This window comes from Actinomadura kijaniata (assembly GCF_014138665.1).
Classification (GTDB): domain Bacteria; phylum Actinomycetota; class Actinomycetes; order Streptosporangiales; family Streptosporangiaceae; genus Spirillospora; species Spirillospora kijaniata.
The window spans coordinates 1-55,228 of sequence record NZ_JACJIA010000002.1; the positions used below are offsets into that span (position 1 = coordinate 1).

Here is a 55,228-nt window from a genome sequence, read left to right on the forward strand (position 1 = left end):
AACGTCCCCACCAACGGATCAGCGGTGGGAAAGAACAACTTGTTGAACACCAGCGCCGCGGCGCTGCCGTACAGGAAGAAGTCGTACCACTCGATCGTGGTACCGATCAGGGACGCGCCGACGACGCGGCCGATGCCGCCCTGCCGGGCGGTGGTGGGCTGGGACATGGGTCACCGTCTTTCGCTCACAGGGGTGGGGAGCGGGGGTCAGTTGGCGGTCCAGCCGCCGTCGAGGGACAGCGACGTTCCGGTGACGAAGCCGGTGTCGGGGCCGCACAGCCACACGACGGCGGCGGCGACCTCCTCCGGCTCGATCAGGCGTTTCACGGGGGTGCGCGCGAGCAGGACCTCGGACAGGACCTGTTCGGGCGCGATGCCGTGGGCGGCGGCCTGGTCGCGGAGCTGGCCCTCGACCAGGGGCGTGCGGACATAGCCGGGGTTGACGCAGTTGCTGGTGACGCCGTGCGGCGCGCCCTCCAGGGCGGCGACCTTGCTGAGGCCCTCCAGGGCGTGCTTGGCGGCGACGTAGGCGGACTTGTAGGCGCTGGCGCGCAGGCCGTGGACGCTGGAGACGTTCACGACCCGGCCCCAGCCGCCCGCGTACATGTGCGGCAGGACGCGGCGCATCAGCAGGAACGGCGCGGTGACCATCACCTGCTGGATGCGGACGAACGTCTCCGGCGGGAACTCGGTGATGGGCGCGACGTGCTGGATCCCGGCGTTGTTGACCAGGATGTCGACCGCGGCGGGCAGGCCGTCGACCGCCTCCGGGTCGGCGAGGTCGACGGCGTGGGCCTGGCCGCCGACCTCCCCGGCGACGGTCTTGGCGGCCTCGGCGTCGAGGTCGACGACATGGACGAACGCGCCCGCGTCCGCGAGCGCGCGGGCGCACGCCCGGCCGATGCCGCTGCCGCCGCCGGTCACCAGGGCGGTCCGCCCGTCCGCTCCCCCGCCCGGTGACCGCGCAGGTCGGGAGGGGGACGCGGGAGGAAATCCGTTCGTCATGCCCGGAACTGTAAGCTGGGTCACATTCCGCGACCTATGGTGACGGCCCCCATAGTCCTGGTCCGGCTCATGGTGATCGTCGCTACCCGAGGGGGCAGGCGTTCACCGGGTCGGGCGTCGCGGTGCGCGGGACGGTGCGGCTGGGCGGGGGCCGGTGGCCGGTGCCGGTCCAGCGCTCCACGGCGGCGAACGCCTCGCGGTGGCACGGGACCAGCGGGCGCAGCCGGTCGGGGTGGGCGTCGAAGAGGGAGTCCACGTGCGTTCCGCCGTCGATCCGGTAGTAGCGGAACAGGTGCGCGCGGCCCCGCTGGCGGACCATGCGGGCGTAGACGTCGGAGTCCTCACCGATGGGCAGCAGGACGTCGAGGGTGCCGTGCAGCGTGACCAGGGGCTTGCCGATGCGGCCGGTCAGCGCGATCTTCTCGACGGCGCGGCGGACGGAGCGGGGGCGGGCGGCGTAGTCGTAGTCGGCGTCGCAGGCGGGGGTGCCGGGGGCGCAGTAGGGCGTTCCGGCCTGCCGGTCGCCGTCGAAGCCGGGGTCGAGCTCCTCGCGGTAGATGCGCTGGGTGAGGTCCCAGTAGTAGCGGTGGTGGAACTCCCACAGGAACTCCGACCCGGCCGGGAAGCCGGCGCGGACCATGGCCGCGCGGGCGCGGCCGGCGTCCGGTCCGCCCGCCGCGACGGCCGGGTGGTGGCGCAGCGCCGGGGGCAGGAACGTCAGCAGATGCGGGCCGTCGGCGCGCCAGAGGGTGCCCTCCCAGTCCACGCCGCCGTCGTAGAGCCCGGGGTGGTTCTCCAGCTGCCAGCGGACGAGGTAGCCGCCGTTGGACATGCCGGTGACCAGGGTCTTCCGGGGTGCCGTGCGGTAGCGCTGGGCGACGACGCGCTTGGCGGCGCGGGTGAGCTGGGTGACGCGGGTGTTCCACTCGGCGATGGCGTCGCCGGGCTCGCCGCCGTCCCTGAAGAACTCGGCGCCGGTGTTGCCCTTGTCGGTGGCGGCGAACGCGTAGCCGCGCGCCAGGACCCAGTCGCCGATGGCGCGGTCGTTGGCGTACTGCTCGCGGGTGCCGGGGGTGCCCGCGACGACGAGGCCGCCGTTCCAGCGGTCGGGCAGGCGGATGACGAACTGGGAGTCGTGCCGCCAGCCGTGGTTGGTGTTGGTGGTGGAGGCGTCGGGGAAGTGGCCGTCGATCTGGACGCCGGGCACGCCCGACGGGACGGGCAGGTCCCTGGGGGTGAGCCCGGCCCAGTCGGCGGGGTCGGTGTGCCCGGAGGCGACGGTGCCCGCCGTGGTGAGCTCGTCCAGGCAGGCGACCCGCTGGCGGTCGGCTCCGGGAACGCGGATCCGGTCGGCGCGGGCGCAGTGGTCGGCGGCCCGCGCCGGTGCGGCCGGCACGACGACCAGGCTCGCGGCGACGGCGAGCGCCGAGAGCGGTCCCGAGCGGGTGAGGGCCTTCACGCGTGAGGGCAAGGAAGCCTCCTCGGGTAGGGGGATGCAGCGGAGGCTAGGTCGGGCGGTCCCGGCGCGATATGGCCGCGAACCCCATGTTCGCGCCGCGCCGCATGGGGGCGGACGCCATGGAACGCGGCGCGGGACGCCGCCGGTCATGGCGTTCGCCCACACGGCGCCAACGGGTTCCATGAGGGCGGACACGAACGGGCGCGGCGCCCCCTGGGGAACGCCGCGCCCCGTCCCCTTCGGGAACTCGCATGTACCCGCAGGTCAACGCGTCAATTGCACAAAGAAATATTGTGGCGGTGAATTATCGGCCTGGCGCGACCCTTCACCGATCCATTGTTCGCGTAATGAGAAGTGTCATTCGGGTCAGGGCAGGAAGGTCCCGGCGAGGGTCTCCAGGGTCTTCTGGTCCTCGGGGCTCCTCGGCTCGTATTCGGTGATGGCCATCCCCGCGAGGGCGAAGCCACCGGCCAGGGCCTGCACGGCGGCGCTCAGGGCCTCCGGGGTCAGGCCGCCGGGCTCGGGGGTGCCGACCGAGGCGAACGTCCCCGGGTCCAGCACGTCCAGGTCCAGGTGGAGGTAGACCGCCTCCGCGCCGGTGTCGGCCACCGCCGCGGCCAGGGCCTCGGGGGTCAGGGCCGCGGGCGGCAGGTGGCGGAGGGGGCCGGCGTCGAGGAACGCGCGTTCCCCCGCGTCCAGCGCGCGGGCCCCGGCCAGCACCACCCGCGACGGGGACAGGGGCCGCGCGGGGAGGAGGTCCGCCGGTCCCTCGCCCAGCAGGGCGCGCAGGATCATGCCGTGGAACGCCTTCGACGGCGACGACGCCGGGGTGTTCAGGTCGCCGTGGGCGTCCAGCCAGACGAGGGCGAGGCGGTCGCCGTACCGGGCGTGGGCGCGCTCGACGGGGGCCAGGTCCACGGCGCAGTCGCCGCCGACCGTGACCAGGAGGGTGTCGTCGGGGATCGCCGCCAGGGACTCGCGGACCGCCGCGAGGTTGCGGCGCAGGACGTCGGCGGACCGGACCGCCGCCGCCGTGCCGGGCTCGTCGGCGATCGGGACGCGGACGTGGTCCGCGTCCGGGAACAGGCCCGCCAGCAGGCCGGCCCCCTCGGTCAGGCGGCGGGCGGTGGGCGAGGCGGAGGCCTGCCACTGCGGGATCTCCAGCACGGTCGTGGTCGTCATGCCGCGATGACATCACGGCCGGATGCTTTGATGGGAATCGTGGAGATCTTGGAGACGGAACGGCTCGTGCTGCGCCCGTTCACCGGGGACGACTTCGCCGACTACGCCGCCATGCTCGCCGACCCCGAGGTCGGGCGGTTCCTGGGCGGCACGCTGTCGGCCGAGGACGCCTGGCGCAACCTCGCCATGGTCATCGGGCACCGCGTGATCCGCGGGTACTCGATGTGGGCGCTGGTCGAGAAGGACGGCGGACGCTTCGTCGGGCGGGCCGGACCGTGGCGGCCGCACGGGTGGCCCGGCCTGGAGGTCGGGTGGGCGCTGGCCCGCTCCGCCTGGGGCCGGGGGTACGCGACCGAGGCGGCGCGGGCCGCGGTGGACTACTGCTTCGACGTGCTCGGGGCCGAGGAGGTCGTGTCGCTGATCCGGCCCGACAACGTCGCGTCGCTGCGGGTGGCCGAGCGCATCGGCCACCGCCATCTGCGCGACGCCGAGCTCATGGGGACGCCCTGCCTCGTCTACGGGCAGGTCAGGGCGTGACGACCGGGGCCTTGAACGGCAGCACGAAGAACGGCCCCGTCACCGTCGAGCCCGCGCTGCCCGGGCCGTACTGCAGGTCGCGGGTCTCCCGGCAGGTGCCCCGGTCCTCGATCCAGTAGCGGGCGTTCTCGCCGTTCGGGCCCGAGAAGAAGCGGCCGAACAGCGAGATGCGGTCGCGGACCTTGCCCCGCGAGTCCACGATCAGGCCGTGGATGGGCGAGTCCGACCGGAAGCCGCGCGGCGTCAGCTCCTCGTGGGCCAGGTCGGAGATCAGCACCCGGAACGTCTCGCCCTTCTCGTTGGTGGCGGTCGCGTCCACCACCCCGACGAACGGCGTCATGATGCCCGCGAACGCCTTGCCGAACTCCGGCGTGTACGGCGCGGGCCTGGGGTCGCGCTTGGAGAAGCTGTAGGTGCGCGAGAAGGTGCCCTTCTTGACCGTGTAGGTGCCGTTGCGGCACACGAACGGCGGGTAGTTCCGCGTCGCCATGTCGATCACCGAACGCAGGATCGGCTCCCCGGCCGGGTCCCCGAACTCGGCCTCGTCGATCTCCGTGCGGACGCCGTTGCGGTCGATCCGCACGGTGAACCCGTCGCCGGTCGCCTTGATGTGGTGCCGGCTCTCCTTGACCTTGATGCCGTGCGCCCGGTCGGCGGCGGGCGCGGACGCGGACGCGGGGGCGGGGGCCAGGACGGCGGCCAGGGCGACGGCGGGAACGGCGGACGCGGCCAGGGCGAAGGTCCTCACGGGCGCTCCTTGAAGATCGACAAGAGTGGGGCTCACGGTACCGACGATCCCCGCCCGCCCTGTGGCCACATCCGGCCATCCGTACGGGTTTCCGGCGGATCTTACGGAGTGCGAACGTCCCGCCGCCGTGCCTGGTGAAGCCCGGTTCGCGATCTTACGTTCGAGCCCATGAACGCGATTCCCTCCTCCCGGCGGGCGGCGCTCCGGTGGAGCCTGGCCGCCTGCGCCGTCACGGCCGCCCCGCTCGCGGCCGCCGTCCCCGCCCCGGCCGCGCACGCCACCGCGCACGCCACCGCGGCCGTCGCCGTCACCGCCACCTCCGTCTCCCCGGACACGATCACCTCCGGGCAGGAGGCGATCCAGACCGTCACGCTGGCCGAGCCCGCGCCCGCGGGCGGCGTCAAGGTGACCGTGCACCCCACGGGCCAGTTCTCCGACCTCACCTACCTGCAGGCCACCCGGAACGAGGTGACCGTCCCCGCCGGCGAGCGCAGCGTCAGCTTCCCCATCCGGGTGGAGAACTCCACGACCGCGTCGGTCCGGACGCTGAAGGCGTACGTCGGGTCCTCGTCGGCGGTCACCTCCCTGACGGTGAACCCGGTGGACCCGCGCGAGCAGGCGGTCACCTCCTTCACCGTGGACCGCCCGGACAACGCGCGCGCCGCCGTCGAGGGCAGCACCGTCACCGGCACCGTGAAGATCAAGTCACCGGCGCCGGTCGGCGGCCTGGCGGTGGACGTCCGCGAGGTCCCCTACGAGTCGAGCGCCGTCCACGGCCCGGCGTACGTGGTCGTCCCGGCGGGCGGCACCTCCGCGACGTTCAGGATGACCGCGACCGCGTACGACTTCCCGCGCTCGGTGACGCTGCGCGCCCTGCTCGGCCCCTCCGACGCCACCACCAGCGTGCTCGGCGTGCCCAAGCACTTCTCCATCGCCGGGCTGGACTTCGGCCGGGTGCGGCGCGGCCCGCAGAACAACCCGCAGTACGGGGGCGTGGGAATCGGCGAGTGGTGGCACCCGTTCGGCGCGGTCGTCAAGTTCACCACCGACAACCCGAAGGTGACCGTCACGCCGGAGGTCGACATCCCGGCGAGCCACGTGGGCGCGCTGTTCCGCATCGAGGCCGACGCGTCGGTGCCGGTCGGCACCAAGGTGAGGATCACCGCCAACTGGGTGCTGGGGCCCGTCGGCCCGGCCACGACGGAGGTGACCGTCGTCGACTGACCGGCCGCCGTCCCCACCCCGGAGTGTCGTGGGGCGGGGATAGGGTCGCGCCCGTGGTGACGGCGAAGCGGTGGAGAGAACCTGTCGGCCCCCGGATCCCCCGGACGTTGACCGAGGCGGTCCTCCCCCGGGACGAGCCGGTGGACGACGGCGCGCTGCTGTCGCTCGCCTACGGGGCCGTCGAGCTGTCCCGGGCCGCCGCCGAGAACGCGGAGTTCGAGAGGTGCCGGTTCGACCGGACCGCGCTGGCGGGCAGCGCGCTGCCGCGCGTCCGGTTCTCGGACGTCGCCTTCGACGGCTGCGACCTGGCCAACGTCCGCTGGGACGACGCGCGGCTCGCCAACGTCACCGTCGCGCAGAGCCGGATGACGGGGGCGAGGCTCACCGAGGCCTGGCTGCGGGACGTCGTCGTCGAGGGCTGCCGGGCGAACCTGGCGGCGTTCCGGTTCGGGCGGCTCCAGAACGTGGTCTTCCGCGACTGCGACCTGTCGGAGGCGGACTTCCAGAACGCCGGGTTCAAGGGCGTCCGGTTCGAGGGGTGCCGGCTGGTGGCCGCGCGGTTCGCGCACGCGACGATGGACGGGGTCCGGTTCTCCGGCTGCGACCTGTTCGGGGTGCGCGGGGTGGAGGGCCTCCGGGGGGCCGTGGTGAGCTCCGCCGACGCCCCGGGGCTGGTGTACGCGCTGGCCGCGGCGGTGGGCATCGCCATCGAGGACTGAGGGCGTCCCAAGATCGGGTAAGGGAGTGCCAGGACCCGGCTGGATCGTTCCAGCAGGCGGGGCCGTTCCGGCAGCGTGGGCCCCCGGGGCGGCGAGCCCCGAAGGCCGAGGTGAAGAGGAGCGCGTCCGTGTCCCAGGTTTCCCGTCCCGTCGTGCTGGTCAGTGGGGTCTCCGGGGTGGTCGGCGGGACCGTCGCGCGGGCGCTGGTCCCCGACTTCGACGTCGTCGCGCTGACGGGCCGCCGCCGCGTCGTCGGGTACGAGCAGGTCAGGGTGGACCTGCCGGCGAGGCGGCTGGGGCTGACCGCGCGCGACTGGGCGGCGCTGGCCGACCGCGCCGACCTGGTGGTGCACGCGGCGGGCAAGGCCGACTTCACCGACGACCCGGCCGCGATGGCGGCGGTCAACGTCGAGGGGGCGGCGCGGGTCGCCGAGCTGGCCGCCGCCGCGCACGCCCCGCTGGTGCACATCTCGTCGGCGTACGTGGCGCGGCTGGAGTTCGTGCGCGAGCACGAGGACCGGATCCCGGCGGAGTGCCCGATCCGACCGTCGGTGTACCTGGCGTCCAAGGCCGCCGCCGAACGCGACCTGGCCGCGTTCGACGGCCCGCTGTGCGTGGTGCGGCCGTCGGTGGTGATGGGCGACTCGGCGGACGGGGCCACGAGCGCCAGGCAGTCGATCCACGACCAGATCCGCCTGGTGGCGCGGGGGGTGCCGGTGATGGCGGTCGGCGGGCACGTGCGGCTCGACATGCTGCCGCGCGACGTCACCGGGCAGTGCGTGGCGGCGCTCGCGGCGGTGGCGGTGACGGACCCGGCGGCGCTGCCGGGGCTGTTCTGGGCGACGGCCGGGTACGCCGCGCCGACGCTGCGGACGACCACCGAGCTGGTGGTGCGGGAGATGGCCCGGCGGGGACGGCCGGTGCCGTCGCCGGAGTTCTTCGAGACGCTGAAGGCCCCGCTCACCGAGTTCCCGGGGTGGGACGGGCTGTCGTCGCTGGAGCGGACGATCCTGATGTGCCAGGCGGCGAACGGGCTGATGCTGGGCGACGGCGAGCCGTTCCCGAGCTCGCTGGGCGGGTTCCCGCTGCTCGGCACGCCCGCGCCGGTGCGGCCGGAGGAGGCGCTGGAGCACTTCCGCAACGACGTGGAGTTCACGTTGCGGCGGCGTTGATCATCGTCCTAGGGTGGGGACGTTCTTCGCACCCGGCTCCAGGAGGATTGAGGCCATGGTGGCGCGCCCGTAGAGGGCCGCTGCGCACTCGCCGGCGCCTTCCGACGCGTCGGCACGGTCGTCGAAGCGGCCCGTTCTTCTCACGCTGCTCTCTTCCCGTACGACCATGTGAAGGACGAACTGCTGTGTTCGATTCCCGTATCCACGCCTACCTGCGCGCCAACGCGGGCTCGCGTGCCCACCGCGTCGGCCCGTTCCTGGCCTCCTTCGACGAGCACGACGCCGGCCCCTACCGCAACTACGCCATCCCCGACGACGGGGCCGTCCCGACCGCCGCGGACGTGGAGCTGCTGGTCGGGGCGTTCGTCGCCCGGTCCCGCAAGCCGCGTCTGGAGTACCTGCCGGGGGCCGCGCCGCGCGTGGAGGCGGCGCTGCTGGACGCCGGGTTCGCCGTGGAGGCCCGGCTGCCGATCATGACGTGCCCGGAGGCCGTCGTGCCCCCGGTCGACGTCGCGCTGCGGCTCGCGCGGTCCGACGCGGACCTGCGGGCGGTCGCGGAGGTCCAGAACGCCGCCTACGGCGCGCCCGCGGCCACCGAGCACGACGTGGCGCGGCTGCGCGCCACCGCCGAGGGCGGCGGGCTGGTCGCGGGGGCGTTCGACGGCGCGGCCTGCGTCGGCGGCGGGCTCGTCACGCCGCCGCACGACGGCGTCGGCGAGCTGGCCGCGATCGGGGTGAGCGGGTCCCACCGGGGACGCGGGATCGCGGGGGCGCTGACGGCGTTCCTCACCCTGGCCTGCGCCGACGCCGGGATCACCGCGCCGTTCCTGATGCCGACGAACGACGCCGCCGAGCGCGTCTACACGCGCGTCGGCTATCGCAGGGTCTCGGAGATCCTGCACATCTCGCGGTAGCCCTCAGCCGCGCAGCGCGGGCAGCACGCCGTGCGCGAGCCGTTCGGCCTGGTCCCTCGGGTCCGGGCCGGACGGCATGAGGTTGAACGAGGTGAAGCCCAGCTTCCGCAGGCCGAGGAGCCGCTCGGCGACCTGGTCGGCGGAGCCTTCGAGGACGCCGGGGTCGCCCGTGGCGGAGGTCCCGGCGGCCGGGTCGCCGATCCGGACGGGGACGTTGTAGACGCAGGCGATCCCGTCCGGGTCGCGGCCCGCCCTCTCGGCGGCGGCGCGGACGCGGTCGCGCATGGCGGCGGCCCGTTCGGGCGGCGCGAACCCGAGGGACGGGATCCAGCCGTCGGCGAGGCGGCCGGTCGCCTCCAGCGCGCGGGGGCCGTAGGTGCCGAGCCAGAGGGGGATGCGGCGCTCGGGCTTGGGTTCCAGGTCGGCCCGCTCGACGCGGTAGCGGGTGCCCTCGTAGCTGAAGCCGGGCTCCGACCACAGACCGCGCATGATCTCGATGGCCTCGACCATCCCGTCCACCTTCTGCCGGGGCGTCGGCACGCCGAGTCCGAACGCCCGGAACTCCTCGTCGGAGTAGCCGCCGCCGAGCCCGAGGACCAGCCGCCCGCCCGACAGCCGGTCCAGGGTCTCGGCCATCTTGGCGACCATCGCGGGCGGGCGGTAGGGGACGCCGAGCACGCGGGTGGCGATGCGGATGCGCGAGGTGTGGGCGGCGACCCAGGTCAGCAGGGTCCAGGTCTCGGAGGAGGGGTGCGTTCCGCAGGGGTGGTCGGAGGTGGAGACGAAGTCGAAGCCCAGCTCCTCGGCGTGCCGGGCGTCCCCGACGGGGTCGCCGGTGGCGGACTGGGACAGGTTGAGACCGAACATGGGACGTCCTCTCGGGCTTTGTTTACATGGAAACATAAGCCCGAATTGGTTACACGTCAACAACTTGTCTAGGCTGGCCCCATGACGAGCGAGCCGCGCTGGCTGGACGAGGCCGAGTACCGGGCCTGGCTCGGTTACCGGAGGATGCGCCTGCTGCTGGACGCGCAGGTCTCCCGGGACCTGGCGGCCGACTCGGGCCTGTCGATGCCCGACTACGACGTGCTGTCGGCGCTGTCGGAGGCGCCCGACCACCGCTGGCGGCTGACCCGGCTGGCCGACCGGATGCTGTGGTCCAAGAGCCGGCTGTCCCGGCATGTCGCGCGGATGGAGCAGCGCGGCCTGGTGCGGCGCGAGGAGTGCCCCGACGACGGGCGCGGCGCGGCGATCGCGCTGACCGGCGAGGGGCTGCGCGCGATCCGGGAGGCCGCGCCCGACCATGTGGGGTCGGTGCGCCGCCACTTCATCGACCTGCTGACGCCCGAGCAGGTGGCGGCGCTGGCGGGCATCGCCGGGGTGGTGCTGGACCACCTCGGCGAGCCCCTGGAGTGAGCCCTACTCCGGCAGCCGGGCGAACGCCCGCACGGAGATCATCCCCAGCCCCGCGATCCGCAGCGGGACGGCGGTGAGGCTCGCCCCGCTCGGCGGGAGCCGCTCCAGGCCGGTCATGTTCTCCACGATGGGGATGCCCGCGCCGAGCAGCAGCGTGTGGACGGGACGCTCGGGGTCGTCGGTGGTGTCCACGTTGACGGCGTCGATCCCGACCAGCGCGGCCCCGTGGTCGACCAGCCAGGCCGCGGCGGCGCGCGTCAGGTGGTGCGGCTTGTCGGCGTAGCCCGGGGTGCCGAACCGCTCGGCGTCGCCGGTGTGCACCAGCACCGCCCTGCCCCGCACGTCGAACGCGGCGAACGCGCCGACGTCGATCGCCCGTTCCTCCGTCCCGGCCACCCGCACCACGACGGCGGGCAGGTCGACGACCTTCTCCAGCGGGATGCCCGTGAGGTCCGCGCCGTCGGCGTACCGGTGGTAGGGCGTGTCCAGGTAGGTGCCGGTGCTGCCGACCATGTGGATCCGGTCGATGGCGAACTCGGTGCCCGGCGCGTAGACCTCCCGCGACGCCTCCCGCGTGAGGAACGGGGAGACCTCGGGCGCGGGCAGACCCGGCGCGGTGCGCATGCCGTGCCGGATGACGTGGCTGAGCTCGACGAGCCGTCCGCGCGGGACCGCGGCGGCCCGGTCCGCCGGGCCGCCCCGCGTGCCCTTGTGCGCCTCCTCGAAGACCTCGACGTTCGACAGCTCGACGTTCCCGCTCATGAGCAGCCCGAGCGAGGCGACGAAGAGCGCGCCGACCTCCTCCTCGGTGACGTCCGGTCCGGGGACGTCCACCCGGAACCCCCGGACGGCGAGGTCCCCGCCGTTGGCGAAGCTGACGGTCGCGTCGAACGACGCGCGGTACTGACCCATGAGGACTCCGTTCCACGAGCTGAGCCCCCATCTTCCCGCGGGCCGCGGATCGGGACCCGGGAGGACTAGGCCGTGTTTCAAAGCCCTGGCCCACGGCGCTCGCCTGGCGGCTCGCACCTCACCAGGGCTTGGCGAGCGCGACATCGCTTCGCGATCTGACCTGCGGGCCCTCGCCTTCGGCGTCGGGCCCGCAGGTCAGGTGACGCGCTCGCGTGCGCGGCTGAGGCCCACTTTGAAACAGGCCCTAGCCGCAGAACGCCGCCTCGGCCGCTCGGGCGCGGTCGGCGCGGAAGCCGGGGTCGCTCTCGAAGCGGGCGCTGTTGTCGTTGTAGGCGATCACGGCCTGGCGGCGGCCGTCGGCGCTGGTGTAGGTCCAGGTGCGGTAGCCGGGGAAGCCGCCGTCGTGGCCCCAGGCGTCGCCGCAGGACAGGCGGACCTTCTCGACGCCCAGGCCGTAGCCCTTCTCGGCGCCCCCGTCGGTGACGCGCAGGGTGGCGGTGAGGGCGCGCTGCTGGGCCTTCGGCAGGAGGCGTCCGGTGAACAGGGCGCGGTGGAAGCGGGCGACGTCGTCCACGGTGGAGACGATGCCGCCGGAGGTGCGGGCGCTGGACGGGCTGACCTCGGTGCTGACGTCGCCGTACCCCTCCCAGTACCCGTGGACGTAGGGGCCGGGGAACGCGCGCGACACCGTCGGGTAGCTGGTGTGCCGCAGCCCCAGCGGGGTGAGGATCCGGCGCTGGAGCTCGGTCCCGAACGGCCGCCCCGTCACCCTCTCGATGATCATCCCGGCGAGGATGTAGTTGGTGTTGGCGTAGGTCCAGCCCGCGCCGGGGGCGTGCGGGCGCGGCTTCTCCAGGGCGATGGCGACCAGCTCGCGGGGCGTCCAGGCGCGGCGCGGCTCGGCCATGATCCGCTGGTCGGTGGTGTACTCGGGCAGGCCGCTGGTGTGCTGGAGCAGGTGGCGGATCGTGATCGCCTCGCCGCCGGGCACCAGGCCGGGGAGGCGGCGTTCCACGGTGTCGTCCAGGGACAGGCGGCGCTCGGCGACCAGCTGCAACAGGACCGTGGCGGTGAACGTCTTGGTCACGCTCGCGATGCGGACGCGCAGGCGGTGGTCCATGGGGCGGCCGGTGGCGCGGTCGGCGACCCCGGCGGTGACGTGGGAGACCTTCGCGCCGCGCCGGGCCATGACGATGACGCCGGGCTGGCCGGCGGCGACCAGGCGGTCGGCGGCGGCCCGGAGCCCGGCGGGCGGGGCGGCGCCGGCCGAGGCGGCGGCCGGCGCGGCGAGCGCCCCGGTGAGGGCGGCGGTCAGGGCGGCGGCGGTCAGGGGGCGGCGCATGACGGCTCCTTGCGTTGATCGTCTCGATGACGTGATCAACTCTGGCCGCCGCCGCCCGTCCGGATAAGGGGCCTGCACACCGGCCGGGGGGTGTACCCAGGTCCACCCCCCGGCGCGGGGTCAGCCCTCGACCAGCCCGTCCTCGACCAGCCCCCGCAGGACCGCCTCGCCCAGCGCCACGACGGCCGACTGCGGGCGGACCATCACCGTGAACTCGGTGATCCGGTCGTCGCCGTCCACCTGGATCAGGTCGATCCCGTGGATCTGCCTGCCGTCCACGTCCGCGCGGAAGATGAGGATGTGCGACGGGGCCTCGCCGCCCGCCGCCAGCTCGGCCGTCCCCTCCAGCTCGCCGACGTAGCGGAAGTCCCGGAACGTCCGCAGCAGCACCCCGAACAGGCCCATCACCATCTCGCGGCCCTCGAACGGCGTGAACTTCACCGGGCTGTAGAACTTCACGTCCTCGGCGAACAGCTCGGGCAGGGCGTCCAGGTCGCCCTTGTCCACGGCGGCGCGGAAGCGGTCCACGGTGCGCATGTCACCCTCCTCAGTCACTGATGTGACTATTCACCTTATTGAGTATCGTCGGCCGTGCCTAGCCCGCCGCCGGGTCCTCTCCCGCCGCCGCCCTGGTCGCGAACGTCCGCAGCGTCTCCAGCGCGTGCAGGTACGGCTGCGGGCCGAACGAGATCCGCGCCACCCCCAGCTCCGCGAGCCGGCGCGGGGTCGTGCCCGGGAAGCACGCGATGTTGACCGGGCCGGGGATCCCCGCCACCAGCTCCCCGACCCTCTCGAACGGGGCCAGGATCGGGTAGACGCAGTCCGCGCCCGCCTCCAGGTAACGGCGTCCCCGGGCGACCGCCTCGCCCACCGGGTCGTCCAGGCCCGCCAGGAAAGCGTCCACCCGCGCGTTGATCACCAGGTCGGGGTCGGCGGCGCGCAGCGCGGCGATGTACCCGGCCTGCGCGTCGGCGTCCTTCAGGCCGGTGGCGGGGTCGGTGTCCTCGATGTTGCAGCCCGCCGCGCCGATCCCGCGCAGGCGCGCGGCCAGCCCGTCCGGCTTGAGACCGTAGCCCGCCTCGGCGTCCACCGTCACCGGGACGGTCGCGGCGCGGATCACGCGGGCGGCGGCCGCGAACATCTCGTCGGCGGGCGCGCCCTCGTGGTCGGGGTACCCGAGCATCGCGGCGATCGAGGCGCTGGCGGTGGCCAGCGCCGGGTACCCGGCCTCCTCGACGATCTTCACGCTGCCCGCGTCCCACACGTTCGGCAGGACGAGCGGGTCGCCGGGGCGGTGCAGGGCGCGCAGGGTCGCGTACTCGTTCACGGATGGCTCCTCTCGTTCGCCGGTAGGACGGAACGGCGGCCCGGTTCGTGACATGTGTCGGTGTCCACATCGTTCGGCACATGTGCGCGGCGGGTCGGAATTCGTACTTTTGCCTGGTCATCGGGGGCCGCGGGGGCAACCGATCGAACGAGGGAGAGTCATCATGGCCGTCTCCAGCCGGGCCGAGTACGCGGGGGCCGCGCTGCTGCTGGCACGCCGGTACGCCGCGAACGTGCCGGCCGCGCAGCGCAACGACGTCGACCGCGTCGTGTGGGCGGCGCTGGACAAGGTGCCCGGGGCGCGCGACGTCCTGGAGCGCGCGGTGCGGCGGGTCGACAACCTGCCGGAGGACCGCAAGCGGGCGATGTTCGGGGGCACCTACGCGTTCAAGCCGGTCGGCACGGTCGTGCCGCCGCGCGAACTGGAGCAGATCATCGACCGGCTCGGCGGGACCGCGACGCCGGGCGGGCCGACCCCGACGCGGCACCGGTACGAGCTGGAGTTCTCGCACCTGGTCTGCGACGACGAGAGCAACCCCGAGTGGCTCGGCAAGGACGAGCCTTACACCGTGTTCACCCTGATCACGCAGCGGGAGGCCGAGGAGGGCGAGCCCGCGCGGTCGGTGCGCACGCCCGTCTACAAGGTCGGGGAGGGCGAGCGGGCCCCGGCGTCGGGGTCGGAGGACCTGCGGCTGTTCGGCCGCACCGGACCGGCCGTGCTGGACTCGGACGTGCTGGTCACCGCCGCGCACTTCGAGCACGACCTCGGCGACATCACCAAGATCGTCACCGAGCTGGGGGTGCTGCTCACGGCGGTCGCCGCGGTCGCCAAGGCCGCCAAGAAGGACCTGGCGGCGATCGTGCTCGGGGCGCTCGGCACGATCGCCGGGTTCGTGGCGACGATCGGCGCGGACGACCCGGTCGGCGAGCCGCAGGCGATGCTGCTCACCGAGGCCGACGCGGACGCGAGGACGCAGAGCCAGGCGCAGGTGACGCTGCCCGCGCTGAAGTTCAACGGCGGTGACCCGAGCGGCACCTACCGCGCCTTCCTGACCCTGCGCCGCGCGTAGCGGCGTTCCGCTGGCCCGGCTCCGGGCGGGGTGTCACACTCGCGGCGAGAGGGCCGCCCATGACACCACGCCTGGAGCCGGACCGGCACAACCTTCCGGCGGAGACCACCCGGTTCGTCGGCCGGGAACGCGACACCGCCGAGCTCGCCGCGCTGCTGCCCGCCGAACGCCTGGTCACGCTGACCGGCGTCGGCGGGATCGGCAAGACGCGGCTGGCGCGGCAGGTCGCCGCCGGGACGCTCGGCGCGTTCGAGGACGGGGTGTGGCTGGTGCCGCTGGCCGACGTGCACGATCCGGCGCTGGTGCCGCAGGCGGTCGCGGCGGTCCTCGGGGTCGCCGAGGAGCCGGGGCGTTCGCAGGCCGGCACGGTGGTGGCGGCGCTCGCCCCGCGCCGCCCGCTGCTCGTGCTGGACAACTGCGAGCACCTGGTGGACGCGTGCGCGGCGTTCGCGGAACGGCTGCTCACCGGCTGCCCGCGCCTGCACCTGCTGGCGACGAGCCGGGAGCCGCTGCGGGTGCCGGGCGAGGTGGTGTGGCGGGTGCCGCCGCTGGAGGGCGGCGCGGCGGTGCGGCTGTTCGCGGACCGGGCCGCGGCCGTGCGGCCGGACTTCGGGCTGACCGAGCGGAACGCCGCCGTCGTCGCCCGGCTCGCGCGGGCGCTGGACGGTATGCCCCTCGCCCTGGAGCTGGCGGCGGCGCGGGTGGCGTTCCTGACCGTCGAGCAGATCACCGAACGCCTCGACGAACGCTTCCGCCTGCTGGTGCGGGGCAGCCGGACGGCGGCGCGGCGGCAGCGGACGCTGCGCGCGACCGTGGACTGGAGCCACGACCTGCTCGACGCCGACGAGCGCGCGGTGCTGCGGCGGCTGTCGGTGTTCGCCGGGGGCTGGACGCTGGAGGCCGCCGAACGGGTCTGCGGCGCGGGCGGCGTGGACGTGCTGCACGTGCTGGGCGAGCTGACCGCGAAGTCGCTGGTGGTGGCCGAGCACGGCCGGTACCGGCTGCTGGAGACGATCCGGCACTACGCCGCCGAACGCCTCGCCGACGCCGGGGAGGCCGACGCCGTCGCCGAGCGGCACCGCGTCCACTTCGTGGAGCTGGCCGAGCGCCTGGAGTGGACCGGCTGGCGCGACCCGGCGGCGACCTGGGAGGAACGCCTCGCCGCGTTCCGCGAGGTCCGCGCCGAGCTCGACAACCTGCGCGCCGCGCTCGACGCCTGCCTGCGGCACGACGCGACCGAGGCGGGGCTGCGATTGTGCACGGCGACCCGCTGGTACTGGATGATCCGCGGCGGGTTCCGGGAGAGCCGCCAGGGGTTCGAGCGCTGCTTCGCGCTGCCGCGCGGCGGCGTCCCGCCCGCCGTGCGGGCGGCGGCGCGCACCGCCTACGGGCAGGCCGTCTACGAGCACGACGAGCTGGACCTGGCCGCCTCCTGCGCCCGCGAGGGCCTGCGGCTCCACCGGGAGCTGGGCGACCGGCAGGGCGTGCACGCCGCCGCCGGGCTGCTCGCCCGCGTCGACCTGCGGCGGGGCAGGATCGACGACGCCGAGCGCGCGCTGGCGGAGATCCGCGAGAGCGCCCGCGCGGACGACCCGTTCAACGAGGCGCTGGCGCTGACCTCGCTGGCGGCCCTCGCGGTGCGGCGCGGCCGTCTCCGCTCGGCGGCCCGCCTGTACGAGGAGAGCCTGGCGCTCTACCGGCGGATGGAGCACTACGGGATGGCGGCGAACGCCCTGGCCGGGCTCGGCGTGACCGCGCACGCCGAGGGCGACCCGGCCCGCGCGCTGCGCCACTACCGCGCCGCCCACGAGATCACCACGCGCCTGGACGACTTCCGCAGCCAGCGCGCCCGCTGCCTGGCCGGGATCGGCGCGGCCGCCCTCGACCTGGACGACCCGCCCGCCGCCCGCCGCCACCTGTCCGAGAGCCTGGAGCTGACCGCCCGCACCGGCCAGCGCCTGGGCGTGGCCCGCATCCTGGAGCTGTTCGCGGCGCTGGCGGCCCACGAGGGCGACCCGGCCCGCGCGGTGCGGATCGCGGGCGCGGCGGACGCGTTCCGGGAGGCGGCGGGCGTCCCCGCGTCCCCGGGCTCGGGGGCGCGCCGCGAGGCGCTGCTGGAGAGGATCCGCGCCGACCTGGGCGGCCCCGCGGTGGAGCAGCTGTGGTCGGAGGGCCGGGCGCTCCCGCCCGACCGGGCGATCGCCCACGCCCTGGAGCCCCCCGGCGGGACGGCCGGCGACGCCCCGCCCGCCGCGCCCCGCCGCCCGCCCAGCACGCTGACGCCCCGGGAACGCGAGGTGGCCCAGCTCATCAGCCGCGGCCTGACGAACCGGGCCATCGCCGAGGAGCTGTACATCAGCCCCGGCACGGCGGGCCGCCACGTGGCGAACATCCTGACGAAGCTGGGCCTGCGCTCCCGCGCGCAGATAGCGGCCTGGTGGACTCAGAACAGCGGCTCATACCGGGAGTAGTAGGCGGCGCTGGGAGCGGTCTTGCGCATGTGGATCTCTGTTTTCCGCGACGTTGCGCGGTTCGTGATCGTGACGCCGGTGGACGAGAGAGGCCGTCTTCGGCCCGGCGGGTCCGAAGACGGCCTCTCGTCCCCTCTCCCAGAGGTGGAACCCGGCGAGTCGGAGGTCACGGTCGACCCTCCGCTCGCCGGAGTCGTCGGCACCGGGGTCGCTCGACCGGAAGGTGCGCGATCCATGATCGCGATGTCGGCGGGCGCGCGGACAGGGCCCGGGGGACCAACCGGGGACGGCGGGCCATGGCCCCTGGGCACTGCCCGCCCGGGGCGTCAGGCGCGGGACGGGCCGAGCTTGAAGATCTCGAACAGGGCGAAGTAGTTCTCGTCCACGTGGACGCCCTGCTCGGCGCTGGTGCGGGCGATGTGCTCCAGCGCGTTCAGGTTCATCTCCATGGTCCCGAGGTCGCCGGGGTGGGCCCCCTCGTCCATGCCCGACGCCTGTGCGGCGAGGCCCGCGGGGTCGAGCGCCACGGGCATGAACCAGCCCAGGGCGAGTTCGGCGAACTCGCGCGCGGGCACGCCCGCCGAGCCGACCAGCGCGGCGCCGTGCAGGAAGCCGTTCAGGGTCGCGTAGATCATGCCGAGCAGCGCCGTGTTGAACAGCACCGCCAGGCCAGGGTCGGCGCCGAGGTGCCGAGGGTCGCCCAGGGGCGCCCGGTGCCGGTCGAAGACCCGCCGCGGGCCGCTGAACAGGAAGACCGAACCGGCCCGCCCGACCAGCGGCGGAGGAACCATGATCGCGCCGTCGAGGTAGTCGAGGCCGTGCCCGGCCGCCCAGCCCGCCGCCGCGCGGGCCTGCGCAGGGGTCCCCGAGGTGAGGTTCACCAGCGTGCGGGTCCCGTCCGTTCGGCGGCGGAGCCGAGGACCCGCCGCACGGTCGCGTAGTCGTTGAGGCACACGACCGTGAGCGGGCCCGCGGCGACGGCCTCGGCGACGGTCGCCGCGAGGCGCGCCCCCTTGGCGACGAGGCCGCCGACCCTGCCGGAGGTGCGGTTCCAGACCGTCAGCGACCGGCCCTCGGCGAGGAACGCCTCGGCCAGCGCCGTCCCCATCGGTCCCAGGCCGACGACGGTGACGTCGGTTGCGTTCCGTTCGGAAGAATGTTGATCTTGCAGGTCCGTCATGCCGGATAGGTTGGACCCTCACACCGGCGTGAGAGTCAACCGAAGTGGCGGGTCGTCACATGCGAATCGGGGAGCTGTCGCGACGGGACAGCGGCTACCGCGAGTACCGCGAGGAGGACGCCGCCACGGTGCGGGGGAGCCGCCTCATGCTCGCGGCCGGACTGAACACCGCGACGATTCGCGGGCTGCTGCCCTGCATGGCCGACGACGGCGGAGCGCCGGCCCCGGCCTGCGACGGGATGCTTCCCGACCTGCACCGTGAACGGGAGCGGCTGAGCGCCGCCGCGGCCGACGTCCTGGCCGCACGCGACCGGCTGGACGCCCTCATCCGGGCCACCTCGCGGCTCGATCCCGCGACCCGTCGGCGTGCGACGCGGTGGTCACGGTCCGCTAGCGTCCCGGCCCCGCCCCGGTCGGGGCCGGAACGCGGTGCTCACCCCGTGGCCGGGGTCAGGGAGAACCATTTCTGCGCGGAGTGGTGGGCGGCGCAGATGTTGACGTCGAGCACGTAGGCGCCCGCGGTGCCGCACTGGCGCGGGCCGGTCCCCGGGTCGACGGGGTGGCCGTGGCCCATGCCGTTGATGGTGTAGGTCTCCACCACCGCCGCCCCGGCGCCGTTGCGGTACACCGCGTGGGCGGCGCCGGAGACGGTGTCGGACAGGTCGGCGCGGGTGTCGGTGCCGTGCACGTTGGTCCACTGGTCGACCAGCTCGCGCATGTTGGCCGGGACGACGGTGTAGTCGGAGGTGCCGTGCCAGACCGTCACGGTCGGCCAGGGCCCCTGGTGGCGGGAGGCCGCGCGGACCCGGTCGCCCCACTGCTGGGGCGTCAGGTCACGGCCGGGGTTCATGCAGCCGTAGGCGTCGACCAGGCTGGTGGCGCACCGGTACGGCAGCCCGGCCATGACGGCCCCGCCGGAGAAGACGTCGGGGTAGGTCGCCAGCATGACCGCCGCCATGGCGCCGCCCGCCGACAGGCCGGTGGCGTAGACGTTGGTGGAGCCGTAATCGTTCTTCATCCGCTGCACCATCTGCGCGACGGAGGCCGCCTCGCCCTGGCCGCGGGCGGTGTCGCCGGACTGGAACCAGTTGAAGCACCGGTTGGCGTTGTTGCCGCTCTGCTGCTCGGGCAGGACGAGGGAGACGCGGTAGCGGTCGGCGATGGTCAGCCAGCCGGAGTCGGTGGCGTAGCCACGGGCGTCCTGGGTGCAGCCGTGCATCACCACCACCAGCGGCCTGCCGCTGGGCAGGCCGTCGGGCACGTAGCGGTACATCCGCAGGGCGCCGGGGTTGGTGCCGAAGTTCGTGACCTGGGTGATGGTGGCCGCCTGAGCAGGCGCGACGAACGCCATCAGCAGCGCGAACGCTGCGAGAACGGGCGCGAGAACGCGTCGTACGGGGTGAACGCGCATCGCGGGAACCTCCTCGGTCCGTTCCTGTCGTGTCGCGCCGACGTCAGGTTCCGTGACGGGGCCTGAGAATGGCGATGATCTCTACAAACGGAACCCCCGCCGTGGGGGCGGGCACCGCCGAGGAGGTCGCGGCGCCGCGCGGGACGGGCCGGTCCCCGGCGGTTCGCGCCGGGGACCGGACGTGCGTCAGCCGTGGACCGTGACGCGGTGGATGCGGACCGGCTTGGCGGGTTCGCCGTCGCCCGGGACCGGGCCGCCGGGCTTGATGCCCACCTTCACGATGCGGTCCAGCGTCCTCATCCCGAACGTCACCTTGCCCAGGACCGTGTACGCGGGCGGGATGTTCGCGTGGGAGTGGACGATGAAGAACTGGCTCCCGTTCGTGTCCGGGCCCCAGTTGCCCATCGCGACGGTGCCGCGCGGGTAGGTCTCCTTGCCCGTCAGCTCGTCGGCGAACTTGTAGCCCGGACCGCCCTCCTCGGCGCGGTAGATGTCGCCGCACTGGAGGACGCCCAGGCGGGCCGAGTTCGTCAGGCGCCAGCAGCGCGTGTCGTTGTAGAAGCGCTGCCGGGTGAGGCTGACGAAGTTGTGGACGGCACAGGGCGCGTTCCCCCGGTCCATGCGGATGCCGACCGCGCCGTAGTTCGTCCACAGGACGACGCCGACCGTGCCCTTGGCGCGGGTCTTGGGGCGCGGCGGGCGGACCGGCTTGGCGGCCGGGTTCTCGGGCGTCGGGATGAACTCGCAGCGCACCTTCGCGGCGGGGGCCGCGGGCGCGGCGGGCGCGGCCTGGGCGGGCGCGACCGGTGCGAGGGCGGTGACCGCGACGGCGAGGGCGGGGACTGTCCAGCGCGTTCTCATGGCGCACAACCTAGTGATCACGTTGGAGGCGCGACAGGGGCAGAAAGTGACGAAGCCACGCAGGGTGACCCGGGGATAACGTCGTAGTGATCGGTCAGAGCGAAGGAGCCCGCATGCTTCCCTGGTCCGCCGACCTCGCCGGACGCCTCGACGAGCACGTCCTCGACAGCGCCGTGCTGCGCGACAACCCGCTCGGCGACCCGTACGAGCGACCCCTGTGGGTCTACACCCCGCCCGGCTACGACGACGAGCCCGAGCGCCGCTACCCGACCGTGTACGTGATCCAGGGCTTCACCGGGCACGTCGCGATGTGGCGCAACCGGATGCCGTTCCGCCAGCCGTTCCCCGAGACCGCCGACGCGGTGTTCGCGCGCGGCGAGGCCCCGCCCGCGATCGTGGTGTACGTGGACGCCTGGACGTCCTACGGCGGCAGCCAGTTCCTCGACTCCCCCGGGACGGGCCGCTACCACTCGTACCTGTGCGAGGAGGTCGTGCCGTGGGTGGACGCGCGCTACCGGACGGTGAACGCCCCCGAGCACCGCGCGATCATGGGCAAGTCCAGCGGCGGCTACGGCGCGATGGTCACGCCGATGCTGCGGCCGGACCTGTTCGGGGCGCTGGCCACCCACGCGGGCGACGCGCTGTTCGAGTACGCCTACCTGGGCGGCTTCCCGCAGATCGTGCGGCATCTGAGGGAGTACGGCGGGGACGTCATGCGCTGGTGGGACGATTTCCGCTCCCGCGTGTCGTTCACCAGGTCCGGCGACGACAAGCTGCTGGAGATCCTGGGCTACACCGCCTGCTACTCGGCCGACCGGGACGGGACGCCGGTGCTGCCGTTCGACCCGGTCACCGGGGTGCTGCGGCCCGAGGTCTGGCAGCGCTGGCTGGACTGGGACCCGGTGCGGATGGTGCCCCGGCACGCCGACGCGGTCCGCTCCCTGCGGGCGGTGTGGATCGACGGCGGCACGCGCGACGAGTGGTTCCTCGACGTCGGCGCGGAGGCGTACCGGCGGGCGCTGCTGGACGCCGGGGTCGCCGCGGACGCCCTCCACTTCGAGCTGTTCGACGCGGCGCACGGCGGGATCGACTACCGCTACCCGCTGTCGCTCGCCTGGCTGAGCGACCGGATCGCGGCCAAGTGAACGCCTTCGGACGTTCAGCATCCCTTCGGATGAAAATTGAAAATCCAGTCGTGAATGGATTCATTGCCGCATAGCGGCCACAGGGGTCTACTTCTGCATAGCTCGTCCGGATGAGCGGTTTTGCCCCGCATCACCCCCGTCAACGTCGGGTTCCCGCCTGGCGCGCACACGGCTCCCACAAGGAGCGCCGCGCCCTCGCGGCGGGCGTCCGGCCGTGCAGAAGGAGCAACCCCCGTGAGATCCCCCACCGCGCTCGGGGCGGCGGCGGTCACCGCCGCCGGCCTCGTCGCGGCGCTGGCCGCGCCGGTCGCCGCCGCACCCGCGACGCCGTCCGCCGCCCCGGCCCGTCCCGACCCGAGGACGGTGGCCGCGGCCTCCGCCGACCGGCTGGTCGTCGCCAAGCCCGCCGCGTTCAAGAAGGCGCCCGAGGAGAAGGTCGTCCGCAAGGGCGTCGTCTCCGGCGCGGGCGGCCTGCAGTACGTCTCCTACGAGCGCACCTACGACGGCCTGCCCGTCTTCGGCGGCGACTTCGTCGTGGTGACCAACGCCAGCGGCGCGGTGCTCAGCACCAGCGTCGCCCAGGCGAGGAAGCTCGACGTCGACACCACGCCGTCGCTGCCCGCCGCGCAGGCCGTGAAGGTCGCCAAGGGCCAGGTCACCAAGGTCGACAGCGCGTCCGCGCCGAAGCTGACGGTGCTCGCCGAGGGCACGGGCCGCCTCGTCTACGAGGTCGTCGTCACCGGCGCCCTGAAGAAGAAGCCGACCCGGATGCACGTCTACGTGGACGCCGACAGCGGCAAGGTCGCCGAGAAGTGGGACGAGGTCACCCCCGTCGCCGACGACCGAAGCCACTACCACGGCACCGTCGACATCAGCACCCAGGCGACGTCGATCGCCGACCCGGCCCGGCCCAACCTGCGGTGCGGCAACCAGAGCGGCACCACCTTCACCGGGCCCGACAGCGCGTGGGGCAACGGCAGCGGCACCGACCTGGAGACCGCCTGCGTGGACGGCATGTACGCCGCGCAGAAGCAGTGGGACATGCTCCGCTCCTGGCTGGGGCACAACGGGTTCGACGGCAACGGCAACGCCTTCCCGATGCGCGTCGGCCTGAACCAGGCCAACGCCTACTGGAACGGCAGCTACACCAACTTCGGCCGCAACAGCGCGGGCACCAAGCAGGCCACCGGCATGGACGTGGTCGCCCACGAGTACGGCCACGGCATCTTCCAGTTCACGCCGGGCGGCTCCGGGGGCGGCAACGGCAACGAGAAGGGCGGCATGAACGAGAGCGCCGGGGACATCTTCGGCGCGCTCACCGAGCACTTCGTCAACGAGCCCGCCACCTACGACCCGCCGGACTACCTGGTCGGCGAAGAGATAGACCTGGTCGGCAGCGGCGAGATCCGCAACATGTACAACCCGTCGGCCGAGGGCGACCCCAACTGCTACTCCTCCTCGATCCCCAGCACCGAGGTGCACGCGGCGGCCGGTCCGCAGAACCACTGGTTCTACCTGCTGGCCGAGGGCTCCAACCCCGGCGGCGGCAAGCCGACCAGCCCGACCTGCAACAACTCCACGGTCACCGGCATCGGCATCCAGAAGGCCGGGAAGATCTTCATGGGCGGCCTGCTGCGCAAGGTCACCGCGTGGAGCCACGCCCGCGCCCGGGTCGAGACGGTCAACGCCGCGATCCAGCTGTTCCCCGGCTCGGCCACCGAGTGCAACGCGGTGAAGGCCGCGTGGTCGGCGGTCAGCGTCCCGGCGCAGTCCGGCGAGGCGTCCTGCGGCACCCAGCAGAACGACTTCTCGCTGTCGCTGAACCCGACGTCGGGCACCGTCCAGCCGGGCGGCTCGGCCACCGTGACCGTGAACACCCAGACCACCGGCGGCAGCGCCCAGCAGGTCGCCCTGTCGGCGACCAGCAACCCGTCCGGCCCGACGGCGTCGTTCTCCCCCGCCTCGGTGACCTCCGGGCAGTCCTCCACGATGACCGTCACCGTTCCGGCGGGCACCCCGAACGGCACCTACACGATCACCGTGCTCGGTGACGGCGCGAGCGTGGACCGCACCGCGACGTTCACGCTGACGGTCGGCTCCGGCGGACCCGGCGGCACCGTCTTCGCCGACGACTTCGAGACCGACAAGGGCTGGACGGTCAACCCGGGCGGCTCCGACACCGCCACCTCCGGGCGCTTCGAACGCGGCCAGGCGCAGGCCACCACCTACAGCGGCACCGCGCTCCAGCTCGCCCCGCAGGCCGGCTCCTACGACCTGGTGACCGGCGCGTCCGGCGGCGACCCGGGCACCAACGACGTGGACGGCGGCGTCACCAGCGTCCAGTCCCCGGCGATCAGCGTCCCGGCGAGCGGCACCAGCACGCTGACGTTCCACTGGTACCTGGGCCACCTGAACAACGCCTCCAGCGCCGACTACCTGCGCGTCCGCGTCGTCGGCCCGAACGGCACCACCACCGTCCTCAACCAGGCCGCCTCGGCGGCCAACCGCTCCGCGACCTGGCAGACCGCGACCCACAACCTGTCGTCCTTCGCCGGGCAGAGCGTCCGGATCGTCGTGGACGTCGCCGACGCGAGCACCGGCAGCCTCGTCGAGGGCGGCGTCGACAACGTGAAGGTCACCAACTCCTGATCCCCCGCCGTCCGGGCCCGGCGCGTGCCTCGCCGGGCCCGGGCCCTCCTGCTCGGAGAAGAACGTGAGAAGACGCATCCTGGCCGCCACGGGCGCCGCCGCCCTGCTGGCGGGGCTGCTCGGCGCCCCCGCCACCGCCGCGCCCGCCACCACCGGACCCTCCACCGTCGCGGCGCCTCCCGACATCCCGCTGGCCAACGTCAAGGCCCACCTGAACCAGTTCCAGACGATCGCCACCAACAACGGCGGCAACCGCGCCCACGGCCGCCCCGGCTACCGCGCCTCGCTCGACTACGTGAAGGGCAGGCTGGACGCGGCCGGGTACCAGACGACGATCCAGTCGTTCACCTACAACGGCGCGACCGGCTACAACCTGATCGCCGACTGGCCCGGCGGCGACGCCAACCAGGTCCTGATGACCGGCGCGCACCTGGACGGCGTCGCCTCCGGGCCCGGCATCAACGACAACGGCTCCGGCTCCGCCGCGATCCTGGAGACCGCCCTGGCGGTGTCCCGCGCGGCCCTCAAGCCGACCAAGCACCTGCGGTTCGCCTGGTGGGGCGCCGAGGAGCTCGGCCTGATCGGCTCCACCTACTACGTCAACAACCTGCCGAGCACCGAGCTGTCGAAGATCAAGGGCTATCTGAACTTCGACATGGTCGGCTCGCCCAACCCCGGCTACTTCGCCTACGACGGCGACGGCTCCAGCGGCAGCGGCGGCCCGGCGGGCTCCGCCCAGATCGAGAGCACGCTGCGCGCGTACTTCACCTCGATCAACGTGCCGGTGCGCGACACCGCGTTCGACGGGCGCTCCGACTACGGGCCGTTCATCCGGCGCGGCATCCCGGCGGGCGGCCTGTTCACCGGCGCGGAGGGCCGCAAGACCACGGCCGAGGCGCAGATGTGGGGCGGCACCGCCGGGCAGGCGTACGACCGCTGCTACCACTCCTCCTGCGACACCATCAGCAACATCAACGACACCGCGCTGGACCGCAACTCCGACGCCATCGCGTACGCGGTGTGGACGCTCGGCGGCGAGGGCGGCACCCCGCCCGGCGAGACCGTGTACAGCGACGACTTCGAGACCGACAAGGGCTGGACCGCGAACCCGGCGGGTTCCGACACCGCCACCTCCGGACGGTTCGAACGCGGCCAGGCGCAGGCCACCACCTACAGCGGCACCGCGCTCCAGCTCGCCCCGCAGGGCGGCACCGGCAGCCTCGTCACCGGGGCGGCCGGCGGCGACCCGGGGGCCAACGACATCGACGGCGGCGTCACCAGCATCCAGTCGGCCCCGATCACCCTGCCGACCGGGACGCTGAAGCTGTCGATCTCCTGGTACCTGGGGCACCTGAACAACGCCTCCAGCACCGACTACCTGCGCGTCCGCGTCGTCGGCCCGAACGGCACCACCACCGTCCTCAACCAGGCCGGCTCGGCGGCCAACCGCTCGGCGAGCTGGCAGACCGCGACCGCCGACCTGTCGTCGTTCGCGGGCCAGCAGGTCCGCGTCCTGGTCGACGCGGCCGACGCCGGAACCGGAAGCCTTGTTGAAGCGGGCCTCGACAACCTCACGATCACCAGGTCCTGACCGTCGTATCATCCCAGTTCGGACCGGCCTTTCAGAATTTTCAGGGCCACCTCGGCCGGAATTGAAAATCCAGTCGCGGATGGATTCATTGCCCGCTCCGCGACCCCCGTGGTCCACTCTGATCGGCCGGTCCGGACGAACCCGACCCCCCGCCACGTGTCCACCCCCGCACCGGGCACAGCGGACGCGGCCCACCCACGGCCTGTCCGCCGGGAAGGAGCAACAGATGAAACGACTGATCTTGCTTGGGATCGCGGCGGCGGCCGCCGCTCTCGGCCTCGCCCTGTCCGCCTCCTCCGCCGGCGCGGAGGAGGGCTCCTACGGCCTCGGCCCCACCGGTTCCTACGGCGTGCTCGCGGGCGGTTCCTACGGCCTGCTGGCCGACGGTTCCTACGGCCTGCTCCCCGGCGGCTCGTACGGTCTCTCCGCTCCCCCCGGAGGCTCGTACGGGTGACCCGAACCTGAACGGCCGTACGGGGTGACTCTCGGCCCGCCCCGTACGGCCGGATCAGCTCCCGAAGCTCCCTGAGAAGAAACCGCCCCTCGCCCGACCCCCGGCGCACGTCCTCGGCGCCGGGGGTCGCATTTTTGTCGGTGGCGCGCGTCACACTGGACGCATGTGCCGCAGCATCAAGACCCTCCGCCCGCCGATGGCCGAGGCCGTCACCGACGAGGACATCCGCGCCGCCGCGCTCCAGTACGTCCGCAAGATCTCGGGTTTCCGCGCGCCCGCCGCGCACAACGCGGAGGCGTTCGAGCAGGCGGTGGACGAGATAGCCGAGGCGACCGCGAGGCTCCTGGCCACCCTGGAGGTCCGCGGCCGCCGCACCGCCTGACCCGGGCCGGGTCACCGGACGGCGGGGGCTCAGCGCTCGCCGGGGGCGGCGGCGGGGCCGTGGTCGAAGCGCGTGCGGGGCACGGGGAAGGGGCCCCGGCGCGGCGTGTGCAGTTCGCGGCCGGGGGACGTCGTGAGCTCCATGATGCCCGCGACCATGACGCGGAGGGCCGGGAGCATCTCGTAGAGCCGGTCGCCGGGGCAGGCCGTGGCGACGTAGTCGCGGTGGCCCACGATGGCCTCGAACGGGTCCAGGTCGTAGGTCTCGCACAGCCAGGCGCAGGTGACCGCGAGCTTGAGCCACAGGCGCTTGGTGGGCGTCTCGGTCAGGTAGGTGCCCTCGTTCTCGATGCCGATCGTGTGGTCGTTGTGGCCGAGGGTCTGGGCGCCCATCACGTGCTGGCGGGCGGCGATGGCCTCCAGGCTGCGGTTGCGGCCCTCCATGAGGAAGCCGCCGCGGCTGATGGTGAGCTGCTGGCCGGTGTCGTCCCAGCCGTTGTCGTCCATGTGGAAGTTCTGGATGGCCCTGGACAGGCCGAACGCGTGCTCCAGCGAGTAGTCCGTGGAGTTCTCCGAGGCGGTGTGGTGCACGACGATGTGGTCGGGGGCCTTGGCGAGCACGGTCGCGGGGGCCTTCGGCGGGCGGGCCGCCCAGTCGGCGCGGGTGTGGATGCGGGGGGTGTGGCCGCCGGTCGCGGCGCGGGCCGCGCGGGGGGTGGGCGGCAGCGTGCCCAGGACGGAGCCGCCGGTCACCGCGGCGGCGCCGAGGAGGAGTCCGCGGCGGTGAAGGCGGGGGGTGTCGGACATGGCGGGGAACTCCTTCACGATCCAAGCGTTGATCTTGGTTTAGTTGATCATGACGCGGCGCGGCGCGGAAGGTCCCTCGAATCCGGATATTCGAGGCGACGAGAGCGCCAGGACCGACCGTCATCGCGGCACGGCGGCGGCCCGCGCGTTCAACGGCCCGGACGGCCCGCCGATCGACCGCGCACGGCACCACCGGCCAGGGGCCGGGACACGCCAGGACGCCGCCTGGTCCTCTGGAGGGGTCGGACGGGAGGCGACGAGCCGTCCTGGCGATCACCCGTGCGCTTCACGGACCCGGATGGCCCGCCGGTCGATGGCGCCCGGCTCTCCGGCCGGGCGGGAGGTTCTCCTCAAGGGGGCTCTTTCCTCGCCAGGGCGTCTCCTTGCGGATCACCCGATGGCCCTGCGGTCCTTCCCCGCCGCCCGGACGGCGCTCACCGGCGCTCCAGGTAGTGGCCGACCGGACCCAGCGTCAGCAGGCCGCTTCCCGCGCCCGCCCACTCCCGCGCGGCGGGGGCGAGGGCGGCGCGGGCGCGCCCGGCGATCTCCCGGTCCCCCAGGGCGGCGGCCGCGTGGGCGGTGAGGGCCCACATCGCCTCCAGGAGCAGGTCGTGGGGAGGTTCCGGGGTCTCGCGGAGGGCGAGCGCGGCCGCTTCGGCGCGTCCCCGCGCGAGCAGCACCAGGGGGCGCGCCCAGGGGTGGTAGGGGCCCCAGTCGAGGGCGTCGTCGGTGGGGGCGTCCAGGCCGTGGCGCAGCCGGAGGCACAGCAGCGCCAGGGGCGGCAGGCCGCGTTCCAGGCCGGGCATCCCGGTCCCGTCCAAACGCGCGGCGGCGTCGCGGTAGGCGGCCTCCGCCTCGTCGTAGGGCGCGCCGCTCATGTCGAGGCGCAGCGCCCGGTACCAGCGGGTGAACACGCCCGCCAGGGGGAGTTCGTGGCGTTCGGCCAGGCGGTCCACGGCGTCCGCGTGCCGGTCGGCCTCCGGGAGGTCGCCCAGCGCGCTGCGCGCCTGGAGGCGGATGAGGTGGCCCAGCACCGTGGACGTGGTCAGGCCGTGCCGCTCGGACAGGGCGATGATCTCCGCGCCGATCCCGTCCCGGCGCGGGGCCAGGCCCGCGCGCCCGCAGCTCTGCAGGAACGCGCCGTTGAGCGCGAACGCCAGCAGCCGCGGGTCGTCCAGCCGCCGGGCGATCTCCTCGGCCCGCCGGGCGGCGCGGGGGCCGCGTTCGCCCCGGTCGCCGCGGGACTCCATCGCGATGGTGGCCAGCAGCCGGGCCCGCGCCGCGTCGGCGCCGGCGGGCAGGCGGGGCAGGGTGCGTTCGGCGGCCGCCACGAGGCGGGCGGCCTGGGCGGGGTCGTCGGAGCGGGTCCAGATCGCCGGAACGTCGTAGGCCCCGACCACCCGCGCCGTCAGCTCCGGATCGTCCAGCTCCTCGGCGGCCTCGACCGCCGCCATGCGGTGCCGCCGGGCCGCCTCCAGCCCGCCGCCCCCGGTCACGGCGAGATCGCGCAGCAGGGTCACCGCCGACTCCAGCCGCGCCCGCGCGCCGGACGCCACCGTGCTGTCGTAGACGGCCGCCGTCTGCGTCCACACGCGGGCGGCCGCCCCGCCGGGGTCGAGGTCCGGCGCGTGCGCGAGGACGTCGGCCTCCAGGCGGCGCAGCCCCACGCCGGGGTCCACGCCCAGGCGTTCGGCCAGGAGCGTCCGGGCGCGGCGCAGCACCTCCAGCGCGTCGGCCTGGCGGCCCGTCCGGTACAGGGCGAGGGCGAGCAGCCGCCAGGCGTCCTCCCGCCGGGGGTGCTCGGTGGTGTGGGCGTCGAGGTCCGGCACGGCCTCGGCGGCGCGGCCCAGCGACAGCAGCGCCTCGGCGCGGCGTTCGACGGCGGTCAGCCGCAGCTCGGCCAGCCGGGACCGCTCGCTCCGGCACCACTCCTCCCCGGCGAACTCGGCGTACGCGGGGCCGCGCCACCACCGCGACGCCTCCTCCAGCAGGGTGAACGCGTCGTGCGGCGGCAGGTTCGCGGCGTCGGCCACGGCGCGTTCGAAACGCCGGGCGTCGACGGCGTCGGTGCGCAGCGCGTAGCCCGGTCCCTCGGTGACCAGGAGCCGGGCGGGGGCGCGGGGCGGGCGTTCGGGCTCCAGCGCGCGCCGCAGCGCCGCGACGAACGTGCGGACCGCGGCCACCGCGCCGTCCGGCGGGTCCTCCCACAGGTCGTCGACCAGGCGCGCGGCGGGCACGATCCGGCCCCGCGCGACGATCAGCCGGGCCAGCACCGCGCGGTGCCGGGGGCCCTTCAGCCCGATCGGCCGCCCGCCGGCGTCCCAGGCCGCCACCGGCCCCAGCACTCCGAACTCGACCGCCACGCGCCTCCCCTCCGTCCCCGCCACGGTAACGCGCTCATCGGTTGCTCATCGACGCCGCCGACCATGAAACCCGCTGGTCAACCACCACAAGGAGAAGAACATGATCCCCGGCTTCGACTACCTGCGCGTCCCCGTCGCCGACGGCGTGTCCCTCAACTCCGCCGTCGCGGGCTCGGGCAGCCCGGTCGTCCTGCTGCACGGCTTCCCCCAGACCCACCTGATGTGGCGGCACGTCGCCGCCGACCTGGCCGCCGACCACACGGTGATCTGCCCGGACCTGCGCGGCTACGGCGACAGCGACAAGCCCGAGGCCGTGGCCGAGGACGTCTACTCCAAGCGGACCATGGCCGCCGACATCGTGGCGCTGGCCCGGGAGCTGGGGCACGAGCGGTTCGCGCTGGCCGGGCACGACCGGGGCGCGCTGGTCGCGTTCCGCGCGGCCATGGACCACCCTTCGACGATCACGCATCTGGCCAGCCTGGACGTGCTGCCCACGGCGGACATGTGGGAGGTGATGAACGGCGTCACGGCGGCCGTCGGCTTCCACCTGTACCTGATGGCGCAGCCGCCGGGACTGCCCGAGCAGATGATCGCCGCGAGCGCGGACGCGTTCTTCGGGCACTTCCTGGACCTGTGGGCGAACTCGCCGGACGCGATCCCCGCCGACGTGCGCGCCGCCTACCTGAGGGCCTGCCGCGAGGCGGTCCCGTCGATCGTCGCCGACTACCGCGCCTCGGCCGGGATCGACAACGCCCACGACCTGGCCGACCGCGCCGCCGGGAACCGGCTGCGCATGCCGGTGGCGGTCCTCCAGCAGGACTGGGGCGCGGCCCTCGGCTTCGACGCGGCGGGCCTGTGGCGGGCCTGGGCCCCGGACCTGGAGCACACCACCGTCACCTGCGGCCACTTCATGGCCGAGGAGTCCCCGGCGGAGGTGACCAAGGCCCTGCGCGCCCTGCTCGCCCGCTGACCTCGGCCCCGGGGGGACTGGCGGTGGTTCAGCGGTCCCAGACCCGGTAGCCGCCCTTCTTGACCGGCCAGGCGGGGGCGGTGGAGGCGCACAGCGGGATCTGGTCGTCCCTGGTCCCGGCGCGCAGCGCCCCGACCCTGCCCGGCTGCTTCCCCGCCCCGCTGTAGACGGTCAGCCCCACCCGCACCCCTTCCAGGAACGCCTGGTCGGGCGAGTGCTGCTGGTTGACGATCCCGGTGATGGTGGCGACGGGCCCGCCGACGGCCACGCAGTCGACGTCCAGGTTGAACCACGCCGTCCCCTCCTGGTGGGTCTCGGTGTTCCAGAACCGGTGCTTGACGCGGACGGTGCCCGAGGCGGCGGACGGGACCACGGAGACGGCGTCCGGGTAGGTCGCGCGGGCGTTGTCCACGCCTATCCACAGGTCGCTCTTCCACGGCCCGGTGTGCTTGCCGTCCCAGTCCAGGTGAGCGGCCCCTCGGACCTGTGCCGTATGGCCTCCGTCCGACGTGGCCGCCCCGGCGGCGGCACCCGTGGCCGCCGCCACGGCCGTCGCGACGCCGAGGACGGCCAGCGTGCGGGTGATGACGTTCCTCATGAGAGTCTCCGTTCGCTCGGGAACCGGTCCGTCGACTCTCACACCCGCCGTCACGGCCCACCTCCCCCGCGCGACCGAACCGGAGCCGGCGCCCTACCCCGCCCGGGGGAGCCGCCGCGCGTCCACCTCGATCTCGAACCTCATGCGGGGGTCGGCGAGGCCGCACACGAGCATGGTGGCGGCCGGGCGCACCTCGCCGAAGCGGCGGCGCAGCACCGGCCAGCAGGGTTCGAAGTCCGCCCGGTCGGGCAGCAGGTAGCGCACCCGCACCACGTCGGCGAGGGTGCAGCCCGCCTCCGCCAGCGCGGCCTCGACGTTGCGCAGGCACTGCTCGGCCTGCTCCACCACGTCGTCGGAGATCGTCATGGTGGCGTAGTCGAACCCGGTCGTCCCGGACACGTGCACCCGGTCGCCGTCGACCACGGCGCGGGCATAGCCGATCCCCTCCTCGAACGTCGAGCCGCTGAGGATCGCGCGTCGCTCTGTCATGCGCCGAAGGCTAGGACGACCAGCGGGTATACGTCTAATACGCCCTGGGGGATCTCCTGATATCTCTAGGCGTATGGAGCGGCCCGAACTTCCCCTGCAACAGCTGCACGCCTTCGTCGTGCTCGCCGAGGAACTCCACTTCGGTCACGCGGCGGCCCGCCTGGGCATCGCGCAGCCGCCGTTGAGCCAGCAGATCCGCCGGCTGGAGGGCAAGGTCGGCCATCCGCTGTTCCACCGGGAGCCGGGACGCGTCTCCCTCACCCCGGCGGGCCGCGAGCTGCTGCCCGCCGCCCGGCGCGCGCTCACCGGCCTGGCGGACGGGCTGGCCGCCGCGCGGGCGGTGGGCGACGGCCGGGCCGGCCGCCTGCGGATCGGCTTCGCCGCCTCGCTCGCCCTGACCGTCCTGCCCGACCTGCTGCGCCGGTTCCGGGAGCGCTTCCCCGACGTGCGCCTCGACATCCACGAGATGACCACCGCGCCGCAGCTCGCCGCCCTGCACGACAAGGCCATCGACGTCGGGCTGCTGCGCGAGCCGGCCGAGGAGGCGGGGCTCGGGTTCGCGACCGTCCTGACCGAGCCGTTCGTGGTGGTCCTGCCGTCCGCGCACCCGCTCGCCGCCCAGCGCGCCGTCCCGGTCGCGGAGCTGGCCGGCGCCCCGTTCGTCCTGCCGCCCCGCGCGGTCGGCCCCGGCCTCCACGACCAGATCGTCGGCCTGTGCGCCGCGGCGGGCTTCACGCCCCGGGTGGCCCAGCGCGCCGTGGAGTGGCAGACCGTCTGCGGCCTGGTGGAGGCCGGTCTCGGCGTGTCGCTCGCCCCGGCGAGCATCCGGCGCATCCGCCTCCGAGGCGTCGCCTTCCGCGGGATCGCGCCCGGCGCCACCCGCACGCGGGTCGCCGCGGCCTGGCGCCGCGACGACCACAACCCCCTGATCGCCTCCCTGCTGGCGACCGTCGGCCGGCGTCCCGGCCCGCCCGGCTGACCCTCGCCGCGGCCCCTACCGGTGCACGGCGTAGGCCCGGATCACGGTCTGGTCGACGACCCCGGCGACGGCCGCCCGCAGGGAGACGAAGCCCGCCTTCGGGTTGGTCAGGGTCCCCACCCACGCGCCGCCCCCGCGGGTCACCGGGACGGCCTTCCAGGTCCTGCCCTCGTCGGACGAGGCCCACAGCTTCGGACGGGCGCCGCCCGCGCGGCCGGTCGTCACGGTCACCCGCTGGCGGGCCCCCGCCCTGCCCCTCGACCGGGCGTCGAGGGAGGTGCGGAAGGTGAGCGACGGCAGGGTGATGACCTTGCCGTCCCGTACGGGCGAAGCGCCACACCGCGCGCTGGCGGACGGCGAGGGAGGAGAACGGGGAGGCGCGCTTCTCCTCCACCGTGAGGCTGTAGTCGCCCGGCTCGGGCACCGGCCACTTCCAGGCCGTGCCGGGATGGTCGGAGGTGGAGACGGTCTTTCCGTTCGCGTCGCGCAGGACCGAGGTGCCGGTCGATCCGGGATACGGCGCGATGGCGCTCGTGCCCGCGTCCGTCGAGTGCGTGCCGACCGCCAGTGCCGGCTCGCCGCCCTCGTGCCCGCCCCAGATGACGACCCCGCGAGGGCTGAACGGGGCGGGCGTCAGGCGGCGCTGGTACGGGCCCGCCTTGGGGAAGCGGTCCTGGCGCGCCCACACCTCCGTCGTGTCCCACCCGAAGCCGCAGTCCGGCGTGGTGTTCATCCAGTCGATGTCCCACGTGATGCCGGGCGAGTAGTACTCGGTCCGGGTGGCGGGCGCCGCGCCCACGCCCGTGTAGAAGCCGATCCGGATGCCGCCGTCCGTCCAGAGCGGCGAGGCGTGACCGCCGGCGCAGACCGGGCGCCCCTCGGTGCCGTACCCGGTCCTCACCGCGGCCAGGTCCCTGGTGCGCACGCGCAGGCCCGGCTTCCGCGGTACCCCGCCCGCCCGCTGGCTCGCCACGTTGTAGACGTACGGGCTGCCGTTCTCGGCGCCCTCGCGGGTGAAGACGGCGTGCAGGCCGAGGGTCAGGTCCGGCGTGGACGCGGTCGGCGTGACGTAGGCGTTCCTGAGCTGCATCATCGCGGACGTGACGACCGGCCGGCCCGCGATCTTCTGGATGACGCGCACCTCGCCGTTCAGGAGCCGGGCGTCGGCGCGGTCGACCGTCGCCGCGACGGGCACGGCCTCGCGCGCGTCGAGCAGGATCCTGGTGGCCCCGGTGATCGCCACCTTCGGCCGGTAGACGAGGGCCGAGGAGGTCGTGCCGTCCGGCTCGGCCGTGGCGACGCGGGTCAGCACGGCATAGCGGCCCGCCGGGAGCTCGCCCTCGACGTGGCCGTCCCGCAGCTCGACGAAGAACGGGTCGTCGCCGTTCAGCGGGTGGAACTCGACGGCCGTCCGGTCCGCGGGCGGCTTGCCGCGCCGGTCGAGCACGTCGAGCGCGACCCGCACCCCCGCCTGGGCGCCCAGCCGCCGCGCCTTCGCCGGGCGGCGCGCGTCGCCGGTCACCGCCTCCTTCCGCAGGCCGTGCGGGAAGCGGTCGCGGATGTCCGGTGACGTGGGCGTGGCGGTCCGTGCCGTGGCCGCGACCCGGCTCCCGTTCACCGGGTCCGGTCCGCTCGGCAGCGCCACGCCCATCGTGCCCGCGGTGACGGCCGCGACCGCCGTCGCGGCCACGGCGAGTGTCCTCTGCTCGGCCAAGGGGTCTCCCTCCATCCCGACGGCCCGCGCGTCGCGCCGTCTCGCGGGGGACATGTCCGGCCCCGGGAGATCATTTCAACGCGGAACGCCCCGTCCCACGCGGGTGGGAACGGGGCGTCCGGCCGAACGGGATCAGGACCTCGGCGTCGGGGACGGCGCCCCCGGCGTCGAGGCCGGCGGCCGCCCCTCTCCGGTGGCCTGCTCGGTGGGCCGGGGACCGACGAAGAGCAGCACCTGACCGTGCGCCCACGGGGAGGCGTCATGGACGTACCAGTCCCCGGGCACCTGCCCCGGGTAGCGGACCTGGGACTCGTTGCCCACCATGACCCGGTACTCGGGCGCGGTGAGGTTCCGCTCCTTCAGCGCGGCCAGCACCCGCGACAGCCGCTGCTTGCGGTACACCATGCCGTGCAGGGCCTCTCCGGGCGCGTCCGCCTTGGCGGTGCTCGTGTACTTCTCGCCGCGCCGCGCCGCGCGGCCGAAGACGACGGCGGCGCTGCCCTTGTAGCCGATCCGGATCCGCACTCCCACGGTGCAGTCGTTCCCGCCGCTCGGGACCTCGCAGGCGCCCTTCACCCGGATCTGGGTGATGTCGTTCGGGCGCGTCCCGTCGCTGGTGTCCTCCATCACGACGGTGCCCACGATCGAGGGGGAGACGGGGACCAGGCTCAGGCGGACGTTCAGGCCGTGCTTGGCGAACTCCTCCTTGTACCGCGCGGGGTCGGCGTACGGGTCGCGGATCCGCACGTCGAGGTGGCCGCCCTTGCGGGTGAAGCTGAGCGCGGAGACCAGCGTGACCTGCCCCTGCGTGGCCCGGGTCGGCGTGGGCCGGGCGGAGGTGCCGGGGTCCCCGGACGGGGCGGCGAGCGTGACGGCGACCGCCGCCCCCGCCACCCCCGTGGCCAGCAGCGGCAGCCCGACGGTCAGCCCGCGCCGGAACCGGGGCCGGGCCGGGACGGCGGCGGGTTCGTCGGCCGTCGCGGCCGTCGCGGTGATCCGTCTGGCGAGGTCGGCGGCCGTGTCGTCGGTGAGCAGCTCGGCGGCGCGGGCGTCGGTGACCGGGGTGAGGCGGCCGACGAGCGTGTCGATGTCGTGGTTCATGCGCGTTCTCCGTTGATGACCGCTGCCGACAGGGCGTGGGTGTGCGGGGTGCGGGCCCCGTGCCGGTCGAGCCCGCGGGCGAACCGGCGGCGGGCCCGGTGCAGCCGGATCCGCACCGCGTTGCGCGAGCAGCCCAGCACGGCCGCGATCTCGCCGCGGTCCAGGTTCTCCCAGCCGACCAGGGACAGCAGTTCCCGGTCGTCCTCGGACAGTTCGCCGAACGCCGCCGCGATCGCGGCCAGCTCCCCCTCCGGCCGGGGCACGCGGTGCGCCGCCAGGTCGATCCGCAGCTGCCCGGCCAGGTCGCCGACCAGCGCCGACCGGCGCCGCTCGCCCCGGTGGTGGTTGGCCAGCACGCGGCGGGCGACGCCGTACAGCCAGAGCTTGGCCTCCCCGCCGCGCGGCACGTCGTCCAGCCTCCGCCAGGCGATCAGGAAGGTCTCGGCCAGGACGTCGGCCGCGTCCTGCGGATCGGCCGTGCGGCGCAGCGCGTATCCGAGGATCTCGGCACGGTGGGCCGCGTAGACCCGCTCGAAGCGGCGTCTGCGTTCATCGGGTGGAGGGGAGCTCTCCGGGATGGCTGACACATGCCTTCCTCTCGCCGTACGGATCGGACGAGCACCACATGTCCGCCACCGGACGAGCATTTCACCCACCCGCGGCCCGCGCTCACGGGAGGAAGCGCACCTCGGGGAAGCGCGGCGACGGCCCGTCCAGCAGGTGGTCGTCGCGTTTCCGCAGGTGCAGGTCGAAGAAGGAGCGGAGGTAGGCCCCCTGGACGGCGAACGACCGCGCGGGATCGATCGTGCCGACGAGCGCGGTGCCGAACTCCTTCGGCGTCACCCCCGCCCGGACCATCCGGGGGACGTACGCCTGGAGGTCGCTGAACGAGTGGTGCCCGGCGCCCGCGACCTGGATGCTGCGCCGCCAGCCGCGCAGGCCGTCCCAGAACGGCCGGATCGAGGGGTGGTCGTGGCCGCCGCGGTCCGCGTTCACGATCATGAACGGGCGGTCGAGGCCGCGTTCCACCACCGGCCCGAGCGGCCCCTCCCGGGACACGAACCCGCCGTCGAGGTCGACGCCCGCGTCGATCCGCCGGTCGTCGGACATCGCCTGCGCCGACGACGCGCCGCCCAGCGAGTGCCCGAACATGCCGACCCTCGTCAGGTCGAGGGCGCCCCTCAGGCCGCGCGGCAGCGCCCGGCGTCCGGCGTCGGGGTTGCCGCCCCGGGCGAGCCGTTCGAGGCTGTCCAGCACGAACCGGGCGTCGGCGCCGCGGGTCGCGTACTCCTTCCGCATGAGGTCGAACGACGCCGACGGCGGCTGCCTGGAGGGCTCGACGCGTCCGCCGGGGAACTCCACCCCCATGGGGTTGTGGGTGTGGTCGATGCTGACGACCACGTAGCCGTGGCCGGCCATCTCCTCGGCGAGGGCGGTGTTGAGGGTGCGCGGCATCCTGTTGCCGGGCGAGAGGAGCAGCACCGGGCGCCTGCCGCTCCCGGCGGGCGCTCCCGCGCGGGCGTGGCCGCGGATCCCGGCCCAGTCCACCCGGTCGGCCCCGGCGAAACCCTCCTGCTCGGCGGCCGTCCTCCCGAAGTGCGCGGCGGCGTTCGGCGGCATCGCCGGGGCCCTGCGGTACCCGTCGGCGCGCTTGGCGGGATACCAGAGGCTCACCATCAGCTCGCGGTACGGCCTGGACGGCACCCAGGGGTCCGGCCTCGACCGGTCGACGAGATGCAGCTCGGTCGTGCCGAGCCTCGCGGTGCCGGTGGGCGCGGGAAGGGCGACCCGGACCCCGGACGGGGCCGGCGCCGGGCGCGCCGTTCCGGCGACGGCGGCGGACGGCAGGAGGGAACCCGCCAGTGCGGCGGTGACGAGAACGGTGGTCGTGCGACGCATCGCTACCTCTCGGAGAACGGATTTCCGAGAGCAGAGCCTGCCGCGTCCGCGCCCGCGTCTCGTCCCCTGCGGGGCTGACCGGGGTCCCTCCCACGGCCGATCCCCGACCCCCCGGACCGGGACCCGGCTCCTACGACCGCGCCCTCCTATCCGTGGTCCGGGCCGGTGCCGTCCGGGACCGGTTCGAGCTGCGTGTAGAGGACCTCGCGGGCCTGCTCGGCGGCGCGGGCCAGGCTCTCGCCGACGAAGTCGAGGAAGCGGGCGGTGTTCTCGAGGCGGATGGCGGCCGGGGTGCCGGAGCCGAGGATGGCGACGCCCCGCCGGGCGGTCTCGGAGAGCTGGGCGTTGTGCTGGGCGCTGCGGACCATCGACTGGTACCACAGGTCGTTGTCGACGACGTAGCGCTCGCGGCGGCGTTCGTCGCGTTCCCGGCGGACGAGGTCCATGCTCTCCAGGAAGGTGATCGCCTTGGAGACGGACGCCGGGCTGACCTGGAGCTGCCGGGCGAGTTCGGCGGCGTTGAGGCTGCCGGAGTCGGTGGTGTAGAGGCAGCCCAGCACCCGGGCCATCATCCTGGGCAGGCCCGAGGTCATGAAGACGGTGGTGAGCGACTCCCGGTACTCGCGCACGGCCTCGGCGTCGCGCCCGTGGGGCTGGGGAGCCGGCTCCGCATCCCGGGAGGAGGAGGCGGGCCTGCGCCGGTGGGTGCGCTGCTGGGCGGTGTGGTGGGCCAGGTCGGGCCGGTAGCCGGTGGGGCCGCCGTTGCGCATCACCTCACGCGTGATCGTCGAGGTCGGACGGCCCAGACGCCGGGCGATCTCGGCGTAGGCCAGGCCGTCGGCCAGCCCCAGCGCGATCTGCTGGCGGTCCTGCTGGGTGAGCCTGCCTCCCGGCATCGCGATCTCCTTGTCGTCCCGGCGTCCCTGACGGCGCCAGCATAGCGTTCACCGGCAGTCCAATGCAACGAACTGGACTCCTTGTTGCGTTACTTCTCACAAGTCATGCAACGATTATCTTGTTTCTACCTGCATAAATGATGTTTGTAAGCAACGAAGGTGTTGCGCGATCCGTCAAGGCAACGTAGCTTTTCCAACGTCAGAAACAACGAGCGCAGGAGCCCACGATGCAGAAGTTCGACACCCCCGCCCCGATCACCGCCGCCCTGGAGATCCCCGCCGGACGCGTCCAGTTCATCGCCGCCGACCGGACCGACACCGCGGTCGAGGTCCGGCCCGCGAACGCCTCGAAGGGCCGCGACGTGAAGGCGGCGGAGCAGACCACGGTCGAGTACGGCGACGGCGTCCTGCGGATCACGGCCCCGGGCGGCAAGCAGATCCTCAGCCCCTCCGGCTCCGTCGAGGTGACCGTCAAGCTGCCCGCCGGTTCCCAGGTCGAGGCCAGGGCGGCCAGCACCGAGCTCCGGGCCGTCGGCCGCCTCGGCGACATCGCCTTCGACGGCGCCTACCACCAGATCAAGATCGACGAGGCCGCGAGCGTCCGCCTCACCGCGACCGACGGCGACGTCGAGGTCGGCCGGCTGAACGGCCCCGCGGAGATCAGCACCCAGCGGGGCGACATCCGGATCGCCGAGGCCACCGGCGGCACGGTCGTGCTGAGCACCCAGTCCGGCGACATCTCGGTCGCCGCCGCCACCGGCGTCTCGGCCGCCCTGGACGCCCACACCTCCCACGGCCGCGTCAGCAACGCCCTCCGCAACGACGGCACCACCGAACTCGACATCCGCGCCACCACCTCCCACGGCGACATCGCCGCCCGCAGCCTCTAAGGAACACCCCCATGACGAACCTGGCCATCGCGGCGAACGGGCTCCGCAAGTCCTACCGCGGCAAGAACGGCGACAAGGTCGTGCTCGACGGCATCGACCTGGCCGTCCCCGAAGGAACGATCTTCTCCCTGCTCGGCCCCAACGGCGCCGGCAAGACCACCACCGTCCAGATCCTGTCCACCCTGATCCCGGCCGACGGCGGCGACATCCGGGTCGCCGGCCACGACCTGGCCCGCCGGCCCGACGACGTGCGCGGCGCGATCGGCGTCACCGGCCAGTACTCGGCCGTCGACAAGCTGCTCACCGGTGAGGAGAACCTGCTCCTCATGGCCGACCTCAGGCACCTGTCCCGCCGGGACGGCAGGCGCCGGGCCGCCGAGCTGCTGGAGCGCTTCGACCTGGTCGAGGCCGCCCGCAAGCCCGCCTCCACCTACTCCGGCGGCATGCAGCGCCGCCTGGACCTGGCCATGACCCTGGTCGGCGACCCCCGCCTGATCTTCCTGGACGAGCCCACCACCGGCCTGGACCCGCGCAGCCGCCGCTCCATGTGGCAGGTCGTCCGCGAGCTGGTCGCCGACGGCGTCACCATCTTCCTCACCACGCAGTACCTGGAGGAGGCCGACCAGCTCGCCGACCGCGTCGCGATGCTCGACCACGGCACGCTGATCGCCCAAGGCACCCCCGAAGAGCTCAAGCGGCTCATCCCCGGCGGGCACGTCAGCCTGCGCTTCGCCGACCAGCACCACGTCGACTCCGCCCTGCGCGCCCTGGGCACCGGCTTCCTCGACGGCGACGCCCTCACCCTGCAGATCCCCAGCGACGGCAGCGTCGGCTCCCTGCGCCAGATGCTCGCCCGCCTGGACGACCACTCCATCGACGTCGAGGAACTGTCGGTCCACACCCCCGACCTCGACGACGTCTTCCTCACCCTCACCGGCAACCCCAAGGACGCAGTTCGATGAGCACCCTCGCCCTGGCCGCGCGCGACTCGGCCACCATGACCCGCCGCCAGCTCAAGCGCCTGCTCCGCTACCCGTCCATGACCGTGCAGCTGGTCATCACGCCCGTCATCATCCTGCTGCTGTTCGTGTACGTCTTCGGCGGCACCCTCGGCAACGGGCTCGGCGGCGGGCGCGGCACCTACGTCAACTACGTCGTCCCCGGCATCCTGCTCATGGCCGCCGCCACCGCCGCGACCGGAACCGCCGTCATGGTCGCCACCGACATGACCGAGGGCGTCATCGCCCGCTTCCGCACCATGCGGATCTCCCGGGCGTCGGTCCTGACCGGCCACGTCGTCGGCAGCGTCGTCCAGCAGCTGCTCAGCCTCGCCTTCGTCGTCGGCATCGCGCTGGCCATCGGCTTCCGCCCCGACGCCACCGCCGTCGAATGGCTGGCCGCCGCCGGGATGCTCACCCTGTTCGTCGTGGCCGTCACCTGGCTGGCGGTCGCCCTCGGCCTGCGGTCCCCGACCCCCGAGGCCGCCAGCAACGCCCCGATGCCCCTGGTCTTCCTGCCCTTCCTCGGCAGCGGCTTCGTCCCCACCGACTCCATGCCCGCCGCCCTGCGCTGGTTCGCCGAGTACCAGCCCTTCACCCCGATCATGGAGACCGTCCGCGGCCTCCTGCTCGGCACCCCGATCGGCGACAGCGCCGCCATCGCCACCGCCTGGTGCGTCGGCATCGGCGCCGTCTCCTACCTCTGGGCCAAGAACACCTTCAACAAGGCGTGACCATGAACCGGTCGAACAGGGCCGTCGGACCGACCCGGTCCAGCGGCCCTGAGCCGTTCCACCCGGACCTCGCGGGAACCGGCGCCCGGAGTCCCGTCATGGCACCGGACGGCCACCGCCCGATGATCTCCCCCGAGCACGCCGAACGCGTCCGCCGCCGGCACGAACGGGCCCTCGCCGAGGAAAGGCCCCGCTCCGCCCACCGGGGCCTCACCCGGGACGGCTGGGCCGTCGACCACCTCACCTTCCGGACGACCCGGCCGGCGCGCACGCCCTGAACGCCGCCAGCAGGTGCCGGATCGGCGGCGCGGGCGGGTCCGGCCGCACCGCCAGGAACGTCGTCAGGCGCGGCTCCGCCAGGGGGCGGACGGCCACCCGGGACGGCGCCGGGACCGGGGCGGCCTCGTAGAACAGCGTCCAGGACGGCGGGCCCGCGGCGATCTCGGTGAGGGTCTCCTGGAGGCCGCGGAAGGGCGGGCCCGGCGTCGGCTCCAGCCCGGCCCGCCGGAACGCGCCCGTCACCAGGTCGTGGAACGGCGGGTTCGCCGCGCGGGGCGCGAGGCGCAGCGGCAGGTGCGCGAGATCGGCGAGCGTCGGCCGGGACCCGGCGGCCCGGGGATGGCCGGCGGGAAGCGCCACCAGCAGCGGATCGTCCCAGACGGGCAGCAGTTCGAGACCGGGGGCCTCCGGGCGGGCGCGCACCAGGGCCGCGTCCAGCTCGCCGGTGCGCACGGCCGCGACGCGTTCGGCGGGCGGCAGGCGCACCAGCCGGACCTGGAGCCGGGGCGCGATCTCCGCCAGGGCGTCGAGCGTCCGGTAGAGGCGGTCGCCGGGGCCGCGCACCACGCCGAGACGCAGCACGCCCTGGTCGCCGGCGGCCAGCTCGGCGGCGGTCCGGTGGAGGCGCCCGGCCGCCGCCAGCACGGCGCGGGCGTCGGCGAGGAGGCGTTCACCGTCGCCGGTGAGCCGGACATGCCGGGTCGAGCGGTCGAACAGCCGCACGCCCAGCTCCCGTTCCAGTCGGCGGACCTGCTGGCTGACGGCGGACTGGACGATGCCGAGCCGCTCGGCGGCCCGGCCGAACCCGCCCTCGTCGGCGACGGCCGCGAAGTACTCCAGCTGGCGCAGCTCCATGGGCGGCCCGTCCATCTCGTTCGGAGATCACTGTCTTCGGCAACCGCCGCTGGCTCCCCGCCTGTTCCCCGCGTGGAATGGAGACCGAAGGAGGGATGTGCGATGTCCGTTTCGGAGGACGCCGTGGTGGTGCTTCCCGGGGAGGCCGCCACGGCGCCGCTGGCGCACGGCGGGGCGTTCGAGCTGCTCGCCGACGGGGGCGCGGTCAGCGCCAACCGGCTCACGATGGGCGAGGGGGCCGACGGGGCCCGGCCGCACCGGCACCTGCGCTCCACGGAGCTGTTCCACGTGCTCGACGGGGTGATGGTGTTCCGGCTCGGGGACCGGGTGGTCGAGGTCGGCGCGGGCGGGCTGGTGGTGGTGCCGCCGGGCATGCCGCACGCGTTCGGGGCCGCGCCGGGCCGCACCGCGGAGGTGTTCGCGGTGCTGAGCCCGGGGATCGAGCGGTTCGGCTACTTCGAACGGCTGGCGGCGATCAGCCGGGGCGAGGCCTCGTTCGAGTCGCTGCTGCCCGAGCAGGAACGCTACGACGTCCACTTCGTGGACCTGCCCGGCTGGCGCGTCGCCCCGGGGGCCGGGGCGACGCGCTGAGGGGGTCGGCTACTCGGCGGCGACGAGCTCGGCGATCTGGACCGCGTTGAGGGCCGCGCCCTTGCGGAGGTTGTCGCCGGAGGCGAACAGGGCCAGGCCGTTCTCGCGGGTCTCGTCGCGGCGGATGCGGCCCACGTGGGTGGGGTCCTGGCCGGCCGCCTGGAGCGGGGTCGGGATGTCGGTGAGGACCACGCCGGGCGCGTTGCTGAGCAGCTCGCTGGCGCGCTCGGGCGAGAGCGGGCGCTCGAACTCGGCGTTGATCTGCAGGGAGTGGCCGGTGAACACCGGGACGCGCACGCAGGTGCCCGACACCCTCAGGTCGGGGATGCCCAGGATCTTGCGGGACTCGTTGCGGAGCTTCTGCTCCTCGTCGGTCTCGGCCAGGCCGTCGTCCACGATGGAGCCCGCCAGCGGGAGCACGTTGAACGCGATGGGCCGCGCGTACACCTGCGGCGAGGGGAACTCCACGGCCGAGCCGTCGTGGGTGAGCCGGTCGGCGTTCTCGACGACCTTGCGGGTCTGCTCGTGCAGCTCGGCGACGCCCGACAGGCCGCTGCCGGAGACCGCCTGGTAGGTCGCGACGACCAGGGACCGCAGCCCGGCCTCCTCGTGGAGGGGGCGCAGCACCGGCATGGCGGCCATGGTGGTGCAGTTCGGGTTGGCGATGATGCCCTTGGGGCGCCGGGTGGCGGCCTGCGGGTTGACCTCGGCGACGACCAGCGGGACGTCGGGGTCCAGCCGCCAGCCGGAGGAGTTGTCGATCACGACGGCCCCGGCGGCGGCCACCCTGGGGGCCAGCTCCCTGGAGGTGGTCTTGCCCGCGGAGAAGATGGCGATGTCCAGGCCCGCGTAGTCGGCGGTCGCGGCGTCCTCGACGGTCACCTCGGCGTCGCCCCAGGCGATCTTCCGTCCCGCCGAGCGCGCCGAGGCGAACAGCCGCAGCTCGTCCACCGGGAACCCACGCTCGGCGAGGATCCTGAGCACCACCCCGCCGACCTGACCGGTGGCCCCGACGATCCCGATTCTCATGCCGCTCCTTGTGTTCATCGCTTGACCTGGGACAACGAGTCTGCCCAGGGGGTGGGAGGAGGTCCAGTTAGTAACCGTGGACTCCGACTTTAAGCATCGCTACACGATCGTCGGCACGCCGTTGTGCCCGTCACTGCCAAGGTACCGGGTGCCGCGCCCTCCCCTTGTGACCTTGTGACCGCCGCCACGGGGTCAGGACCACCCGAGAACGGCGCGGGCCTCCTCGTAGGCGCGGGCGTGCTCAGCCAGAGCCGTGGTCAACAGCTCGTCCACCTCGGTCAGGCGCCGGTCGACGGCTTCGAGCTCCCGGGCGGCCAGGTCCAGGCCCGAGTCCCCGGCCAGCGGGGACGACCCGAGGCCCCTGGCCAGATCCTCGTCCGCCCGCTGGTAGGCCCGCAGCGGCCGGAGGACGCGCTCATGCCGCTCGCGGAGCTTCTCGAAACCCTCGGCGGCCCCGGCGAGGGCCGCGCGGTCGGCCTCGACGCGTTCCTCGGCCTCGGCGAGCCGGGAGCGGAGCCCGGCCAGCTCGGCGTTCCCGGCGTCGGCCTCCTCCAGGGCCCGGCGAACCCTTGGCCGCAGGAGGTCCAGCTGCTCCTCGGTGAGGCGCAGCAGGGCCCCGGCGTCCTTCTCGACGGCGCGTTCGGCCTGCTCGACGGGATCGGCGAGGGCGGCGAGCCCGGCGGTCAGCGCCGCGTGCTGGGCGCGCAGCGCGTCGAGGGCGCCGGCCAGGTCGCGGAGGCGGCGCAGTTCGGCCACGCGGTCGCGGAGGCGGTCGTGCTCGGCGGCTGCGGCGGTCAGGTCGCGTTCGGCGGCGCCCAGCTCGGCCAGGTCGGCACGGTCCCGGGCCAGGATCTCGCGGGCGCGGGCCAGGGCGGCCCGGCGGGCGTCCAGGTGCTCGGCGACGGGGCGGCCGGGCGCGGCAGCCCGCACCAGCGCCGGGGCCGCCTCCGCCAGCCGGGCCACCGCCTCCAGCGCGTCGTCCAGCCCGGCCACCGCCCGGAACGCCGCCACGTCGTCGGTGCCGCCGGTGGCGTCGGCCGCGCCGCCGACCGTCCGCGCCGCCCACTCGGCGGCCGCCCGCACCGCGGTGAACGGGTCGTCCTCGGCCAGCGCGGCGGCGAGCAGGGATTTGGCGTCGATCATGGGAGCGCCTCCGTCGCGAGCGGGTACAGGAACGGTTCGCCCCCGGCGGTCGGGGACAGCACCAGCACGCCGGGGCCGGTGTGCGCGGGCCGCAGCCCCACCCGGTAGGTGCCGGGGCGCAGCCGGGGCAGCCGGACGCCGACCCCCCGGCCGTCCAGCTCGACGTCGAACGGCGCGATCCCCTCCGCCGGGATCTCCACCAGGACCGGCGCGAAGTCGGCGGCGGGGTCCAGCCGGACGCGCTCGGTGTCGAGCAGGCCGTTGCGGACGCGGTGCAGCGGGAGCCGGACGGCGGGCCGTTCCGGCGGCGTCACCCGCACCGCCCCGGACCCGACCAGGAGCGCGCCGCGCACCGCCGCCTCCGCCCCGAGCGACCGCACCGCACGTCCCGTCGCCGTCCCCACCACCGCCTCCACCAGCGGGAAGTCCCCGATCCGCCCGGCCGCCGCCACCCGGTCGGGCACGGTCCCGGCCAGCGCCCCGTCCACCGCCGCCCGCAGCGCGCCGGCCGCCCCGGCGAATGCGTCGATCAGCGTCCCCGCCGTGACCGTGCCCTCGCTCATCCGGTACACCGGGGCCTCCCGGTACCGCGGATGCGTCCACGCCCGCGCCAGCACGACCCCGGCCCGGCGCCCCTGCACCCGCCTGACCTCGGCGAACCGCTCCGCGAACGCCGCCGCCGGCGACGTCGCCGCCACCGCCTCGGCCACGTTCGCCTCGAAGTCCGCGCACCGCGCGGCCCGCACCCGCACCACCCGCACGTGCGCCCCCGACACCTCGCACAGCGCGGCCCCGACCGTGCCCTCCCCCAGCGCGCAGACCAGCAGCGTCCCATCGTCGGCCAGGCCCGAGCCGACACAGTGGGCGGCCTGGCAGGCGCTCTGCCCGAGCCAGCTCACGTCCGGCCAGCCGAGGCCGTCCAGCACGACCCCGCGCAGCCGCTCGTGGGCGCGGGCCCCCTCGGTGGTGCCGTCCAGCCACGCGTCGGACACCACGACGGCCGTCCCGACGATCCGCCCCGGCATGCGGGTCCGGCCCTCCTTCAGGAGATCCGACAGGAACAGCGGCAGGTCCCGGTCGCGGGCGGGCGTCGGCCAGACCACCGCCCCGGCCCCGCCGGCCGGCCCGGCCGCGCCCAGAACCATCACCGTGGTCGCCGCCCCCACGTCGAGCGCGACCCGGACCGCCCGGATCACGCCTCGCCCGCCGACCGGCGCCACGGCAGAAGGCTGCCCCTGCCCTGCTTGAGGATCTGGTCGAGCTGGGCGCGGGACTCCTCCAGTCTGCCGCGGCTGCGGCCCTGCGGCTCCTCCGAGCCGCGCACGGCCGCCCCCAGCAGCCGCATCTGGAACGCGGTCTCCCGCGACACCTCCTCCGCCAGCGCGCCCCGGAACTCCGGCACCAGGTGCGACCCCAGGTCGCCCTTCAGGATGTGCTCGACGAGCCGGACCGCCTGGCTCTCGGCGTAGTCCTCGCCGTGGCTCTCGGCGAGCCGCCGCCGCGCCCGCCGTACGAACGACGCGGCCTGCGTCCCGTGCATCTGCCACTGCGAGGCGCCGACCTTCGCCAGCACCGCCGCGATCCCGACCGCCTGGAACTCCGCCAGGAAGTAGTCGAGCACCTGGTCGACGACATCGTCGGCGACGGCATCAGCGACGGCATCGGCGACATCGTCGGTGGCTCCGTCGACGACGGCGTACGCCGGGGGCGGGACCACCGCCTCCGGCTCCCGGACGGGCTGCGGCACGCTCGGGGACTCCCCGCCGAACGGCCACCGTTCCTCCCGCGGCGCGGCCGCGTACGCCGGGGTCGCCTGGCCGAGCAGCGCCTTCAGGTCGTGGAAGGCGGGCCTGCCCTCCAGCATCGGGTCGCGGTCCAGAACGCGGGCGACCGGGGACCAGTCGGCGTCGGCGGAGTGGGCGACCAGCGCCCGCACCAGGTTGATGATCTCGTCGGCGCGGGTGGTGTCGCCGGACCAGGGACGGGGCAGCAGGACGCGTTCCAGGCCTCGGATCTGGGTCCGCCGCGTCGCGGGCGGAAGTGGCCACTGCCAGGCCCAGGCCAGGCCCCGCGCGTACTCCGCCCAGTCGCCGCCGCGCGCGGCGGCGAAGAACCGCGGCCCGCCCTCCAGCGCCAGCAGCAGCGCGTCGGCCGCGCCGCACCCGGCCACCTGCGACGTCTCCAGCGTCAGCAGCGCCGAGACCACGGCGGCGTCGGAGTCCTCGCGGCCCCGGCCGCCGGACCGCTCGCCGAGCCAGTCCAGGACGCCCGGCAGTGCCAGGTCGAGCCGCCCCAGGCGGCCCGCCGCGCGCAGCAGCGCCGCCGCCCAGACCGGCCGCGACCGCACGAGCCCCCGCACGGCCGCGCGGTCGGGCTCCCGCTGGTCGAGCAGGTTCCGGAACAGCGGGACCACGTCCGGCAGCAGCCCGGCCACGCCGAACCAGTGCAGCCAGGCGTCCAGCCGTTCGGGAGCCGCGGCCTCGGCCGCCAGCAGCGCGGCGGCCAGCCCGCCGAACCCGCCGACCGCCGCCACCAGCGGCGACCGCGCCAGCGAGCCGTCGCGGGGGTCCACCGCGTCGCGCAGCAGCTCAGCGGCGTGGGCGCGGGCGGCGGCGTTGTCGCGGGCGGGGTTGGAGTGCCGCCGCAGCAGGTCGGCCAGGAACGCGTCGCGCATCCCGTCGCGGCGCGCGAACGCCACGTACCGCGACACGCGGGGGTCGGGCCCTCCGGCCGTCCACAGCAGGTCGCGGGCCGCCGCCGCCAGGGTCCGGCGGACGCGTTCCCGGTCGGTGGCCGGCACCCGCTCCCAGTACTCGTCGGCCAGGTCCAGATCGCCCGGGTCGCCGCCGCGCAGCAACCGTTCCACGAGCGTCCCGTGCCGGTCGGCGGGGATCTCGGCCAGGCGCGGGCCGGACAGCAGTTCGCGCGCGGCGTCCGCGCCGGGGGTGCCGCCGCGTTCGGCGACCGCCAGCAGCCGCAGCGGGCGGTCCAGGTCGGCGAGGTCGACCACCGCGTGCGAGGGGTCGCGGAACTCGCGCGGCACCGACTTGGACGCCAGGTAGCCCAGCAGCTTCGGCAGGTCGTGGTAGCGCCGCCAGATCTCGGAGACCTGCTCGGTGTACTCCCCCGCCACCGCCGGGAGCGGGCCCGGCTCCACCGGGCCGCGCCAGGGCATCTGCCGGGACCCCTCGCGGGGCCTCCGGGTGAACGCCAGCCGGATGTTGGGCGCGCGGCCCGTCGCCCACGTCGCGGCGGAGAAGTCGGCCCGGTACCCGTAGGGCAGCAGCGCCGCGACGGCGTCCAGGAACCGCAGTCGCTCCAGCACCGAGGACTCCCCGGCGTGCAGCACGTCCACGTTCCCCACCAGCAGCATCGCGGCGGTGCGGGCGACGCGCTCCCGGTCGTGCCGGTCCACCGCGCCGGCCAGGTCGTCCGCCGAGTACCCGTCCAGGTCCAGGGTCGCCATCTCGCCGGGGCCGTCCATCGGCGGGTCGAACGCCCGCAGCGCCCGGTACATCGCCTCGTAGGACACCGGGGCGCGTTCCACTTCGCGGTAGGGCACGCAGATGTAGGTGGTGAACGCGATCGGGCGGCCCGCGCCGTCGCGGTGGTCGCTCCACCGCTGGATCGACATGCCCAGATACCGGTTGGGGGCCTTGCCGACCCAGCTCACCGCCACCCACGGCAGGGCGTCCTCGCCCTCGCGGTGGACGGGCGGGGTGCCCAGCGCGTACCGGCGCAGGATCGCCTCGAACTCGGCCGCGCGGAACGGCTCCCGGCTGCAGTTGAGCACGCCGTAGTCGTCGCTGCTCCCGGGGCGCTTGCCGAACAGCGCCCAGCCCGCCGTCACCCGCACCATACGCTCATCCCCTCCGCCCGGTTCCCGGTCAGCGCGCGATCCGCGGCAGGCGCTGGCCCAGCCACAGCACCGGCTCCACGACGTTGATCGGCCAGACCTTCCCGCGGATCTCGACCTCGCCGGTCGGCGTCTTGACGACGTTGATGTTGTCCTGCTCGGTGAACCGGTCGGACTCGCCGAGGTAGAACCCGACCGCCGAGGTCGCGAAGTACCGCACCCGGTCGGGGTGGAAGTACTTCTGGATGCTGCTGAGCACCAGGTCGGCGTTGCCGACCTTGGAGTCGCGGCACAGCTCCTGGAAGAAGTGGCCCGCCGAGTCCTCGCGGACCCGGGGCAGCATCTGCGGGGTGTCCTCGTAGGTGAGGTAGCCGCCGAGCCGGGCCCGCCGGTACACCTCGGGCGCGTCGAACTTGGTCACGCACACCGCCAGGTGCTGCGGCAGGCGGCCGTCGGGCGAGCCCCGGTCGCGGAACACCTGCCGCGACAGCTTCAGCAGGGTCCGCTGAAAGTAGGAGTAGGCGTCGCCCTGGCGGCGTTCCCGGGTCGGGTCGAACAGGTAGATGATCCCGTCGCAGCCCGCCAGGTGCTCGATGACCCGGTCCTCGTCGGTGGTGGGCGCGGCCTCGGCAGACTCGTCCTCGAACCCCAGGTTTCCGCCGTCGAAGCCGAGGTTGTCGCCGTCGGCCACCGGCGCCAGCCGGCTGGCGAACACGACGCCGGGGCTGTCCAGCAGGTCGATGTTGAACTCCAGCGGTGCCTCGCGCGGCCTCCTGCGGAACCGGCCGACCGCCGGCAGCGCGACCGTGCCGCGCAGCGTCCAGCTCAACGCCTCCGAATCCGCCGTCGCGGACGGGAAGCGCCGCCGCTGGGTGAGCAGCGCGGTCTGGGTGTCGAGGAAGTCGTTGGACTCCTCGTTCACCCCGTACAGCATCCAGTCCTCGGGGCTGCGCAGCACCGCGACCTGGAGCGCCGCCAGGAACGTCGTCTTGCCGCTCTCCGGCGCCCCCCACAGGCCGATGCGGCGCATCTGGCGCTGCGGCTGGGCGATGTTCGGGTTGTCGGTGCCGCCCGCCGGGCCGGGCGGGGCGCTGCGCGGCGGTGGGGCGAACTGTGAGGGGTTGCTCACCGGGGACCTCGTTCCGTTTCGGCCAGCGGGAGGGAGAGGGTCTGCGGGACCGACGGCAGCAGGCCCAAGGCCGTGCCGAGCCGCCGGGCGTCGGTGCCGTCGAGCGGGAGCCGGGCGGCTCGGCCCAGGTCGTGCCAGGCGCGGTCGGCGGCGAACGCCTCGCCGTCCAGCACCGTGACGCACGCGGCATCGGTGCGGCCGACCAGGCTCCACAGCGCGGTCTGCCAGCCACGTTCGAACTGGCAGGGCAGCACGTCGCCGTCGCCCTGCACCTGCGGGTGCGGCGGCCGGGACGCGACGGTCAGCAGGACGGCGCGGCGGGGCGGAGGGGCCGCGTTGGCGCGCTGGGCGAGCTCGGTGAGGGCGTCCTCCAGCGGGGCGGCGTCCGTGTACTCCAGCAGGCTCGGGCGCAGGCGGTCCAGCGTGTCGAGGGCCGCGGCGACGGGGGCGAGCCACTCGCCGTCGAGGACGGGGCGGCCTTCGCGGCCCCGCCCGTAGGCGTGGTCGCGGTAGCCGTACACCGCGGCGCGGACCAGCGCCGGGTCGACGGCGCGCAGCAGGTCGCGGACCAGGTCCAGGCGGCGCCGCACGCGGCCATCGAGGCCGCCGAGCTCGATCGCGACGAGCAGGTCGACGGGCTCGGTCAGGATCTCCAGCCGGGGCGGGATCGCGTCGAGCAGGTCGGGGAGGGTGGCGGCGCGGGGGGTCAGGCCGGGCGCGGTGAGGCGGACGTCGCGGGGGCCGCCGAGGGCGGCGTGGACCGTGACGGTGTCGGAGACGGCGGTCTCGACGCAGGTCAGCAGGTCCCAGCGGTCGCCGTGGGCGGCGACGGCGGCCAGGACCGTGGTGGGGGCGTCGCCGGGCGGGCGGCGCAGCGTGACCGTCGTCTCGGCCCCGGGGCGGGTGCCGGGCGGGAACAGCGGCAGCAGGGCGGGGATGAGACGGCGGGTCCCGGGTTCCAGCGCGGCGGCGGCCAGCCCGACGGTGTGGCGGATGGGCAGGGCGTCCATCAGCTCCCGGAGGATCTCCGTCGCGCCGCGGCGGCCCGCGGAGACGACGCGGGCGTGGGGATGGCGGCGGCGCAGGACGTGGACGGCGCGGTCGGGGACGGGCCAGCCGGGCTCGCGGCGGACCAGCAGGACGTCGCCGCCGAGGCCGCGCGGGAGCGTGTCCGACAGGGCCGCCCACAGCGCCCTCCGGTCCAGGTCGGCCAGGCCCCCCGCGAGCTGGAAGCGCAGTTCGGCGGGGTCACGCGCCAGCATCGGGGCGAGGGCGTCCCAGGAGGTCCGGGTCGCCGCGTCGTGGCCCCGCGGGACGCCGAGCCCGTCGGCGGTCAGGTCGGTGCGGACCAGTCCCGCCGCGCCGACCTCCACGACGGTGACCGGACGGCCGGGGCGCAGCCGGTCCAGGGCCTCTGCCAGGGCGGCGCGGAGCGGACGGTCGGAGACCGGGGGCGGGGCCGCGGCGGCGCGGGCCCGGTCCCACTCGTCCGGGGAGGGCGCGCCGCCCCGGACGGGCGCGCCGGCGGTCAGGCCCGCCCGGACGGCGGCGGCCAGGTCGTGGGCGCGGCGTGCCCCGGCCAGGCGGGCCTCGAACGCCGCCACGTCCGGCGCGCCGAACCGCCAGGAGGTGTTGAGCTCCCACGAGCACTCGGCGCAGCCGGTCTCGACCGCCCGCACGAGGCATCCGCACACCGGGCAGGCCGCCCGCTCCTCCCGGTCAGGTCGCATGCGGCACGTCCTCCGGCAGGAACAGGTCGAGGTCGGCGTCGGGATCGCCGTCCACGCGCAGCGCCATGGCCGTCACCATCGGGCCGAACAGCCGCCGCACGGCGCGGGCGTTGCCGAAGTCGCGGGGATGGGCGCGGCGTTCGGCCTCCAGCCAGGCCCCGGCGCGGGTCCGGGCCTCCGGCGACAGCCGGTAGCCCTGCTCGGCGGCGGTCCGGTCGAGGATGGCCAGCAGCTCGCCGGTGGAGTACGCCGGGAACTCCAGGTGCGTGGTGAACCGGGACCGCAGGCCGGGGTTGGCGGCCAGGAACCGGCGCATCTCGTCGGGATAGCCGGCGGCGATCACGGTGAGGCGGCCCAGGCGGTTCTCCATCTCCTGGTTGAGGGTGTCCAGGGCCTCGCGGCCGAAGTCGTCGCGCTCGCCCGCCAGCCGGTAGGCCTCGTCGAGGAACAGCACCCCGCCCATCGCCTCGTCGATCTTGGCGCGGGTCATCGGGGCGGTGTGCCCGACGTAGCGGCCCACCAGCTCGTCGCGGGCGGCGTCCACGACGTGCCCGCTGGGCAGCAGCCCCAGCTCGCGGAAGATCCGGCCGATCTCGCGGGCCACGGTGGTCTTGCCGGTGCCGGGCGGGCCGAGGAACAGCAGGTGGGGCGCGACGACCCGGCCGCGTCCCCGGCGTTGCCGGAGCCTCAGCTGGGCGACCAGGGCGCGCACCGACTCCTTGACCGGGGCGAGGCCGATCATGTCGTGGAGGCCGCCGAGCAGGCCGGTCAGGTCCGACGCGTCGGCGGGCAGCGCGGGTGCCAGGAACGGGGCGAGGCGCTCGGGCAGGTCGCCGGTTTCCAGCGGACGGTCGGCGCGGCCCCGGCTGCGGACGGCGAGGCGTTCGAGGAGTTCGTCGGCCAGGGTCAGCATCGCCGCGGCGTTGCCGAAGTCGGCGCCGCGGGTGCGGTGCAGGCCCGCCACGACCCGGCGCAGCGCCGCCTCGGTCTCGCCGGACCAGGTCAGCCCGTGATCGCGCAGGCGGGTCAGCAGGATCTCGGTGAGGGTGGGCACGTCATGGTCGGGGAAGGTGACGACGTTGCCCTCGGGGAAGCGGCGGCGCAGGCCGGGGTTGGCGTCCAGGAAGCCGCGCATCCGGTCGGGGTATCCGGCGACGATGACGACGAGGCGGTGGCGCTCGTTCTCCATCATCGTCAGGAGCGTGTCGATCGCCTCCTCGGCGAAGCCCCCGGCCGACTCGGCCAGCGCGTACGCCTCGTCCACGAACAGGACCCCGTCGAGCGCGCTCTCGACCAGCACGGCGGTCTTCTGGCGGGTCTCGCCCACGTGCTGGCCGACCAGGTCGGCGGCCTTGGCCTCCACCAGGTGACCCTGGTGTAGCACGCCCAGCTCCCGGTACATCTCGCCGACCAGGCGGGCGACGGTGGTCTTGCCGGTGCCGGGGTTTCCGAGGAACACCAGGTGGTGGGTGAGGGGCTGGCCGGTCGAGCCGAGGCGCTCGCGGGCCTCGACCAGGTGGCGTTTGCCGCGCAGGTACTCCTTGACGGGGCCGAGCCCGGCGAGGCGGTCCAGGCGCTGCCACACGTCCTCGCCGGGGTCGGTGACGGAGGGGACCCAGCCGCGTTCGCGCAGGACCTCCGGGGTCAGGGGAACGGCGTTCTCGGCCAGGTCGCGCAGCCGGTCCTCCCAGTCGCGGGCCAGGGCCCCCGCTGCGGCCATGGCGCGCAGGATCGCGGGCAGGGCGGCCCAGTCGGGCACTGTCAGCGGCGGCTTGGACAGGCGGCGCACGTGCAGCAACCGGGCCAGCTCGGCCTCGTCGGGAGCGCCGAGGCGGCCGGGCCGGTCGCCGCGCCCGGCCAGGCGGCGGGCCTGCTCCTCCAGCGTCGGGAACGCCCGCAGGTCCCACACGAACGCGCGCACCTCCTCCAGCGACGGCCGCCGGAACACCAGCACGCACTTGTTGCGGGCGCTGCCCCGGTAGGCGGTCCACTCGGCGAACACCGACGCCAGCGCCCGGCCCGCGACGGTGTGGCCCAGCACCTCCTCGGCGTGCAGGACCACCACGGCGGTGCGGTGGTCGTCCTGCCGCATGAGGTGGTCGAGGGTCATCACGGCGTGCTCGTCGCGCATCCCGCCGGTCGGCCCGGGGGGGCGGGGCGGGGCGATGACCATTCGGTCACCGAGCGGGCCGGTGAAGCCGGGCGGGACGCGGCGGCGCGGCGCCGGGGCCGCCGGGACGGTGCGGCGGCGCGACTCGGCGTCCCGGAAGTAGATCTTGCGGCGCGGGGAGTAGAACACGATCCGCGCGAACCCGGCGGCGTGCAGCGCCTCCCACAGCGCCTCCTCGATCCCGTAGGTGCGGTAGGCGTCGTCCACGAACGCGTCGTCGGCCCCCGGCCCGTGCACGAGCAGCACGGGGTCGGGCATGGCGGCGGCGCGGCGCAGGGCGGCCGGCCGCCCGGAGGGTCCCGTCACCGAGCATCCGGCCGGTGCTCGGAACCGCGCCGCTCGCGCAGGGCGTCCAGGTCGGCGCGGGGCAGCTCGGGCGGGACCGGTTCGGCGACCGGGTCGCCGACCGGCAGGCCGTCGGCGCGCAGCACCGCGACGATCTCGCGGGCGCGGGCGGTCAGGTCCTCCGCCGAGACGGTGTCGTGGTCGAGCGAGCGCAGCCGCACCGTCAGCGGGCCGGGCGAACCGTTGGGGTCCTCCTCGTGCGCGACCTCCACGACGATCTCGTTGTCGTTGAGGGCGGCCAGCCGGCTGAGGAACGCGCCGCGCTGGTCCCCGGCCGCGTACCCGTTGCCGGTCCAGGTGTAGCCGGTGGCCTCCTGCACGGCCCCGACGACGAACGCGGCGACGTTCATCCGGGCCTGGGACGCCAGCAGCGCCGTGCCCGCCCTCGCGACCACCTCGTCGAGACGGCGCTCCAGGTCGGGGGCCTCCCGCCGGACGACGGCGCGAAGCTCGTCGGTGGTCAGCGGCGTGTCCGCCGGGGCGACCCGCTCGGTG

At 74.6% G+C, this 55,228-nt stretch carries 54 protein-coding genes and 1 pseudogene (1 of these 55 cut by a window edge); 23 read left to right on the top strand and 32 right to left on the bottom strand.

Annotation, left to right across the window (positions count from 1 at the left end; all coding sequences use genetic code 11):
* The 4 genes and pseudogenes from HNR61_RS47375 to HNR61_RS07120 form a co-directional block, all read right to left on the bottom strand.
* Positions 1 to 167, bottom strand: a pseudogene (locus tag HNR61_RS47375) (MFS transporter); the annotation flags it as partial.
* Between the two features lie 39 nt (positions 168 to 206).
* Positions 207 to 1,004 (bottom strand): 3-hydroxybutyrate dehydrogenase, encoded by a 798-nt coding sequence (locus HNR61_RS07110; protein ID WP_182842338.1) that lies wholly within the window; start codon positions 1,002 to 1,004, stop codon positions 207 to 209.
* A gap of 82 nt (positions 1,005 to 1,086) precedes the next feature.
* Positions 1,087 to 2,475 (bottom strand): 3-hydroxybutyrate oligomer hydrolase family protein, encoded by a 1,389-nt coding sequence (locus tag HNR61_RS07115; protein WP_246442343.1) that lies wholly within the window; start codon positions 2,473 to 2,475, stop codon positions 1,087 to 1,089.
* A gap of 354 nt (positions 2,476 to 2,829) precedes the next feature.
* Positions 2,830 to 3,645: an arginase family protein gene (locus HNR61_RS07120; RefSeq protein ID WP_182842339.1), complete on the bottom strand. Its 816-nt coding sequence runs from the start codon at positions 3,643 to 3,645 to the stop codon at positions 2,830 to 2,832.
* Positions 3,646 to 3,684: 39 nt separating this feature from the next.
* Here HNR61_RS07120 and HNR61_RS07125 point away from each other — a divergent pair, with 39 nt between their 5' ends.
* The gene (locus HNR61_RS07125) at positions 3,685 to 4,182 is read left to right on the top strand and encodes a GNAT family N-acetyltransferase (RefSeq protein WP_220509118.1); all 498 of its coding nucleotides are present in this window, start codon (positions 3,685 to 3,687) and stop codon (positions 4,180 to 4,182) included.
* Here the strand turns inward: HNR61_RS07125 and HNR61_RS07130 are convergent.
* Positions 4,172 to 4,930 (bottom strand): hypothetical protein, encoded by a 759-nt coding sequence (locus HNR61_RS07130; protein WP_182842341.1) that lies wholly within the window; start codon positions 4,928 to 4,930, stop codon positions 4,172 to 4,174. The genes HNR61_RS07125 and HNR61_RS07130 overlap by 11 nt on opposite strands.
* Positions 4,931 to 5,098: 168 nt before the next feature.
* Between HNR61_RS07130 and HNR61_RS07135 the strand changes: the two genes are divergently transcribed.
* The 4 genes from HNR61_RS07135 to HNR61_RS49850 all read left to right on the top strand — a co-directional run bounded on the left by HNR61_RS07135 (position 5,099) and on the right by HNR61_RS49850 (position 8,959).
* Positions 5,099 to 6,154: a hypothetical protein gene (locus HNR61_RS07135; protein ID WP_182842342.1), complete on the top strand. Its 1,056-nt coding sequence runs from the start codon at positions 5,099 to 5,101 to the stop codon at positions 6,152 to 6,154.
* 107 nt (positions 6,155 to 6,261) lie between these two features.
* Positions 6,262 to 6,873 carry a pentapeptide repeat-containing protein gene (locus tag HNR61_RS07140; RefSeq protein ID WP_246442345.1) on the top strand — a complete coding sequence of 204 codons (612 nt, stop codon included), beginning with the start codon at positions 6,262 to 6,264 and terminating at the stop codon, positions 6,871 to 6,873.
* A 128-nt stretch (positions 6,874 to 7,001) separates the two neighbouring features.
* On the top strand, positions 7,002 to 8,045 hold the full coding sequence (locus HNR61_RS07145; protein WP_182842344.1) for an SDR family oxidoreductase: 1,044 nt from the start codon (positions 7,002 to 7,004) through the stop codon (positions 8,043 to 8,045).
* 185 nt (positions 8,046 to 8,230) lie between these two features.
* Positions 8,231 to 8,959, top strand: coding sequence for a GNAT family N-acetyltransferase (locus tag HNR61_RS49850; RefSeq protein ID WP_182842345.1), 729 nt, complete (start codon positions 8,231 to 8,233; stop codon positions 8,957 to 8,959).
* 3 nt (positions 8,960 to 8,962) lie between these two features.
* Here HNR61_RS49850 and HNR61_RS07155 read toward each other — a convergent pair whose 3' ends face one another.
* Positions 8,963 to 9,826, bottom strand: coding sequence for an LLM class flavin-dependent oxidoreductase (locus HNR61_RS07155; protein ID WP_182842346.1), 864 nt, complete (start codon positions 9,824 to 9,826; stop codon positions 8,963 to 8,965).
* Between the two features lie 81 nt (positions 9,827 to 9,907).
* Here HNR61_RS07155 and HNR61_RS07160 point away from each other — a divergent pair, with 81 nt between their 5' ends.
* Positions 9,908 to 10,375 (top strand): MarR family winged helix-turn-helix transcriptional regulator, encoded by a 468-nt coding sequence (locus HNR61_RS07160; RefSeq protein WP_182842347.1) that lies wholly within the window; start codon positions 9,908 to 9,910, stop codon positions 10,373 to 10,375.
* A 3-nt stretch (positions 10,376 to 10,378) separates the two neighbouring features.
* Here the strand turns inward: HNR61_RS07160 and HNR61_RS07165 are convergent, their stop codons facing one another.
* From HNR61_RS07165 to HNR61_RS07180, 4 genes are all read right to left on the bottom strand, one after another.
* Positions 10,379 to 11,287, bottom strand: coding sequence for a cyclase family protein (locus HNR61_RS07165; RefSeq protein WP_182842348.1), 909 nt, complete (start codon positions 11,285 to 11,287; stop codon positions 10,379 to 10,381).
* 244 nt (positions 11,288 to 11,531) lie between these two features.
* Entirely contained in the window at positions 11,532 to 12,629 is a 1,098-nt protein-coding gene (locus tag HNR61_RS07170) for a serine hydrolase domain-containing protein (RefSeq protein ID WP_182842349.1), read from the bottom strand.
* Between the two features lie 120 nt (positions 12,630 to 12,749).
* Complete coding sequence (locus HNR61_RS07175) at positions 12,750 to 13,166, bottom strand: nuclear transport factor 2 family protein (protein ID WP_182842350.1); 417 nt, start codon at positions 13,164 to 13,166, stop codon at positions 12,750 to 12,752.
* A gap of 58 nt (positions 13,167 to 13,224) precedes the next feature.
* On the bottom strand, positions 13,225 to 13,956 hold the full coding sequence (locus HNR61_RS07180) for an isocitrate lyase/PEP mutase family protein (RefSeq protein ID WP_312897798.1): 732 nt from the start codon (positions 13,954 to 13,956) through the stop codon (positions 13,225 to 13,227).
* Between the two features lie 163 nt (positions 13,957 to 14,119).
* Here HNR61_RS07180 and HNR61_RS07185 point away from each other — a divergent pair, with 163 nt between their 5' ends.
* Positions 14,120 to 15,025, top strand: a complete 906-nt coding sequence (locus tag HNR61_RS07185) for a hypothetical protein (RefSeq protein ID WP_182842352.1) — start codon at positions 14,120 to 14,122, stop codon at positions 15,023 to 15,025.
* 59 nt (positions 15,026 to 15,084) lie between these two features.
* On the top strand, positions 15,085 to 17,496 hold the full coding sequence (locus HNR61_RS07190; RefSeq protein WP_182842353.1) for a LuxR C-terminal-related transcriptional regulator: 2,412 nt from the start codon (positions 15,085 to 15,087) through the stop codon (positions 17,494 to 17,496).
* Positions 17,497 to 17,822: 326 nt separating this feature from the next.
* Here HNR61_RS07190 and HNR61_RS46715 read toward each other — a convergent pair whose 3' ends face one another.
* Positions 17,823 to 18,377, bottom strand: a complete 555-nt coding sequence (locus tag HNR61_RS46715; RefSeq protein ID WP_220509119.1) for an imine reductase family protein — start codon at positions 18,375 to 18,377, stop codon at positions 17,823 to 17,825.
* The gene (locus HNR61_RS46720) at positions 18,374 to 18,676 is read right to left on the bottom strand and encodes an NAD(P)-binding domain-containing protein (protein ID WP_220509120.1); all 303 of its coding nucleotides are present in this window, start codon (positions 18,674 to 18,676) and stop codon (positions 18,374 to 18,376) included. Before HNR61_RS46720 ends, HNR61_RS46715 begins: the two co-directional genes overlap by 4 nt.
* 59 nt (positions 18,677 to 18,735) lie before the next feature.
* Between HNR61_RS46720 and HNR61_RS07200 the strand changes: the two genes are divergently transcribed.
* Positions 18,736 to 19,188, top strand: coding sequence for a MerR family transcriptional regulator (locus HNR61_RS07200; protein ID WP_182842354.1), 453 nt, complete (start codon positions 18,736 to 18,738; stop codon positions 19,186 to 19,188).
* On the opposite strand, the gene HNR61_RS07205 is transcribed toward HNR61_RS07200, so the two are convergent.
* Complete coding sequence (locus tag HNR61_RS07205; RefSeq protein WP_182842355.1) at positions 19,110 to 20,087, bottom strand: extracellular catalytic domain type 1 short-chain-length polyhydroxyalkanoate depolymerase; 978 nt, start codon at positions 20,085 to 20,087, stop codon at positions 19,110 to 19,112. The two genes, HNR61_RS07200 and HNR61_RS07205, sit on opposite strands and share 79 nt — an antisense overlap.
* 186 nt (positions 20,088 to 20,273) lie before the next feature.
* A complete protein-coding gene (locus HNR61_RS07210) occupies positions 20,274 to 20,948 on the bottom strand; it encodes a peptidylprolyl isomerase (protein WP_182842356.1) in 675 nt (224 codons plus the stop codon).
* Positions 20,949 to 21,061: 113 nt separating this feature from the next.
* On the opposite strand from HNR61_RS07210, the gene HNR61_RS07215 reads away from it, so the two are divergent.
* From HNR61_RS07215 to HNR61_RS07235, 5 genes are all read left to right on the top strand, one after another.
* Complete coding sequence (locus HNR61_RS07215; RefSeq protein WP_182842357.1) at positions 21,062 to 22,093, top strand: alpha/beta hydrolase; 1,032 nt, start codon at positions 21,062 to 21,064, stop codon at positions 22,091 to 22,093.
* Positions 22,094 to 22,327: 234 nt separating this feature from the next.
* The gene (locus HNR61_RS07220) at positions 22,328 to 24,742 is read left to right on the top strand and encodes a M4 family metallopeptidase (RefSeq protein WP_312897799.1); all 2,415 of its coding nucleotides are present in this window, start codon (positions 22,328 to 22,330) and stop codon (positions 24,740 to 24,742) included.
* A gap of 64 nt (positions 24,743 to 24,806) precedes the next feature.
* Complete coding sequence (locus HNR61_RS07225) at positions 24,807 to 26,333, top strand: M28 family metallopeptidase (RefSeq protein ID WP_312897800.1); 1,527 nt, start codon at positions 24,807 to 24,809, stop codon at positions 26,331 to 26,333.
* Between the two features lie 226 nt (positions 26,334 to 26,559).
* Entirely contained in the window at positions 26,560 to 26,787 is a 228-nt protein-coding gene (locus HNR61_RS07230) for a hypothetical protein (protein WP_182842358.1), read from the top strand.
* 163 nt (positions 26,788 to 26,950) lie between these two features.
* A complete protein-coding gene (locus HNR61_RS07235) occupies positions 26,951 to 27,169 on the top strand; it encodes a DUF2277 domain-containing protein (protein ID WP_067829113.1) in 219 nt (72 codons plus the stop codon).
* Between the two features lie 29 nt (positions 27,170 to 27,198).
* Here the strand turns inward: HNR61_RS07235 and HNR61_RS07240 are convergent, their stop codons facing one another.
* Together HNR61_RS07240 and HNR61_RS07245 are read right to left on the bottom strand one after the other, a co-directional pair.
* Entirely contained in the window at positions 27,199 to 27,975 is a 777-nt protein-coding gene (locus tag HNR61_RS07240; RefSeq protein WP_182842359.1) for a peptidoglycan recognition protein family protein, read from the bottom strand.
* 434 nt (positions 27,976 to 28,409) lie between these two features.
* Complete coding sequence (locus tag HNR61_RS07245) at positions 28,410 to 30,338, bottom strand: AfsR/SARP family transcriptional regulator (protein WP_182842360.1); 1,929 nt, start codon at positions 30,336 to 30,338, stop codon at positions 28,410 to 28,412.
* Between the two features lie 100 nt (positions 30,339 to 30,438).
* Here HNR61_RS07245 and HNR61_RS07250 point away from each other — a divergent pair, with 100 nt between their 5' ends.
* On the top strand, positions 30,439 to 31,308 hold the full coding sequence (locus HNR61_RS07250; protein WP_182842361.1) for an alpha/beta fold hydrolase: 870 nt from the start codon (positions 30,439 to 30,441) through the stop codon (positions 31,306 to 31,308).
* A gap of 28 nt (positions 31,309 to 31,336) precedes the next feature.
* Here HNR61_RS07250 and HNR61_RS07255 read toward each other — a convergent pair whose 3' ends face one another.
* Both HNR61_RS07255 and HNR61_RS07260 read right to left on the bottom strand, forming a co-directional pair.
* Entirely contained in the window at positions 31,337 to 31,906 is a 570-nt protein-coding gene (locus HNR61_RS07255) for a hypothetical protein (RefSeq protein ID WP_182842362.1), read from the bottom strand.
* Between the two features lie 93 nt (positions 31,907 to 31,999).
* On the bottom strand, positions 32,000 to 32,395 hold the full coding sequence (locus tag HNR61_RS07260) for a RidA family protein (RefSeq protein WP_182842363.1): 396 nt from the start codon (positions 32,393 to 32,395) through the stop codon (positions 32,000 to 32,002).
* A gap of 73 nt (positions 32,396 to 32,468) precedes the next feature.
* On the opposite strand from HNR61_RS07260, the gene HNR61_RS07265 reads away from it, so the two are divergent.
* Positions 32,469 to 33,374 (top strand): LysR family transcriptional regulator, encoded by a 906-nt coding sequence (locus HNR61_RS07265; protein ID WP_182842364.1) that lies wholly within the window; start codon positions 32,469 to 32,471, stop codon positions 33,372 to 33,374.
* Positions 33,375 to 33,389: 15 nt separating this feature from the next.
* Here the strand turns inward: HNR61_RS07265 and HNR61_RS07270 are convergent, their stop codons facing one another.
* A complete protein-coding gene (locus tag HNR61_RS07270) occupies positions 33,390 to 33,605 on the bottom strand; it encodes a hypothetical protein (RefSeq protein WP_182842365.1) in 216 nt (71 codons plus the stop codon).
* 227 nt (positions 33,606 to 33,832) lie between these two features.
* Between HNR61_RS07270 and HNR61_RS07275 the strand changes: the two genes are divergently transcribed.
* Entirely contained in the window at positions 33,833 to 34,141 is a 309-nt protein-coding gene (locus HNR61_RS07275) for a hypothetical protein (RefSeq protein ID WP_182842366.1), read from the top strand.
* A 257-nt stretch (positions 34,142 to 34,398) separates the two neighbouring features.
* Complete coding sequence (locus tag HNR61_RS07280; RefSeq protein WP_182842367.1) at positions 34,399 to 34,944, top strand: hypothetical protein; 546 nt, start codon at positions 34,399 to 34,401, stop codon at positions 34,942 to 34,944.
* Positions 34,945 to 35,220: 276 nt separating this feature from the next.
* Here HNR61_RS07280 and HNR61_RS07285 read toward each other — a convergent pair whose 3' ends face one another.
* From HNR61_RS07285 to HNR61_RS07300, 4 genes are all read right to left on the bottom strand, one after another.
* Complete coding sequence (locus HNR61_RS07285; RefSeq protein WP_182842368.1) at positions 35,221 to 36,189, bottom strand: hypothetical protein; 969 nt, start codon at positions 36,187 to 36,189, stop codon at positions 35,221 to 35,223.
* Positions 36,186 to 36,776: an RNA polymerase sigma factor gene (locus HNR61_RS07290; RefSeq protein ID WP_312897801.1), complete on the bottom strand. Its 591-nt coding sequence runs from the start codon at positions 36,774 to 36,776 to the stop codon at positions 36,186 to 36,188. Before HNR61_RS07290 ends, HNR61_RS07285 begins: the two co-directional genes overlap by 4 nt.
* An 82-nt stretch (positions 36,777 to 36,858) precedes the next feature.
* Positions 36,859 to 38,088: an alpha/beta hydrolase family protein gene (locus HNR61_RS07295; protein ID WP_182842370.1), complete on the bottom strand. Its 1,230-nt coding sequence runs from the start codon at positions 38,086 to 38,088 to the stop codon at positions 36,859 to 36,861.
* 146 nt (positions 38,089 to 38,234) lie between these two features.
* Positions 38,235 to 38,984 carry a GbsR/MarR family transcriptional regulator gene (locus tag HNR61_RS07300; RefSeq protein WP_182842371.1) on the bottom strand — a complete coding sequence of 250 codons (750 nt, stop codon included), beginning with the start codon at positions 38,982 to 38,984 and terminating at the stop codon, positions 38,235 to 38,237.
* 227 nt (positions 38,985 to 39,211) lie between these two features.
* On the opposite strand from HNR61_RS07300, the gene HNR61_RS07305 reads away from it, so the two are divergent.
* The 4 genes from HNR61_RS07305 (at position 39,212) to HNR61_RS07320 (ending at position 41,884) form a co-directional block, all read left to right on the top strand.
* Positions 39,212 to 39,874 carry a DUF4097 family beta strand repeat-containing protein gene (locus tag HNR61_RS07305; protein ID WP_182842372.1) on the top strand — a complete coding sequence of 221 codons (663 nt, stop codon included), beginning with the start codon at positions 39,212 to 39,214 and terminating at the stop codon, positions 39,872 to 39,874.
* Between the two features lie 11 nt (positions 39,875 to 39,885).
* On the top strand, positions 39,886 to 40,836 hold the full coding sequence (locus HNR61_RS07310; protein ID WP_182842373.1) for an ATP-binding cassette domain-containing protein: 951 nt from the start codon (positions 39,886 to 39,888) through the stop codon (positions 40,834 to 40,836).
* On the top strand, positions 40,833 to 41,606 hold the full coding sequence (locus HNR61_RS07315; protein WP_182842374.1) for an ABC transporter permease: 774 nt from the start codon (positions 40,833 to 40,835) through the stop codon (positions 41,604 to 41,606). The genes HNR61_RS07310 and HNR61_RS07315 overlap by 4 nt, the downstream gene beginning before the upstream one ends.
* Before the next feature lie 98 nt (positions 41,607 to 41,704).
* The gene (locus HNR61_RS07320) at positions 41,705 to 41,884 is read left to right on the top strand and encodes a methylase (protein WP_182842375.1); all 180 of its coding nucleotides are present in this window, start codon (positions 41,705 to 41,707) and stop codon (positions 41,882 to 41,884) included.
* Here HNR61_RS07320 and HNR61_RS07325 read toward each other — a convergent pair.
* Positions 41,847 to 42,740, bottom strand: a complete 894-nt coding sequence (locus HNR61_RS07325) for a LysR family transcriptional regulator (RefSeq protein WP_182842376.1) — start codon at positions 42,738 to 42,740, stop codon at positions 41,847 to 41,849. The genes HNR61_RS07320 and HNR61_RS07325 overlap by 38 nt on opposite strands.
* A gap of 102 nt (positions 42,741 to 42,842) precedes the next feature.
* Here HNR61_RS07325 and HNR61_RS07330 point away from each other — a divergent pair, with 102 nt between their 5' ends.
* Entirely contained in the window at positions 42,843 to 43,331 is a 489-nt protein-coding gene (locus HNR61_RS07330; RefSeq protein WP_067828150.1) for a cupin domain-containing protein, read from the top strand.
* A gap of 9 nt (positions 43,332 to 43,340) precedes the next feature.
* Here the strand turns inward: HNR61_RS07330 and HNR61_RS07335 are convergent, their stop codons facing one another.
* From HNR61_RS07335 to HNR61_RS07370, 8 genes are all read right to left on the bottom strand, one after another.
* Positions 43,341 to 44,360 (bottom strand): aspartate-semialdehyde dehydrogenase, encoded by a 1,020-nt coding sequence (locus HNR61_RS07335; protein ID WP_182842377.1) that lies wholly within the window; start codon positions 44,358 to 44,360, stop codon positions 43,341 to 43,343.
* Positions 44,361 to 44,552: 192 nt separating this feature from the next.
* Positions 44,553 to 45,503 carry a coiled-coil domain-containing protein gene (locus HNR61_RS07340; RefSeq protein WP_182842378.1) on the bottom strand — a complete coding sequence of 317 codons (951 nt, stop codon included), beginning with the start codon at positions 45,501 to 45,503 and terminating at the stop codon, positions 44,553 to 44,555.
* The gene (locus HNR61_RS07345) at positions 45,500 to 46,723 is read right to left on the bottom strand and encodes a hypothetical protein (RefSeq protein ID WP_182842379.1); all 1,224 of its coding nucleotides are present in this window, start codon (positions 46,721 to 46,723) and stop codon (positions 45,500 to 45,502) included. Before HNR61_RS07345 ends, HNR61_RS07340 begins: the two co-directional genes overlap by 4 nt.
* On the bottom strand, positions 46,696 to 49,362 hold the full coding sequence (locus tag HNR61_RS07350; RefSeq protein ID WP_182842380.1) for a hypothetical protein: 2,667 nt from the start codon (positions 49,360 to 49,362) through the stop codon (positions 46,696 to 46,698). Before HNR61_RS07350 ends, HNR61_RS07345 begins: the two co-directional genes overlap by 28 nt.
* A gap of 28 nt (positions 49,363 to 49,390) precedes the next feature.
* Positions 49,391 to 50,488 carry a hypothetical protein gene (locus HNR61_RS07355; protein ID WP_182842381.1) on the bottom strand — a complete coding sequence of 366 codons (1,098 nt, stop codon included), beginning with the start codon at positions 50,486 to 50,488 and terminating at the stop codon, positions 49,391 to 49,393.
* A complete protein-coding gene (locus tag HNR61_RS07360; protein WP_182842382.1) occupies positions 50,485 to 52,218 on the bottom strand; it encodes a hypothetical protein in 1,734 nt (577 codons plus the stop codon). Before HNR61_RS07360 ends, HNR61_RS07355 begins: the two co-directional genes overlap by 4 nt.
* Positions 52,208 to 54,694 carry an AAA family ATPase gene (locus HNR61_RS47385; protein ID WP_182842383.1) on the bottom strand — a complete coding sequence of 829 codons (2,487 nt, stop codon included), beginning with the start codon at positions 54,692 to 54,694 and terminating at the stop codon, positions 52,208 to 52,210. The genes HNR61_RS07360 and HNR61_RS47385 overlap by 11 nt, the downstream gene beginning before the upstream one ends.
* Positions 54,691 to 55,228, bottom strand: the 3' portion of a protein-coding gene (locus tag HNR61_RS07370) for a coiled-coil domain-containing protein (protein WP_182842384.1). It continues 809 nt past the right edge of the window; the window shows 538 of its 1,347 coding nt (coding positions 810-1,347); the start codon falls outside the window, past its right edge; its stop codon occupies positions 54,691 to 54,693. Before HNR61_RS07370 ends, HNR61_RS47385 begins: the two co-directional genes overlap by 4 nt.

Excerpts from the sequence above, each read along its gene's own strand:
- HNR61_RS07210 (WP_182842356.1), bottom strand. The coding sequence starts at position 20,948 with ATGAGAACGCGCTGGACAGTCCCCGCCCTCGCCGTCGCGGTCACCGCC.
- HNR61_RS07350 (WP_182842380.1), bottom strand. The coding sequence starts at position 49,362 with ATGGTGCGGGTGACGGCGGGCTGGGCGCTGTTCGGCAAGCGCCCCGGG.
- HNR61_RS07200 (WP_182842354.1), top strand. The coding sequence starts at position 18,736 with ATGCGAATCGGGGAGCTGTCGCGACGGGACAGCGGCTACCGCGAGTAC.
- HNR61_RS07325 (WP_182842376.1), bottom strand. The coding sequence starts at position 42,740 with ATGGAGCTGCGCCAGCTGGAGTACTTCGCGGCCGTCGCCGACGAGGGC.
- HNR61_RS07340 (WP_182842378.1), bottom strand. The coding sequence starts at position 45,503 with ATGATCGACGCCAAATCCCTGCTCGCCGCCGCGCTGGCCGAGGACGAC.
- HNR61_RS07260 (WP_182842363.1), bottom strand. The coding sequence starts at position 32,395 with ATGACAGAGCGACGCGCGATCCTCAGCGGCTCGACGTTCGAGGAGGGG.
- HNR61_RS07110 (WP_182842338.1), bottom strand. The coding sequence starts at position 1,004 with ATGACGAACGGATTTCCTCCCGCGTCCCCCTCCCGACCTGCGCGGTCA.
- HNR61_RS07300 (WP_182842371.1), bottom strand. The coding sequence starts at position 38,984 with ATGCCGGGAGGCAGGCTCACCCAGCAGGACCGCCAGCAGATCGCGCTG.
- HNR61_RS07250 (WP_182842361.1), top strand. The coding sequence starts at position 30,439 with ATGATCCCCGGCTTCGACTACCTGCGCGTCCCCGTCGCCGACGGCGTG.
- HNR61_RS07155 (WP_182842346.1), bottom strand. The coding sequence starts at position 9,826 with ATGTTCGGTCTCAACCTGTCCCAGTCCGCCACCGGCGACCCCGTCGGG.
- HNR61_RS07335 (WP_182842377.1), bottom strand. The coding sequence starts at position 44,360 with ATGAGAATCGGGATCGTCGGGGCCACCGGTCAGGTCGGCGGGGTGGTG.
- HNR61_RS07170 (WP_182842349.1), bottom strand. The coding sequence starts at position 12,629 with ATGCGCCGCCCCCTGACCGCCGCCGCCCTGACCGCCGCCCTCACCGGG.
- HNR61_RS07185 (WP_182842352.1), top strand. The coding sequence starts at position 14,120 with ATGGCCGTCTCCAGCCGGGCCGAGTACGCGGGGGCCGCGCTGCTGCTG.
- HNR61_RS07190 (WP_182842353.1), top strand. The coding sequence starts at position 15,085 with ATGACACCACGCCTGGAGCCGGACCGGCACAACCTTCCGGCGGAGACC.
- HNR61_RS07310 (WP_182842373.1), top strand. The coding sequence starts at position 39,886 with ATGACGAACCTGGCCATCGCGGCGAACGGGCTCCGCAAGTCCTACCGC.
- HNR61_RS07360 (WP_182842382.1), bottom strand. The coding sequence starts at position 52,218 with ATGCGACCTGACCGGGAGGAGCGGGCGGCCTGCCCGGTGTGCGGATGC.
- HNR61_RS07215 (WP_182842357.1), top strand. The coding sequence starts at position 21,062 with ATGCTTCCCTGGTCCGCCGACCTCGCCGGACGCCTCGACGAGCACGTC.
- HNR61_RS07160 (WP_182842347.1), top strand. The coding sequence starts at position 9,908 with ATGACGAGCGAGCCGCGCTGGCTGGACGAGGCCGAGTACCGGGCCTGG.
- HNR61_RS07165 (WP_182842348.1), bottom strand. The coding sequence starts at position 11,287 with ATGGGTCAGTACCGCGCGTCGTTCGACGCGACCGTCAGCTTCGCCAAC.
- HNR61_RS07135 (WP_182842342.1), top strand. The coding sequence starts at position 5,099 with ATGAACGCGATTCCCTCCTCCCGGCGGGCGGCGCTCCGGTGGAGCCTG.
- HNR61_RS07315 (WP_182842374.1), top strand. The coding sequence starts at position 40,833 with ATGAGCACCCTCGCCCTGGCCGCGCGCGACTCGGCCACCATGACCCGC.
- HNR61_RS07295 (WP_182842370.1), bottom strand. The coding sequence starts at position 38,088 with ATGCGTCGCACGACCACCGTTCTCGTCACCGCCGCACTGGCGGGTTCC.
- HNR61_RS07240 (WP_182842359.1), bottom strand. The coding sequence starts at position 27,975 with ATGTCCGACACCCCCCGCCTTCACCGCCGCGGACTCCTCCTCGGCGCC.
- HNR61_RS07320 (WP_182842375.1), top strand. The coding sequence starts at position 41,705 with ATGGCACCGGACGGCCACCGCCCGATGATCTCCCCCGAGCACGCCGAA.
- HNR61_RS07235 (WP_067829113.1), top strand. The coding sequence starts at position 26,951 with ATGTGCCGCAGCATCAAGACCCTCCGCCCGCCGATGGCCGAGGCCGTC.
- HNR61_RS07265 (WP_182842364.1), top strand. The coding sequence starts at position 32,469 with ATGGAGCGGCCCGAACTTCCCCTGCAACAGCTGCACGCCTTCGTCGTG.
- HNR61_RS07305 (WP_182842372.1), top strand. The coding sequence starts at position 39,212 with ATGCAGAAGTTCGACACCCCCGCCCCGATCACCGCCGCCCTGGAGATC.
- HNR61_RS07255 (WP_182842362.1), bottom strand. The coding sequence starts at position 31,906 with ATGAGGAACGTCATCACCCGCACGCTGGCCGTCCTCGGCGTCGCGACG.
- HNR61_RS07285 (WP_182842368.1), bottom strand. The coding sequence starts at position 36,189 with ATGAACCACGACATCGACACGCTCGTCGGCCGCCTCACCCCGGTCACC.
- HNR61_RS07205 (WP_182842355.1), bottom strand. The coding sequence starts at position 20,087 with ATGCGCGTTCACCCCGTACGACGCGTTCTCGCGCCCGTTCTCGCAGCG.
- HNR61_RS07120 (WP_182842339.1), bottom strand. The coding sequence starts at position 3,645 with ATGACGACCACGACCGTGCTGGAGATCCCGCAGTGGCAGGCCTCCGCC.
- HNR61_RS07175 (WP_182842350.1), bottom strand. The coding sequence starts at position 13,166 with ATGCGCACCGTGGACCGCTTCCGCGCCGCCGTGGACAAGGGCGACCTG.
- HNR61_RS07230 (WP_182842358.1), top strand. The coding sequence starts at position 26,560 with ATGAAACGACTGATCTTGCTTGGGATCGCGGCGGCGGCCGCCGCTCTC.
- HNR61_RS46720 (WP_220509120.1), bottom strand. The coding sequence starts at position 18,676 with ATGACGGACCTGCAAGATCAACATTCTTCCGAACGGAACGCAACCGAC.
- HNR61_RS07330 (WP_067828150.1), top strand. The coding sequence starts at position 42,843 with ATGTCCGTTTCGGAGGACGCCGTGGTGGTGCTTCCCGGGGAGGCCGCC.